At 50.3% G+C, this 57,671-nt stretch carries 50 protein-coding genes (2 of these 50 only partly in view); 35 read left to right on the top strand and 15 right to left on the bottom strand.

Annotated features, from left to right (window positions below):
* The 4 genes from CCUR_RS05500 to CCUR_RS07480 form a co-directional block, all read left to right on the top strand.
* Positions 1 to 19, top strand: the 3' end of a protein-coding gene (locus CCUR_RS05500) for an MDR family MFS transporter (RefSeq protein ID WP_015778662.1). 1,904 nt of this gene lie to the left of the window's left edge; only the last 19 of its 1,923 coding nucleotides appear in the window; its start codon lies off the left edge, out of view; its stop codon occupies positions 17 to 19.
* 238 nt (positions 20 to 257) lie between these two features.
* On the top strand, positions 258 to 743 hold the full coding sequence (locus CCUR_RS05495; protein WP_015778661.1) for an S-ribosylhomocysteine lyase: 486 nt from the start codon (positions 258 to 260) through the stop codon (positions 741 to 743).
* Between the two features lie 12 nt (positions 744 to 755).
* Positions 756 to 1,484, top strand: coding sequence for a 5'-methylthioadenosine/adenosylhomocysteine nucleosidase (locus CCUR_RS05490; RefSeq protein ID WP_015778660.1), 729 nt, complete (start codon positions 756 to 758; stop codon positions 1,482 to 1,484).
* Between the two features lie 126 nt (positions 1,485 to 1,610).
* Complete coding sequence (locus CCUR_RS07480) at positions 1,611 to 1,898, top strand: cation-transporting P-type ATPase (protein WP_174249821.1); 288 nt, start codon at positions 1,611 to 1,613, stop codon at positions 1,896 to 1,898.
* Between the two features lie 28 nt (positions 1,899 to 1,926).
* On the opposite strand, the gene CCUR_RS05480 is transcribed toward CCUR_RS07480, so the two are convergent.
* Together CCUR_RS05480 and CCUR_RS05475 are read right to left on the bottom strand one after the other, a co-directional pair.
* Positions 1,927 to 2,898, bottom strand: coding sequence for a magnesium transporter CorA family protein (locus CCUR_RS05480; protein ID WP_015778659.1), 972 nt, complete (start codon positions 2,896 to 2,898; stop codon positions 1,927 to 1,929).
* A gap of 224 nt (positions 2,899 to 3,122) precedes the next feature.
* Complete coding sequence (locus tag CCUR_RS05475) at positions 3,123 to 5,123, bottom strand: elongator complex protein 3 (protein ID WP_015778658.1); 2,001 nt, start codon at positions 5,121 to 5,123, stop codon at positions 3,123 to 3,125.
* A gap of 336 nt (positions 5,124 to 5,459) precedes the next feature.
* Between CCUR_RS05475 and CCUR_RS07290 the strand changes: the two genes are divergently transcribed.
* The 5 genes from CCUR_RS07290 to CCUR_RS05445 all read left to right on the top strand — a co-directional run bounded on the left by CCUR_RS07290 (position 5,460) and on the right by CCUR_RS05445 (position 14,645).
* Complete coding sequence (locus CCUR_RS07290) at positions 5,460 to 6,479, top strand: class I SAM-dependent methyltransferase (RefSeq protein WP_015778657.1); 1,020 nt, start codon at positions 5,460 to 5,462, stop codon at positions 6,477 to 6,479.
* Positions 6,480 to 6,640: 161 nt separating this feature from the next.
* Positions 6,641 to 9,517, top strand: coding sequence for a YhgE/Pip domain-containing protein (locus tag CCUR_RS05460; protein ID WP_015778656.1), 2,877 nt, complete (start codon positions 6,641 to 6,643; stop codon positions 9,515 to 9,517).
* 5 nt (positions 9,518 to 9,522) lie between these two features.
* Positions 9,523 to 11,688 carry a YhgE/Pip domain-containing protein gene (locus CCUR_RS05455; RefSeq protein ID WP_245526117.1) on the top strand — a complete coding sequence of 722 codons (2,166 nt, stop codon included), beginning with the start codon at positions 9,523 to 9,525 and terminating at the stop codon, positions 11,686 to 11,688.
* A gap of 157 nt (positions 11,689 to 11,845) precedes the next feature.
* On the top strand, positions 11,846 to 13,294 hold the full coding sequence (locus CCUR_RS05450; RefSeq protein ID WP_015778654.1) for a solute carrier family 23 protein: 1,449 nt from the start codon (positions 11,846 to 11,848) through the stop codon (positions 13,292 to 13,294).
* A 439-nt stretch (positions 13,295 to 13,733) separates the two neighbouring features.
* A complete protein-coding gene (locus CCUR_RS05445; RefSeq protein ID WP_083771609.1) occupies positions 13,734 to 14,645 on the top strand; it encodes a serine O-acetyltransferase in 912 nt (303 codons plus the stop codon).
* Positions 14,646 to 14,880: 235 nt separating this feature from the next.
* Here CCUR_RS05445 and ettA read toward each other — a convergent pair whose 3' ends face one another.
* The 3 genes from ettA to CCUR_RS05430 all read right to left on the bottom strand — a co-directional run bounded on the left by ettA (position 14,881) and on the right by CCUR_RS05430 (position 17,765).
* Positions 14,881 to 16,557: an energy-dependent translational throttle protein EttA gene (ettA, locus tag CCUR_RS05440; RefSeq protein WP_012803474.1), complete on the bottom strand. Its 1,677-nt coding sequence runs from the start codon at positions 16,555 to 16,557 to the stop codon at positions 14,881 to 14,883.
* Positions 16,558 to 16,683: 126 nt separating this feature from the next.
* A complete protein-coding gene (locus tag CCUR_RS05435; RefSeq protein ID WP_012803473.1) occupies positions 16,684 to 17,106 on the bottom strand; it encodes a flavodoxin in 423 nt (140 codons plus the stop codon).
* Positions 17,107 to 17,402: 296 nt separating this feature from the next.
* Entirely contained in the window at positions 17,403 to 17,765 is a 363-nt protein-coding gene (locus CCUR_RS05430; RefSeq protein WP_012803472.1) for an arsenate reductase family protein, read from the bottom strand.
* A gap of 206 nt (positions 17,766 to 17,971) precedes the next feature.
* Here CCUR_RS05430 and CCUR_RS07650 point away from each other — a divergent pair, with 206 nt between their 5' ends.
* The 14 genes from CCUR_RS07650 to CCUR_RS05360 all read left to right on the top strand — a co-directional run bounded on the left by CCUR_RS07650 (position 17,972) and on the right by CCUR_RS05360 (position 34,629).
* Positions 17,972 to 18,748, top strand: a complete 777-nt coding sequence (locus CCUR_RS07650) for an MOSC domain-containing protein (RefSeq protein ID WP_245526090.1) — start codon at positions 17,972 to 17,974, stop codon at positions 18,746 to 18,748.
* A gap of 326 nt (positions 18,749 to 19,074) precedes the next feature.
* Positions 19,075 to 20,694, top strand: coding sequence for a S1C family serine protease (locus tag CCUR_RS05420; protein ID WP_012803470.1), 1,620 nt, complete (start codon positions 19,075 to 19,077; stop codon positions 20,692 to 20,694).
* 376 nt (positions 20,695 to 21,070) lie between these two features.
* Entirely contained in the window at positions 21,071 to 21,793 is a 723-nt protein-coding gene (gene pyrH / locus CCUR_RS05415) for a UMP kinase (RefSeq protein WP_012803469.1), read from the top strand.
* 370 nt (positions 21,794 to 22,163) lie between these two features.
* Positions 22,164 to 22,724, top strand: a complete 561-nt coding sequence (gene frr / locus CCUR_RS05410; protein ID WP_012803468.1) for a ribosome recycling factor — start codon at positions 22,164 to 22,166, stop codon at positions 22,722 to 22,724.
* A 29-nt stretch (positions 22,725 to 22,753) separates the two neighbouring features.
* Positions 22,754 to 23,623, top strand: coding sequence for a polyprenyl diphosphate synthase (uppS, locus tag CCUR_RS05405; protein WP_012803467.1), 870 nt, complete (start codon positions 22,754 to 22,756; stop codon positions 23,621 to 23,623).
* A complete protein-coding gene (locus tag CCUR_RS05400) occupies positions 23,624 to 24,535 on the top strand; it encodes a phosphatidate cytidylyltransferase (RefSeq protein WP_012803466.1) in 912 nt (303 codons plus the stop codon).
* Positions 24,525 to 25,727, top strand: coding sequence for a 1-deoxy-D-xylulose-5-phosphate reductoisomerase (gene dxr, locus CCUR_RS05395; protein ID WP_012803465.1), 1,203 nt, complete (start codon positions 24,525 to 24,527; stop codon positions 25,725 to 25,727). Before CCUR_RS05400 ends, dxr begins: the two co-directional genes overlap by 11 nt.
* A 105-nt stretch (positions 25,728 to 25,832) precedes the next feature.
* The gene (locus CCUR_RS05390; protein WP_012803464.1) at positions 25,833 to 26,906 is read left to right on the top strand and encodes a site-2 protease family protein; all 1,074 of its coding nucleotides are present in this window, start codon (positions 25,833 to 25,835) and stop codon (positions 26,904 to 26,906) included.
* 1 nt (position 26,907) lies between these two features.
* A complete protein-coding gene (gene ispG, locus CCUR_RS05385; protein ID WP_012803463.1) occupies positions 26,908 to 28,005 on the top strand; it encodes a flavodoxin-dependent (E)-4-hydroxy-3-methylbut-2-enyl-diphosphate synthase in 1,098 nt (365 codons plus the stop codon).
* A complete protein-coding gene (locus CCUR_RS05380; RefSeq protein ID WP_012803462.1) occupies positions 28,002 to 29,768 on the top strand; it encodes a proline--tRNA ligase in 1,767 nt (588 codons plus the stop codon). Before ispG ends, CCUR_RS05380 begins: the two co-directional genes overlap by 4 nt.
* Positions 29,769 to 30,062: 294 nt before the next feature.
* Entirely contained in the window at positions 30,063 to 30,476 is a 414-nt protein-coding gene (locus tag CCUR_RS05375; RefSeq protein WP_012803461.1) for a hypothetical protein, read from the top strand.
* A 17-nt stretch (positions 30,477 to 30,493) separates the two neighbouring features.
* A complete protein-coding gene (locus CCUR_RS05370) occupies positions 30,494 to 32,146 on the top strand; it encodes an ABC1 kinase family protein (protein ID WP_012803460.1) in 1,653 nt (550 codons plus the stop codon).
* Positions 32,147 to 32,326: 180 nt separating this feature from the next.
* Positions 32,327 to 33,217, top strand: coding sequence for an HAD family hydrolase (locus tag CCUR_RS05365; protein WP_012803459.1), 891 nt, complete (start codon positions 32,327 to 32,329; stop codon positions 33,215 to 33,217).
* Positions 33,214 to 34,629 carry a peptidase U32 family protein gene (locus tag CCUR_RS05360; RefSeq protein WP_012803458.1) on the top strand — a complete coding sequence of 472 codons (1,416 nt, stop codon included), beginning with the start codon at positions 33,214 to 33,216 and terminating at the stop codon, positions 34,627 to 34,629. The genes CCUR_RS05365 and CCUR_RS05360 overlap by 4 nt, the downstream gene beginning before the upstream one ends.
* A 166-nt stretch (positions 34,630 to 34,795) precedes the next feature.
* Here CCUR_RS05360 and pdxT read toward each other — a convergent pair whose 3' ends face one another.
* Both pdxT and pdxS read right to left on the bottom strand, forming a co-directional pair.
* Positions 34,796 to 35,371 carry a pyridoxal 5'-phosphate synthase glutaminase subunit PdxT gene (gene pdxT, locus CCUR_RS05355; RefSeq protein ID WP_012803457.1) on the bottom strand — a complete coding sequence of 192 codons (576 nt, stop codon included), beginning with the start codon at positions 35,369 to 35,371 and terminating at the stop codon, positions 34,796 to 34,798.
* A gap of 2 nt (positions 35,372 to 35,373) precedes the next feature.
* Complete coding sequence (gene pdxS, locus CCUR_RS05350) at positions 35,374 to 36,249, bottom strand: pyridoxal 5'-phosphate synthase lyase subunit PdxS (RefSeq protein ID WP_012803456.1); 876 nt, start codon at positions 36,247 to 36,249, stop codon at positions 35,374 to 35,376.
* 299 nt (positions 36,250 to 36,548) lie between these two features.
* On the opposite strand from pdxS, the gene pdxR reads away from it, so the two are divergent.
* The 5 genes from pdxR to CCUR_RS05320 all read left to right on the top strand — a co-directional run bounded on the left by pdxR (position 36,549) and on the right by CCUR_RS05320 (position 44,481).
* Positions 36,549 to 38,219, top strand: coding sequence for a MocR-like pyridoxine biosynthesis transcription factor PdxR (pdxR, locus tag CCUR_RS07285; RefSeq protein ID WP_012803455.1), 1,671 nt, complete (start codon positions 36,549 to 36,551; stop codon positions 38,217 to 38,219).
* Positions 38,220 to 38,378: 159 nt separating this feature from the next.
* On the top strand, positions 38,379 to 38,585 hold the full coding sequence (locus tag CCUR_RS07560) for a hypothetical protein (RefSeq protein ID WP_012803454.1): 207 nt from the start codon (positions 38,379 to 38,381) through the stop codon (positions 38,583 to 38,585).
* A 149-nt stretch (positions 38,586 to 38,734) separates the two neighbouring features.
* On the top strand, positions 38,735 to 40,900 hold the full coding sequence (locus CCUR_RS07280) for a mucin-binding protein (protein ID WP_012803453.1): 2,166 nt from the start codon (positions 38,735 to 38,737) through the stop codon (positions 40,898 to 40,900).
* Positions 40,901 to 41,166: 266 nt separating this feature from the next.
* Positions 41,167 to 42,078, top strand: coding sequence for a Fic family protein (locus CCUR_RS05325; protein WP_012803452.1), 912 nt, complete (start codon positions 41,167 to 41,169; stop codon positions 42,076 to 42,078).
* 90 nt (positions 42,079 to 42,168) lie between these two features.
* A complete protein-coding gene (locus CCUR_RS05320; protein ID WP_012803451.1) occupies positions 42,169 to 44,481 on the top strand; it encodes a Na+/H+ antiporter in 2,313 nt (770 codons plus the stop codon).
* Between the two features lie 95 nt (positions 44,482 to 44,576).
* Here CCUR_RS05320 and CCUR_RS05315 read toward each other — a convergent pair whose 3' ends face one another.
* The 4 genes from CCUR_RS05315 to CCUR_RS05300 all read right to left on the bottom strand — a co-directional run bounded on the left by CCUR_RS05315 (position 44,577) and on the right by CCUR_RS05300 (position 48,964).
* Positions 44,577 to 45,539, bottom strand: a complete 963-nt coding sequence (locus tag CCUR_RS05315; RefSeq protein WP_217189875.1) for an oxidoreductase — start codon at positions 45,537 to 45,539, stop codon at positions 44,577 to 44,579.
* Positions 45,540 to 45,687: 148 nt separating this feature from the next.
* Entirely contained in the window at positions 45,688 to 46,869 is a 1,182-nt protein-coding gene (locus tag CCUR_RS05310) for an ABC transporter permease (protein ID WP_012803449.1), read from the bottom strand.
* On the bottom strand, positions 46,856 to 48,010 hold the full coding sequence (locus tag CCUR_RS05305) for an ABC transporter permease (RefSeq protein WP_012803448.1): 1,155 nt from the start codon (positions 48,008 to 48,010) through the stop codon (positions 46,856 to 46,858). Before CCUR_RS05305 ends, CCUR_RS05310 begins: the two co-directional genes overlap by 14 nt.
* Before the next feature lie 3 nt (positions 48,011 to 48,013).
* The gene (locus CCUR_RS05300; RefSeq protein ID WP_012803447.1) at positions 48,014 to 48,964 is read right to left on the bottom strand and encodes an ABC transporter ATP-binding protein; all 951 of its coding nucleotides are present in this window, start codon (positions 48,962 to 48,964) and stop codon (positions 48,014 to 48,016) included.
* Between the two features lie 138 nt (positions 48,965 to 49,102).
* Here CCUR_RS05300 and CCUR_RS05295 point away from each other — a divergent pair, with 138 nt between their 5' ends.
* The 3 genes from CCUR_RS05295 to CCUR_RS05285 are packed head-to-tail and all read left to right on the top strand — an operon-like array spanning position 49,103 to position 52,337.
* Positions 49,103 to 50,458 (top strand): sensor histidine kinase, encoded by a 1,356-nt coding sequence (locus CCUR_RS05295; RefSeq protein ID WP_012803446.1) that lies wholly within the window; start codon positions 49,103 to 49,105, stop codon positions 50,456 to 50,458.
* Positions 50,455 to 51,102: a response regulator gene (locus CCUR_RS05290; RefSeq protein ID WP_012803445.1), complete on the top strand. Its 648-nt coding sequence runs from the start codon at positions 50,455 to 50,457 to the stop codon at positions 51,100 to 51,102. Before CCUR_RS05295 ends, CCUR_RS05290 begins: the two co-directional genes overlap by 4 nt.
* Positions 51,103 to 51,116: 14 nt before the next feature.
* Positions 51,117 to 52,337: an Mbeg1-like protein gene (locus tag CCUR_RS05285; protein WP_041225260.1), complete on the top strand. Its 1,221-nt coding sequence runs from the start codon at positions 51,117 to 51,119 to the stop codon at positions 52,335 to 52,337.
* Positions 52,338 to 52,487: 150 nt separating this feature from the next.
* Here CCUR_RS05285 and CCUR_RS05280 read toward each other — a convergent pair whose 3' ends face one another.
* Positions 52,488 to 53,810: a polysaccharide deacetylase family protein gene (locus CCUR_RS05280; RefSeq protein ID WP_012803443.1), complete on the bottom strand. Its 1,323-nt coding sequence runs from the start codon at positions 53,808 to 53,810 to the stop codon at positions 52,488 to 52,490.
* Positions 53,811 to 53,919: 109 nt separating this feature from the next.
* Positions 53,920 to 54,813 carry an NAD(P)/FAD-dependent oxidoreductase gene (locus tag CCUR_RS05275; RefSeq protein WP_012803442.1) on the bottom strand — a complete coding sequence of 298 codons (894 nt, stop codon included), beginning with the start codon at positions 54,811 to 54,813 and terminating at the stop codon, positions 53,920 to 53,922.
* Between the two features lie 680 nt (positions 54,814 to 55,493).
* On the opposite strand from CCUR_RS05275, the gene CCUR_RS05270 reads away from it, so the two are divergent.
* The 4 genes from CCUR_RS05270 (at position 55,494) to CCUR_RS05255 (ending at position 56,881) form a co-directional block, all read left to right on the top strand.
* Complete coding sequence (locus CCUR_RS05270) at positions 55,494 to 55,757, top strand: hypothetical protein (protein ID WP_012803441.1); 264 nt, start codon at positions 55,494 to 55,496, stop codon at positions 55,755 to 55,757.
* A gap of 242 nt (positions 55,758 to 55,999) precedes the next feature.
* Entirely contained in the window at positions 56,000 to 56,236 is a 237-nt protein-coding gene (gene relB, locus CCUR_RS05265; RefSeq protein ID WP_012803440.1) for a type II toxin-antitoxin system RelB family antitoxin, read from the top strand.
* Between the two features lie 77 nt (positions 56,237 to 56,313).
* Positions 56,314 to 56,514 (top strand): hypothetical protein, encoded by a 201-nt coding sequence (locus CCUR_RS07555; RefSeq protein ID WP_012803439.1) that lies wholly within the window; start codon positions 56,314 to 56,316, stop codon positions 56,512 to 56,514.
* 7 nt (positions 56,515 to 56,521) lie between these two features.
* Positions 56,522 to 56,881: a YjcQ family protein gene (locus tag CCUR_RS05255; RefSeq protein ID WP_012803438.1), complete on the top strand. Its 360-nt coding sequence runs from the start codon at positions 56,522 to 56,524 to the stop codon at positions 56,879 to 56,881.
* Between the two features lie 67 nt (positions 56,882 to 56,948).
* Here CCUR_RS05255 and CCUR_RS05250 read toward each other — a convergent pair whose 3' ends face one another.
* Together CCUR_RS05250 and CCUR_RS05245 are read right to left on the bottom strand one after the other, a co-directional pair.
* Positions 56,949 to 57,131, bottom strand: coding sequence for a hypothetical protein (locus CCUR_RS05250; protein WP_012803437.1), 183 nt, complete (start codon positions 57,129 to 57,131; stop codon positions 56,949 to 56,951).
* 76 nt (positions 57,132 to 57,207) lie between these two features.
* A protein-coding gene (locus CCUR_RS05245) for a glycosyltransferase (protein WP_012803436.1) crosses the window boundary here: on the bottom strand, positions 57,208 to 57,671 show its final stretch. 814 nt of this gene lie beyond the right edge of the window; 464 of the gene's 1,278 nt are visible here — the last part of the coding sequence; its start codon lies off the right edge, out of view; the stop codon is at positions 57,208 to 57,210.

The raw sequence follows: 57,671 nt of genomic DNA, 5'->3' as shown, positions 1-57,671 counted from the left end.
TTTGGATACCGCCGAATAGCTCTACCTCCGCTGTTGTATTTGAGCAGCGGGGCTATACTTTGCGGTCAGGCTGCGTTCGTGGTTAAACGTATCTATCCTCATTGTTGCGTTTGGGCATCAAGGTATACTGTCTTCTTGTTATTACGATTTGCTGCTACGAGCGGAAGCCCATACAAGGGATTTTACTATCAGGGATAGAAGTCCACACAAGGGGTCTTGTCATCAGGAACGGAACTCTACGCAAGGGGAGTTATTTTATGGATAAGATTGCAAGCTTTACTGTCGACCATCTTACACTCGAACCAGGTGTATATGTTTCACGCGAAGACGTTGATGTAGAAACTGGTGCAGTTGTAACGACGTTCGATATTCGCATGACAGCACCAAACCGAGAGCCCGTGATGGATACTGCTGCTGTGCATTGCCTCGAGCATCTGGGGGCAACATTCATGCGCAATGATGCCGAATGGGGAAGCCGAATAGTCTACTTTGGGCCTATGGGTTGTCGCACAGGGTTCTATCTCCTGGTATTCGGTACGGTTTCCTCACGTGAAATCGTTGGATTGCTAAAGCGTTTCTGTGTGTTTGTGCGTGACTTTAATGGCGAAGTGCCTGGTGCACGCCCTGAAGAATGCGGCAATTACCATGACAGCGACTTACCTCAAGCACAATGGTGGGCACAGCGGTTTCTTGATAGCACCCTTGAGGGTATTGATGCAGACCACCTATCCTATCCAGTGTAAAGGCAGGCGCGCATGAAGGATTGTCCTGTTATTGTTGGCATCATTGGTGCTATGGATGTCGAAGTTACCCTTTTACAAGAGCATATGGACAACCGCGAAACGGTGTTTGTTGCTGGAGCACCATACTGCCAGGGAATTATCGCGGGCGTTCCATGTGTTGTGGTGCGATGTGGTGTCGGCAAGGTAAACGCGGCGTTGTGTACGCAGGTATTGGTCGACCATTTCGAGGTAACCCATATTATCAACACTGGTGCGGCGGGCTCGCTTGATGCGACGCTCGATATTGGCGATGTGGTTGTGGCTCTTGATTGTGTACAGCACGATATGGATGTGACAAAACTCGGCTATGCACCGGGACAGGTTCCTGGTTTGCCAAGTGCCATCTTTCCAGTTGATGGGGAACTTAGCGATGCGGTAGCAGCCGCTGCCCGCGCGGCAGTGCCTGAAATTTCGATACAACGAGGGCGCATTGCGACAGGGGATAGGTTTATCTGTTCCGACGACGATAAGCACTATATCGCGCATGCATTTGGTGCGTGTTGTTGTGAAATGGAAGGCGCAGCCATTGCACAAGCATGCCATGCAAATGGGATTCCCTTTAGCATTATTCGGGCTATATCAGATAAAGCTGATGGAAGCGATGCTGAGGCGTATCCGGTCTTTGAAGAAAAGGCAGCGCATCGAAGTGCCCTTATCGTCGAGCGTTTTCTGGCGGATATGCCGCTGCATGACTATCAGTAGCTAGAGCCTTCCTTATACTTTGCCCCTTCATTGAAGATCGACACCGCTTTTATTTGATAGCTGTTGTTGAAGCATCAAATAGCGCAAGATATCAATGAGCTATCTGTTCAGGCTGATATTGCAATCATGGAGGATCGTATTGATGGCCTTGTTCACCTCACGGCGCTTTCACGTCACATGATGCGTGTTATCAAAGCAAATCTGACCTTTTCAATGCTTCTCAATTTTGTTGCCATTATATTGGCTATTACGGCAGTGCTTGACCCCGTAACAGGGGCGTTGGTACACAACTGCGGTAGCGTGTTTGTTATTGTTAATTTGTCGTTTTTACTAACATGGACAATGAAGAAGCGCCTCTTACGGCAAGCATCTGCACCTGTGGTGACTTCCGAAGAGCGCTTAAGCGCTATTTAATGCTATCTGATGAAACTATTGAGAGTAGCTATTTAAAGAGACGGCTTCGCCAGAAAAAGATAGCTGCTATACCGCAACCGATAAGGGCGCAGATAATGGGGAATGCAAATGTATCGGCAGCTGGCAGGTCGCTTACATTCATACCATAGAAACTAAACACCATCGTTGGGATGGCGAGCACCAACGTAATAATGGTCAGTGTGCGCATGGTGATGTTGAGATTATTGCTAATAACACTGGCGAACGTATCCATGGTGCCATCAAGAATGTTCGTGTAGATAGCGCTCATCTCGATAGCCTGGCGCAGTTCGATAAAAACATCGTCAAGTAGATCGCGATCGTCTTCGTAAAGTCGCACTGCTCGTCCGCTACTGACCTTAGTGAGTGTTGCTTCATCGGCTTTAAGCGATGTGGAAAAATAAACGAGCGACTTCTCGAAACCAAGCATCTTAATGAGTTCGCTGTTGCGTAGGTCACGGCGCAAACTTGCTTCGATACGGTTGAACTGACGGTCGATATTGCGCAGGTAAATGACGTAGCGTTGAGAGATACGCAAGAATATCTGAAGGAAGAGCCGCGTGCGCTGGTTGGTGTTCATCCTTCGCACTCCATGTCCGCTCGCAAATTGCGACACAATTGCGTTTTCGCGCAGACTAACAGTAACGAGCATATCTTTTTCGGGCAGAAAGATAAACGAGAGCGGATGTGTATCATATTGCACGATGTCCGGGTCTTCCGCTTCAGAAGCATCTTCTACGAACGGACAGTCGACAATAATAAGCGTCTGATTTGCATCGTCATCGTAGTCGATATGCGAAGACTCTTCATCGTCGAAAGCAGATCGGACAAATTCAGGGGCGATGTCAACCTGATTGAGCAACCAGTCGCGATCGTTTGAATCGGGGGAGACAACGTTAATCCAACAGCCTGGCTCCGGAGTAGTTATGGGCTGTGTTAGCAAGTCGGTGCCTACCAGAGTAGTTTTCAGGCATTCAATCATGGGTCCCCCTTTCAAGCCTTGCTATTGTAGCGCAATGTTTAAAAGGAAAATCGATCTGTTCAAAGACGAGTCCATACGCGGCAGGTGAAGGCGCGCGATCTGCTTTTGTGTACGCAAGGAGATTACCAAGCGTGGTGCCTTCAGTTTAGTGTCTTCATTGTGGTGCCGACCCAGCGGCCTCTGATGCTCACGGCGTGAGTGGCTATCGTTGCATTTGGAGCAGCTTATTTTGTTGGTTCAAGTAAATTGCGCTGCTGATAGAGGCCATTGTCATAAAAACTAAGGCGTCGATAGTATTCGCGCGTGCCAATAGCACTGATAACATTCAACTTAGTAAAACCTGCTTTTGCGGCAATAATACATGCTTGTTCGACCAGTTGGCGGCCGAGTCCCAGATGCTGCACGCCCGCATCGGTGTGATGTAAGTGCGCTGCCACGCCATATACATGCACTTCGCGAATCATGGCTTCACCGGCGTATATAGGGATTTCACCAGCGTGTGCAGTGATATAGCTTTTATAGGGAAGTGACAGGCGTAAAAAGCCAGCGATACGGTCAGTGGGGTCAACCCACTGTAAGAAATGTTCTTCGGATACCTCGGTTTGGTAGACGATTTCTTTTAGCGTAAGTTTATTTATGTCAACGGTTTCGCGATTGATTTCGCGGAAACGGATCTCGCGGATAGCTTCGTGATAACCGTCGGTGCGTAGGCGTTCTTCTACCATTTGACGCAAGTTGGGTTTTTTATTGCCCGCAACAATATCCTGGGTTGATATATCTCTGATCATACGGGAAAGGCGCGTGTAAGCAGGGGTAGCCAGCACATCTGCAGTGAGTACGTCGACAAGCTCATCTTCAGAATAGGGGCGCCATGTCCCTTTTTCCCAATGCGCCATAAGACCAGTCCCTTCAATGAGGGCGCAGGGGTAGAGTTTTACTTCGTCAGGGCGAAAAGCGGGTGTATCGGCGAAGCAGGCATAGTCGCGCTTGTCGTCGGCGGGTGTTGAACCCAAGAGATTTACCATAAAGTGAGCATGGATTTTGAATCCAAACACTCTCAAAAGGCGAAAAGCCTGCTTGATGGTGGCTGTGGTAATGCCGCGATCGTTTGCGGCGAGAATTTCGTCGCGGGTACTTTGGACGCCGATCTGTACTTTTGTGCAGCCGATTTCCCGTAAAGCGTGTAAACTTTCGGCGCTGATGGCATCGGGACGTGTTTCTACTACTAATCCGACACAGCGGTGATCTGCCGTTTCGTTGCGGATATGTTCAGCGAAGAGGTCTTCTTGGCAAGTCTGTTGCCAGCTTGCGGTAGTGCCCCAAGAAGATTGCGGTCCAAACAGACAACCGACTGCTTCGTTATAGGTAATCTGTCCAGCGTTAACAAGAGCTTGGACGGGTTCGCACTGCTGTGCAAGTTCCGCAGCTTCGCAACCGATAGCAGATTTCTTATAGGCAGTGCGTCGCGTATTGCAGCACTCTTGACGCTCGGTGGGGCTGTCGTTGAGAGCGCGGAACAGTTCACGAGCATACCAGGTTCTATAGCTGCGTGGATAATCGCTCCAGGTGCCCCCTAAAACAATCAGCTCAATCTTGTCGGTTGCATGACCCATCTCGTGCAGCGCTTCAAGGCGACTTGCAACCTGCAGGTATGGGTCAAAGAAGTTACGTTCGGCACGTTGGCAGGCAGGCTCTTTGAAGAGGTAACTTTTTGGCATGCGTACATCGTTGGGACAGTAGAGACACGCGCTCGCACAGGCATGTGGCTTAGTAATAACAGTGATGGTGGCCACACCTGATGCGCTGCGGCGGGGTTTCATCTGTAAAATACCAATAAGATAAGCCTCATCTTGTTCGCTGATATGCCAGGTGCGCCAGAGATCTTCGTGCTCGCGCTTCATGCGCTGATAGGCCGGTAGCAACTGTCGTTTTGCAAAGTGGCGCTCTGGGCTATGCCATGCGCGATTATAGCGTGCGATCAGAGATTCCAGTTTTCGCGCATCAAGTTCACGAGAGCTTTTCAGTGCTTGGATAATATCTGTGATAAGCCCCTCGATAGTGGGTTTTTCGTTTGTGGGTGATGCATTGATAACAGTTGACGCATCTACACCAGGTGATGTATCGGTAACGCATGGCGTATCTGTGCTGGATAGCATATCTACAGCAGGGGATGTCTCTGTGACAGGAGATGTATCGGTACCAGGGGATGTGAGCGGCTTTTCCATAGGGAGAAATTCTAACATGCTCGCTGCGGGACAGCCTATTACGCGGTGATTTTCATCACACCGCGTGGTGGGGAGTTGCTAAATGGACGAGCGGCAGAATGAACAAGTGACAGACTGAACAGCAACAAGTTGAGTGCTGTGTGTCAACGTCTGTGCGGTTGCCCTCCAAGTATGACGAAGCAGCAGAATCCTGCGGCATACGGAGACATATGCAAAGATAATGGCCACGTAAGAGCGTACTAAGCATGTGCAGCTGCGCTCAAGCATGATAGGATCGCGTTTGAGCAACTGGTGTTGGTGTTATCGCCGTGCAAAAAGGGAGGAGGTGCGTCTTCGATGGATCAGCAGACAGCTCGGACACTCGCTCAGCTGAATAGTGAGTTTTATCGTACGGTGGCCGATTCCTTTTCGGCAACGCGTCAGGCTCCTTGGCACGGATGGATAACACTGACCGATATATTGCAAGAAGGAGCCTGGTCTGCCACCTCAGAAGCCGATTGTCCTTCTTCGGTAGGCGACCCTGCATATCAGACTATCGTGCTTGATGCTGCGTGTGGCAATTTGCGGTTTGAGTCGTTTTTACAGGATCGATTCCCGCATGCCTGTTTTGAGTTTCATGCGTTCGACAATTGTGACAGTTTGCTTCCTCAAGTGGATCGTCGTGTTGCTTCCCTTGTGTTTCACAAGTGTGATCTGATGGCAGCACTTTTGGCTCTTCGCGAAGCAGACTTACAGAAGCAGATTTCTGCAAAGCAGGTGTCCCAGCAGCAGCCCTGTACGAGATATACTCACGATCAGGTACTATCTGATAACCAACACCGCGGGGGCGAGCCGTCGCTAGAGCAGGCGCCAGAGCAAGCGCTGTTTGGCGCCATCCCTTTGAGCGGTTTGGTTGTTTCATTCGGGTTTATGCATCATATTCCAGCATTGGAAAATCGGATTGCTTTTCTGCGAGCGCTTATACAGGCTGCTGAGCCGGGCGGTTATGTGGCGGTATCGCTATGGCGTTTCATGGAAGATGCGCGTCTGGCTCGTAAAGTCCGATCATGCTGGCCCGCTGCCCAGAAGGCTCTTGTGCACCGTGGAGTCGATCCATCCTCGCTTGAAGAAGGCGACTTTCTTTTGGGGTGGCAAGATCAGCACGATGTATGGCGCTACTGCCATCATTTTTCCAATGAAGAAGCGTGCATGCTTGTTGATGCCGTTGCAAACGAAGGGCGCTTAATCGCAAACTTTACTGCTGATGGGCTTGATAACAAGACCAATCGATATCTCGTTTTCAGACGGGAATCTGCTGGGAATCTGCCCCTGAAAAGTAATGCGGTTTTACCCCATCTTGCTACTAATCGAGGATAAACCAGACGCCGCTTTGTGGTCTCTGTTGGAAACGCGCGTCATTCTTCTTTTTTGGCTGATAATCCCCCTATAATAGGGCGCTATCCAAGACGCGCTCTTACCTGAGCGCGTCTGCTTTGTTTGACTGTGGGGCTTTAACGCTCCCTTGAAAGGGAATATCTGTGGGTACGGTGCTGCGCATTTTTCAGCGTGACATAGTGCGTCTAATAAAAAATCCGTTTGCCCTGGTGGTTATTGTGGCAATGTCGGTTCTGCCGGCATTGTATGCATGGTATTGCATTGAAGCAAACTGGGACCCTTACGAACATACCAATGGACTGCATATTGCCGTCGCTAACGAAGACGTTCCGACAACGGTCGAAGGGATGGGATCGGTCGACGTCGGCGGTCAAATAGTTGATCAGTTATCACAAAACAGTCAGTTTAGCTGGGAATTTGTTTCAAAAGGTGAAGCGATAGACGGAGTTAAGTCAGGACGCTATTACGCTGCCTTTGTGATCCCCTCGTCGCTTTCTGCTGACTTTACCAGCGCACTGTCGGGCGACCGACATGAGCCACATATCGATTACTACGTCAATGAAAAGTACAGTTCAACCGCTGTAAAAGTAACCGATGCTGGATCAACGGCAATCGAGCGTCAGGTAGAGGAAGCCTTTTCAAAAGCGGTATCCGAAGCGCTTATCGGTTTGTTGAAAGACCGAGCTGGCGACATTGAAAGCCAGATTGATACAGCTGATGGGCGTCTTTCTCAAACGGTCACTGGGGCAAATGAACAGGTGGCTCAAATCATCGATACGCTACAGGACGTTTCGCAGTCTATCGACTCGTGGTCGCATGTCGTTGACAATGCTCAAGAAACGCTCGATGTGCTTGAAACTGCCGTGCCGCAGGCATCAACGTCTATCGATGATGCAGCGCGCGTTCTTTCTCAGGTACGCACTTCATCGGATGGCTTCAGTTCATCGCTCGCAGGGACCCTTACCCAGAGTGGTGCGCTTATAGGGAGTACTTCTTCGCAGGTAAATAGCCAGGTTAACGATGCTGTTGGACGCATTATGGTGGCGAAGGCTGACGTGGATAGTGTGCTTACCCGTCTTCAAGGGGTTATCGCGCAGAACGACCAGATTATTAGTCAGTTGCAAGATGCCGCTGCGGCACTGCCGGCGGGCAGCGCGAAGACTACCGCGCTCAATACGATTGCGCGTTTGCAATCCCATAACGATACGCTCAGGCAGCATGTCAATAACCTCTCAAATGTCAGTACGAGCCTCGGTCGTGCTACTCTTGCTGCGCAGAATCTTTCGAATGCTATGAACACGACAGTGCAGACGGGTGCTCAATCCATCATGGTCACGGGAACAGCTCTTGCTGCAAGTGCGTCGCGTATCGGCGGTTCGCTTGATTCGCTCGTGCTGTCGATGGGCGGTCTCTCTGGGGCAGTTTCTGGACTAGGCCCGCAGGTGGAAGAAATTTCTTCGTTGCTTTCACAGGCGCAGGGTGTCTTTAGCCAGGTTCAAGCGTCTCTTTCTAACACGGAAAGTTCTCTTGGTGCGGTACAAAAGCACGTTGACGACACTGTTGATGATATCCGCGCCATCGCTTCAGCGCTCGAAGCCGATCAACTTTCTGTGGTGCTTGGTCTTGACGTAACAAGCATTGGCGAGTTCATGTCGTCGCCGGTTACCCTTGATACCGAAGTGCTCTATCCGGTGGAGCATTATGGTGCAGCCGTTGCCCCGTTCTATACCAATCTGGCTATTTGGGTCGGCTGCTTTATGTTGATAGCTATTCTTAAGATGGAAGTCGATCGCAAAGGGTTTGAATCGATGACAGCTGTGCAGGCTTATATGGCTCGCTGGCTGCTGTTCGTTTTAGTTTCCTTAGTTCAGGCGGCGATTATCTGTATCGGTGATGTGGCATTGGGCATTGGCTGTGTCGACCCGATATCGTTTGTTATTGCGGGGCTCGTTACAAGTTTTGCCTTTGTGAACGTGGTTTTCATGTTAGGGATTACCCTGAAACACATTGGCAAGGCGCTTGCTGTGCTGTTGCTTATCATGCAGATTCCTGGTTCGTCGGGTATGTACCCTATCGAAATGATGCCGTCCTTTTTCCAACAGGTACATCCACTCTTACCCTTCACCTATGGTATTTCTGCCATGCGCGAGGCAATTGGGGGCATGTACGGCGGTGCATATGCCGCCAACATAGTGGTGCTTTTGCTTATCGCGGCGGTTTCGCTACTCATCGGCTTATTTGTCCGTCCGTATGTTCTTAATTTGAACGTGTTGTTTGACAAACGATTACGCGAAACGACCTATATGGTCAATGACGATCAAGGCCTGCGCGAACCGCGTTATCGTGTGCGCAACGTGGTGCGTGCTCTTTTGGACAACGACGAATACCGAAGCGTTTTGCTTGGTCGTGCGACGCGCTTCAACCGTCGCTATCCATCTATTGCACAGATCAGTCGTATTTCAATAATCGTCCTTCCACTTGTTGCTCTGGTTATCATGTGCCAATTTTCGCTGGGGCCGAACGGCAAGGTGCTCATGATTGTGGGCTTTGTCACGCTGGTTGTTTTGCTGGGATGGGCGCTGGTCCTTATCGAGTACTTCCATGATTACTTGAATAACCAGGTGCGCATGGTTGCGCACAGTGGAGAAGATTTGATGGCTGATGTGATGGGTCACACTCCACTGCGCCACAAGGATTTTTCTGCCAACCACGCCGAAAATGTGCGTGCGGTACTTTCCCGTTTGCGTGAAGTACCTCAGAAGAATGCCGCTACAGAAGAGCTCTCCTCGGGCGAGGTCTTGAATGATGTTTCGAGTGATATTCCAAGTAAAGCGTTAAATGGTGCTTCAGATGCAGTATTAGATGGTGCTGCGAGTGACGCTTCGGATGAAACTTTCCATAAGGTGCCGAACGGCATTTCAAGCGATACTGCAGAGACTCCTTCGGACAGCACTTCAGATGGTGCTTCGAAAACGTCAGACGATGCTTCGGACGCGTCTATTGATAAGGAAAAGCGGTGATTTCGATGAGAAATGTGTTCCGCATGTTTGTCGATGATTTGCGTCTTGGTCTGCACAGCCCTATTTCTACCCTCATTTTAGTTGGTCTTATTCTGCTTCCCGTTATGTATGCCTGGCTCAATACGGCGGCAAGCTGGGATCCGTATAACAATACGCAAGGGCTCAAGGTTGCTGTGGTCAACGACGACGAAGGCTACAAGGGCGATTTTTTACCTCTTCGGGTAAACACGGGCGATTCCGTTGTTTCGTCGTTGCGGGCAAATGATAGTTTTAGCTGGGAATTTGTCGATAACGACACCGCCATGGAAGGGGTACGGTCGGGTCGCTACTATGCGGCACTGGTTATACCCTCGTCGTTTTCGGCAGATCTTATGTCGCTGTTTTCTCCCAACGTTGAACATTCGAGCATCATTTACTACACCAACGAAAAAGAAAATCCTATTGCACCACGTATTACTGATGCCGGTGCAGGGGTCATTCAAGAAAGTATTCGCGAGCAGTTTACAAGCACGGTCAGTGAAGTGGCGCTTTCGTTGTCATCTGACCTTGTCGATTTCAGTCAGAGTGATCAGCTGGCTTCTTATATTGAACGCATGGGGAATAGCATCGATACTGCTTCGTCTGACATTCACGATGCGGCTGACCGTATCCGATCTTTCTCTCGGGTCATGGGTGCAACGCGTTCGCTTGTTGACTCGTCGGCATCGGTGATGGACTCCGCTTCAGATTCGTCAACACGAATGCAGAACGCTATTTCGTCATCCGAAGATTCGCTTTCGTCAACGGCGTCATCCTTAGAGGGGTCAGTTGATGCCGTGAGTCAGGCACTCTCCAAGAGTGCAGAGAGTTTTGATTCTCTGGGCGGCCAGGCTAATCAGGCTTTTGATGCCATTGGCGATTCTTCACAGACTGCATCGGCGCAGTTGCGTACGCTTGCCAACAGGGTTCTTGTGATCAAGCAGTCATACGATTCGCTTGCTACTGCACTTGAATCGGTGAACACTGGTCATGCGTTTGATGCGGTGATCACTCAGATACGAGAAGCTTCGAGAATCCAAGGGGATCTTGCGCAGAATCTTGCGGACACAGCCGATTCAATTGATTCAGGCGTGTCTGATTCTTCCACGCGCCGTCAACAGGTGGCCGATCTGATAGCACAGGCAAAGCAGGGAATTAACGCAGCGAAAACCGACTACAATGGCGATCTCACGTCGTCAGTTGGCCAGTTGAAGCAGTCGCTTGCGCAGGTATCGGGTAGCGCGCAAACGATATCGTCGGACTTGGATGCAACCATGGCATCTCTTTCTGATGCAACCGATTCGCTTTCAGCACGACTAGCCTCTGCCCAAGAGCAGCTTGATCAAGCAGCCAAGGAACTTGACGGATCGGCTGATTATCTGAAAGAGGTAAAAGAAAAACTCTCCGACGCCCTTGCATCGGGCGACGTTGACAAAATCAAAGCCATTATTGATGGCGATACGACGTCGCTTGCCGATTACTTAGCTTCCCCGATTTCCATGGAGCGCCAGGGCATATTTCCCGTGGAAAACAACGGGTCATCAATGTCATCGTTCTACACAATGCTCACCTTGTGGGTCGGGGCCGTTATTTTGGTCGTTATGCTTGAAGGGCACCTAAACGAAAGCCGCCGCGCTCAATATCCTAAGCTGAAGCCGCGCGAGGAGTTCTTTGGGCGATTTGGCATCTTTTCGCTTTTGGGTTTGGGACAGAGTTTAGTGGTGTGCCTAGGAGATCTATTCTTCTTGAAAATACAGTGCGTGCACCCGGTTCTCTTTGTGCTTGCTGGCGTGCTGATTGGGCAGATGTTCTGCTTCTTCATCTATACGTTAGTGGTTTCGTTTGGTAATGTCGGTAAGGCGATTTCGGTCATCTTGCTTGTTATGCAAGTGGCTGGTTCGGGTGGCATCTTTCCCATAGAGATGTCCGATACCATTTTCCAGGACATCTATCCGTGGCTGCCGTTTGTCCATGGCATGCGCGCGATGCAGTCGTGTGTGGCGGGTATCTATGGAATGGAATATGTCTCGGGTCTTTTGGCGGTTTCAAGTTTGGTGGCGCTTTCCTTGCTGCTGGGTTTGATTATTCGCAAGCCGATTGCGCAATCAAACCAGATGCTGCGGCGCAAGCTAGAGGAAACGAAGCTGATGTAGGAGTGGTGGCTCTATTCATCAGAAGTAATCACTGCTTTTCTCTTGATTCATTCAAAACCAAATAAGATGGATGGATTTTCATTTTTGATCCATCGCGTTATACGTGCGGTTTGCTAAGTTAACACTATCCAGCAAGACGACTGCGTGAGGGGGTTGCATGGCGTCTATGAAACGCTCCTATGGTGGCGTGCAACCATGTATTCCCGTCGGCATTTTTCGTATTCGTCTGCCGTTTATTCATTTCAAGATATCGCCGCCAGAAATCGTAACGGGCCTCATGAATGCTTGTACCTCGTACGGGGCATTGGCGGTGCTCGTTACGACGTTAGGGCTCGACCCTGAAACAGCGTGGGCACTCGTGGTATTTGAAACCATGATGTACACGCTCAATTGGCTGCTTGGCGAGCCGTCGATTTGTGGGTGGATCACGCCTGCTATGGCAATTATCATCGTACATTTGGAATCGTTCGACTCGGGAATTGCCCGTATTCAGGCGCTTTCTGCCGTTCAGCTGGAATTAGCTGTTCTCTTTATTGTGCTGGGATTTACCGGACTCTCGAAGCGCTTAAATACCCTTATGCCGCCGGCGGTCAAGGCTGGCATCGTGCTTGGCGCTGGCGTTAACGCCGTATATGCACGCCTGCAGGAGGGTGGGGCGATCGATACAGTGACGGTGGGGTGTTTAGCGGGCCTTGTCGTTGTCTTTTTGTTTATGTTTTCAAAGCGCTTACGCAAGCATATCGAAACGAATCGGTTCATCAGTATTTTGGGTAACTACGGATTCCTTTGGGCTGTTATTGCCATGCTTATTGCGGGCGGTGTTTCAGGGGAATTTGACTACCATTTTTCAGGGCAGCTGCTGAAGTTCCCTGATTTTGTTGCTCTGTATTACGCTGTGTCGCCGTTTAGCATCGGATTTCCCGATATGCATACCTGGTTTACTGGGCTACCTATTGCGCTGGTGGCTTGGGTAATTGCCTATGGCGATTTCGTTACGGTACAGCAGCTTGGTCTGCAGGCACAGCGCGACGATGAATATATCGAGTTTGACCCCAACCGCACAAACGTCATTTGTGGTATCCGTAATCTTATACTTGGTCTATTTGCTCCGTATCCGGCGCTCGCCGGTCCGTTGTCTGCGCCGTATTGCGTTGCAACGTACCAGCGTTATCGCCAGGGTGGGCGTGCTGGAATGGATTCCATCTATGATGGATCGGGCACTAACCTTATTTTTACCGTGGTTGGTCTGTTTATCTTTCCGCTGTATGAAGCAGCGGCTGCAGCGGCATCTGCCATGCTGGTTGTGGTGTTGTGTATTCAAGGGTTTGTCTGCGCTCAGATCTGTTTCGATTTGGCGCGCGACAAACTCGACCAGGGTATTGCCGGCATGATGGCAGGATTCATCCTGGCTCGGGGCGGAGGCGTTGGGTTGGTAGCCGGCTCGGCGTTATATGTGTTGCTGTGTGACCGCGATAAGATTCGTGCTGACTTCGCCGAAAATAAGCGGCTGCAGGATGAAGAAGATGAGGCGGCGCGTGTGCAGATGGAAGCACTTGAAAAACGGCGTCGTGCCCATCATCGCAACGGAGCTACGTCGTCGCGCTAGCTCAAATCTGGCGTTCGCTAGTGACTGTTGTTATTGTGCTATTGGCCCAAATGTCGGCTCAAATGTCGTAAACGTGGTGCATTACCGCGCTCTAATAACTAGGTGTTCGATAAGTGGGTTAAGGATTTCGTGAGCGTGGTGCGTATACTTTGTTGGCTGAGCGTCGCGTATATGTACTTTCGTATCTGGTATCTGTGTGTTTGATATAGCAGTTGTTCGTCAGGATTTTTCTTAGTCCCTTATAAATCCCGGTGTCCAGCTAGGATATGGTACTCGACTACGGGCTAGGCTAAAATGGTTTTCGCACGCGCATTCGTGTTTGTACATCAGCGGGGTAGGTGGCAGCTCCTTTTTATGGAGGTTTCCTCCTGCAACTGTGATGACAACGCGTTTATGAAGGAGGACGCGCGGCTGTATTGCAGGGATCGGAGAGATCGTGATCAACAACGATAAAATGGACGCCATTGTGGCGGGTATTGCCCAAAACTACACCTCGCCTGAGATTTGCTTCAATTGCGAAGGGCGCCATTTTCCCAGCCGTCGTGCCATCATTGAGATCATCAAGGATCTGCGCGTCGTGCTGTTTCCTCGTTATTTCAGCGATGACGGTGCTTCAACGCGCCGCCCCGAATACTTTATCGGTCAGGCGTTATCGCACATTGAAGATAACCTACGCGAGCAAGTGCGCGAAGCACTGCTGTTCAGAGAATCAGATATGCCCGCCGACGAACTGGCACAGCATGTTGATAGTATCATTCTGCGTTTTATGGAAAGCTTACCCGAGGTGCAGCGCATCCTGCTAACCGATGTGCAGGCAGCTTTTGACGGTGATCCTGCAGCTCAGAGTAAAGAAGAAATCATCTTTAGTTATCCGGGCTTCTTCGCTATTTTTGTTTACCGTATTGCGCACTGCCTTTATGTACAGGATGTCCCACTGATTCCCCGCATCATGAGTGAGTATGCGCATGTTCATTCCGGGGTCGACATCAATGCGGGCGCGACGATCGATGAATACTTCTTTATCGACCATGCAACTGGCGTAGTTATTGGTGAAACCACCACTATTGGCAAGCATGTCAAGATCTATCAGGGTGTCACGCTCGGCGCGCTGTCGACACGGGCGGGGCAGGGCTTGCGCGGGGTTAAGCGTCATCCTACGATTTGCGACGACGTAACCATTTATTCGGGTGCGAGCGTGCTCGGCGGAGAAACGGTTATCGGTGAAGATACCGTCATTGCAGGCGGTGCGTTTGTAACCGAATCTATTCCGGCCCATTCCCGTGTGACGGTAAAGGGCGTGGAAGTGAACGTACGCCCCTCGAAACGCGCGAAAGCCAGCTGGGAAATTTAGGCTTATCAACGAGATTCACGGACCCTGGTAAGGGGTAATAAACAAGCGCCCGCATGCAGTCCGGTGTTTATTGACCACGCTTTGTCGTACCTGGTAAGGGGTAATGAACAAGCGCCCGCATGCAGGTTGCCTGCGATGTGGGCGCTTTCTTATTCAACCATGCATGGTTCGCGGCGTAATTACGCGCACTATGTAGCTATGCAGCTCATTTCAGCCGCGCATGAAGCGAAAGCGTTTAGTTGCGGGTGAGCTTGCGATGTAAACGGTGCGGTTTGGACGCTTCTGGCCCTAAGCGCTGCTCACGGTTTTTCTGGTAGTCGGCAAAGTTTCCTTCAAACCACGTCCAGGCACCAGGATTATCGTCCGTTCCTTCCCAGGCGAGGATATGCGTCGCAACGCGGTCGAGGAACCACCGATCGTGGCTGGTGACAACGGCGCAACCGGGGAAGGCAAGCAGTGCTTCCTCAAGGCTTTCAAGCGTTTCGGTGTCGAGGTCGTTTGTCGGCTCGTCAAGCAACAAGAGGTTGCCCCCTTGCTTTAACGTGAGTGCCAAGTTGAGGCGATTACGCTCACCACCGGAAAGCACGTTGCTTGGTTTTTGCTGATCGCTTCCTTTAAAGCCGAAGCTTGCTACGTAGGCACGACTGGGGATTTCAGTTTGTCCTACCATCAGGTAGTCAAGCCCGTCAGATACCACTTCCCAAAGAGTGCGGTTGGGGTCGATGCCCGCACGGTTTTGGTCGACATAGCTGATCTTTACCGTTTCACCGATCTCAAGGGATCCACCAGATATATCTTCGATACCCATAATCATTTTGAACAGAGTTGATTTACCAACGCCATTCGGGCCAATAACACCGACAATGCCGTTGCGAGGCAGATCAAATGAAAGATCGTCAATGAGTACGCGATCACCAAACGCTTTATGGAGATGATCAGCCACAATAACTTTACTACCAAGCCGGGGGCCAACCGGAATATTAATTTCAGTAAAGTCGACTTGCGCACGTCCTGCTTCGGCAGCCATTTGTTCATAGCGCTCAAGACGTGCCTTGTTCTTCGCTTGTCGCGCTTTAGGGCTCGAACGTACCCACTCAAGTTCCGATCGCATCTTTTTAGCACGCTTTTCATCCTGCTTACCTTGAGCCTCAAGACGCGCGGCTTTTGTTTCTAAATAGGTTGAATAATTGCCTTTGTACGGATATAACGTGCCGCGGTCGACCTCGCAGATCCACTCAGCCACATCATCCAAAAAATAGCGATCGTGGGTTACAGCGAGCACTGCACCGGGGTAGTCTTTCAGGAATTGCTCAAGCCACAAGACACTTTCTGCGTCGAGATGGTTGGTTGGTTCGTCAAGCAGAAGAAGGTCAGGCGCTTCAAGCAGCAGGCGGCACAACGCTACACGACGCCTCTCGCCGCCCGAAAGATGATCGACCGTTTCATCGGGGTCGGGGCATTGCAGGGCGTCCATTGCCTGAGACAGTTGACTGTCCAGATCCCAGCCATTGGCCGCGTCGATGGCAGTTTGTAGGCTTCCCATTTCTTCCATGAGCGCATCGAAATCAGCATCAGGATTAGCCATTTCCGCGCCAATTTCATTAAAACGATTCACTTTGGCAATAATTTCGCCAAAAGCCTCCTCAATGTTTTCCTTAACGGTTTTTGTTTCATCGAGTGGCGGTTCCTGCTCGAGCAGACCCACCGTATAGCCGCTTGAGAGCTGCGCTGAACCATTGCTGACATCTTCAATGCCCGCCATAATCTTAAGCAGTGTTGACTTTCCCATACCATTGGGGCCAACAACGCCAATTTTGGCGCCAGGATAGAAGGCCATTGTTACGTCGTCGAGGATGACTTTATCCCCGTGGGCCTTGCGTGCCTTGTGCATTTGGTAGATAAATTCTGCCACAGCGTACCTCAGCGTTCTCGTTTGTATGAGTCAATATAGGCAGAACCGCCCATCGGGCGGCTCTGCCTTGGGTAAATTGCGCGATGCCCTTTACCCGTTAGTATTAAAAGTATCTCTGAAGATGAACTATCCGACAAGCAGCTTGCCAACACGAACACACTCGGCAGAAGCTTCGTCGTCGGGGTAATCTTTGGCGATGAGTGAATCAACTACGTTGACACCTGCATCCTGCGCACGCTGTTCCCACAGTTCCATCCATTCGCCATCGTTCCAGTCGTAGGATCCAAATAGCACGACTTTCTTATCACCGAGCAGGGGTTCTACGATATCGTAGACGGGCAGAAACTCGGTATCTTCGAGTTCTTCGTCGCCCATAGCGGGGCAGCCGAACGCGAAGGCATCAAAGTCGTCGATTTGACTTTCGTCGAAGTCCGAGATCTGGATGAGGCTTGCGTCGCCACCGGCTTCCTTTACGCCCTGAGCAACCAGGTCGGCCATTGCTTCGGTGTTGCCGGTACCGCTCCAGAACACGACTGCTACTTTACTCATGTGAGGTCCTTTCCATTGGTCCGTTTGTGCGGGTTTGTTTTTAATTTTCCCGTCATCGCGGATACTCCTTTTAGTTAGGCAACCCTAATGGTTTATTGACAAGGGGTCAACTGCCTTGTGCGGCTTATTCGGTTATTGTCCATCTAATTGTCAGTCGGCTGATGGCAAACGGTCTCCGGAAGCTTTCTCCAAAAAGCGAGAGATGTGTCACTAAGAGATTCTATTGGTTTTATTAGGCCGACTGATTATAAAACGCTACAAACATCTGCTATCACATTGAGAGTCTGTGTCAGTTATCATGCTTTTGTAACGCCGAAAGCCTGTGCCCATTCCGCCTCGCGGAACCCAGCGAGTACCGTGTCGCCATCTATAACCAAAGGGCGTTTTACCAGCATGCCATCAGAGGCGAGCTCGGCGATCTTCTCTTCGTCAGTCATAGTGGGCAGTTTGTCTTTCAGCCCGCGTGCGCGATAGACCATGCCACTGGTATTAAACAGCCGTTTTAAGTCGATACCACTGCGCTCGTGCCAGTCTGTCAGCTCGGCTATGGTTGGCCGATCTTGCTTAATGTTGCGGTCGGTGTAGTCGATCCCCTGTGCATCGAGCCACTTTTTGGCTTTCTGACAGGTGGAGCATTGCGGATATTCGATGAACAACATAAAGGGATTCCTTTCAGTGGGGATTCATCAAACGAGGGTGGAACTATTTTGCTGATCTGCCAAGGCTATTATTCAGGGGAATTTATTCGACTTGGCGGTTGTGCGATCAGCCTTTATCATGGCGGATTTCTTTGTGTTTGTCGATGGATTGACGACTATAATCGCGCTTGAGCGCAGATTGAAGAGTTATAGAGAAGGACCATCGCATGTCTGGTGTTATTACCAATGAGTCCGTACTTGCTACGGGTCTTGAATCTACTGTCAGATCCGCATCTGCTATTGGGTCTAAATCCACTACTCGGTCTACATTTGCTGATGGGTCTGTATCTACGAGTAAGTCGGGTCCTGCTATAGGGTCCGAATCGCCCAAGGAAAACGCTCCCACAACCACTAATGATGCACTACTTGCGCCGATTGAGCCTGCTCCACAGATGGAAAGCGTGGCTATGCCCGATCCACAGGTAGGGGATTGTGGCACGGTGACATCAGTCAATGTGTCTAAACGGAAGGGAACGCGCAAGTCGCCTGTTGAAGCAGGTGTGATTATGCTTGATTCCGATTATGGTGTACATGGTGATGCTCATGCCGGTAATTGGCATCGACAGGTATCGTTTTTAGCGGAAGAATCGATTGATGTCGCGAAGGATCACGGGCTCGATATATCCGAAGGTGACTTTGGCGAAAACATTACTGTCTCAGGTATCAATATGAAGGGTATGCCTTTAGGTACCCGTCTTTCTGTTGGTACTGCTGAAATAGAAATATCCCAGATTGGTAAGATTTGCCATCGTCGGTGCGCCATCTTTTACCTGGCGGGCGATTGCATTTTCCCGCGTGAAGGGGTATTCGGATGGGTCGTAAAGCCTGGTGCCGTTCGGGTGGGCGATACCGTGCAGGTGCTTTCCTTAGGAAGCGGGCAGGTGCATCATCTGGTGTCGGATACACCACTGCCTGAAGTCAAACAGCCAGTTTGTCAGACATAGAGACGCACATCGGGACACATTTCGACTTCATTCAACCGTCGGAGATGTATGAGGTTTCAACTGTTCAGACTCTATCGGGTTGGTTATGAGCCGATTTATCAGGCGTAACGGAGGCTATCTTCCGACGCTATTTTGTGTGGCTTTGGGCAACGAGCATCCATCTGCCTGCTCGTCGTACTCTTCAATTTGTACATCGAATGATGTAATTAGGTTCCGTATCGTTGACGAACTGACTGTTTGTTCTTATTCGATTACGGCACGTGCTAAGGTTCGTGTTATCGAAGTATACACGCGGACGATTTGAACAGGTAAGGAGCATAACGTAGATGACCGAGAATGGAATTCCTCCCGTAGGACCGACGGGCTCTTCATATACGGGATATACCGGACAGCCGGGTGCGCCGATTCCACCGCAGTCGACTCAACCGATGACTTCAGCGACACAAACGGCACAAACAATGCAGGCAGCACAATCGGCTACAACAGCGCAGCCAACCCAGGCGACACAGGCAACTTCGTATGCAACCGTGCCGCCTCAATTTACCTCCGTTCCTCCGCAACCTCCAACCGTTCCACCAGCGGGCACAACAACTGCTATACCAGCAGCTCATGTGCCCCAGACCGGTGTTTCAGGTAAGCGTGTCTTTGGTATTGCGTTTATCGGTGCACTTGCTGCGTGTGCGGTTGCTGCCGCGTGTTTTCTTGGCTATCAGTCGATTACGGGGCATTCGGCTTCCCAGGTGGTACTGGGGTCTTCCAGTGACAGCACCATTACCGCAAGCGACGACGAGACTGATCGTGCTGAAAAGGTAGCTGACAAGACGCTTCCATCGGTTACAGCTATTAATGTGTACACCGACCAATCGGGGTGGGGCAGCATGTTGGGTCGTTCAACCGATCAGTCGAGTTTGGTTAAGACAAGCCTGGGCAGCGGCGTGATTATTTCTTCCGATGGCTACATTCTGACAAATAACCATGTGGTTGAATCAGCTGATGCATTAAAGGTAACGGCCAATGGGCAAGAATATGATGCCAAGGTTGTGGGTACTGACCCAACTACTGACCTGGCAGTCATTAAGATTGATGCAACGGGTTTGACCCCCATCGAGATCGGCAAATCGTCCGATTTGAAGGCTGGTCAGTGGGTCATGACCGTTGGCAGCCCCTTTGGTCTTGAACAGTCAGTGGCGACGGGTATTATTTCGGCAACAAGTCGTACCGTGGCCGTGTCGTCAAGTAGCGATGAAGGGTCGGGTAATGGCTATAACAATAGCTACTCTTCGGCTGCTGCACCTACGATTTACACGAACATGATTCAGACCGATGCAGCTATCAACCCGGGCAATTCCGGTGGTGCGCTTGTTGATGCAAATGGTAAGCTCATTGGCATCAATGCGGTTATCGAATCGTATTCAGGTAACTATTCAGGTGTTGGATTTGCCATCCCTGTTGACTACGCCATGGATATCGCGCAGCAGATTATTTCTGGTAAAACGCCAACGCATGCCATGATTGGGGTAACGCCGATTTCAATTACGAGCCAGCTCAATCAGCGCTACCACTTGGGTACTGATTCAGGTGCGTATGTATCGAGCATTGTTGAAGGTAGTGGCGCTGCGCAGGCTGGCCTTGAAGAGGGCGATATCATCACGAAGGTTGATGATACGGCGGTAACAGACGCAACAGGATTGATCGCGGCTGTGCGTTCGAAGAATGTCGGCGACACAGTAACGGTTACCTATCTGCGCGATGGTCAGCAGATGACCGCTCAAGTGACCCTTGGATCAGACGACAATGCCAATTCGCTGTTGCGCAAGAATAGTAGCAGCCGGGGCGGCTTATTTGGTATGAGCTATGACAACCAGGGAAGCGGCAACAACCAAGGCTCAACGGCAACTGGTTCAACAGGATCGAGTCAGTCTTCTCCTCAAAGGGCAGCTGCTTAGTGTTGCTGTGAGCACCATAGGTTAATAAGATTTCGTCACGTTATTGCGACTGCGTGATTCATAAACAGGGTAAGGGCTCAAAAGCTCTTGCCCTGTTTTTGTTTCTCATGGCAGACTGACGTTTATCAACTAGTCATCGATCGATTAACGAACCAACCAACCAACCACTCAACTAGCTAACTGACTAATCAATCAGCCATCCGTCCACCCGACTAACTAACTAACTAACTAACTAACTAACACCTTCCTGTCCTCGTGTCCGTCCTCACATCGACGCCACTTTTCATGATGGTTGAGCTAAAAACGAGGAATCGCCGTGCCACAGGGTACATACTGGCAGCTCTCAGGTAATATGGTCGCTATCCGATTGAAAGGTATGGCAATGGCAGACTACAAGTACAAGCGCGTCCTGCTAAAACTCTCGGGAGAAGCACTCATGGGTGACGCAGGTTATGGTATTGATCCAAAGGTTGTTGAGGATCTTGCCTGTCAGATTAAGCAGGTTGTCGACGATGGCATTGAAGTTGCTGTAACAGTTGGCGGCGGCAACATCTTTCGTGGCATGGCAGGTTCAGCCGAGGGTATGGATCGATCTCAGGCAGACTACATTGGCATGCTGGCTACCTGCATGAATGCTCTTGCGCTGCAGGATGGTTTCGAGCGCGCTGATATCCCGTGTCGTGTTATGAGTGCGATAGAAATGCGCCAGGTTGCTGAGCCCTATATTCGTCGTCGCGCTATTCGCCACCTTGAAAAGGGTCGTGTTGTTATCTTTGCAGCTGGAACGGGCAACCCCTATTTCACCACCGACACTACCGCTGCCCTGCGCGCTTTGGAAATCGATGCTGAATGCTTGATGAAGGCCACCAAGGTGGATGGCGTGTATGACAGCGACCCCAAGGTTAACCCTGCTGCTGTTCGCTTTGAGCACATTACCTACTTGGATGTTATCTCAAAGGAACTGCAGGTTATGGACACAACAGCCACTTCGCTGTGCATGGATAACGGCATGCCCATGCTGGTATTCGACATTACGGCACCCGGAAATATCGCACGGGTTCTTAAAGGGGAAAACGTCGGTACCACGATTAGTTCATAAGCTAATAAGGGGAAAGCTCGTTGGATGATTATCGGGGTAATTACCAAGATGATTATCGATCCGATACGAATGAATAGATAACGAACGGAACGTATTGGCACCACGATCGACTGAGTGGCACTTTAAGATACGACACCTCAAGTAGTCTCAGTGGTTTCGAGCGTGGCCTTAAGCGGCAATTCATGCCTTGTATATTGTGATGCTACAGTATGCAAACGACATGCGTATGCGATAATAAGCGGCAGTTTATTGAGGGCGCCTACAAGGTTTCGCTGAGTGTGCGACTGTGAAGCTGCGATCGGAGCCTCAATCGGCAGCCACACGACAAAATATAGACTGCGGGAAGCCGCTTTCAGAAGGGATGCAATCGATGGCAGTAGAAGATATTATGCTTGAAGCCGAAGAGCGTATGGAAAAGGCGGTTGATTCGCTGGGCGAGGCATTTTCCAATGTGCGCACCGGCCGCGCTAATGCAATGGTGCTCGATCGCATCCGGGTGGATTACTACGGGGTTCCCACTCCTATCAATCAGATGGCCGCTATTAAAACGCCCGATGCGCATATGCTTGTTATAGAGCCCTGGGACAAGGGGACGCTCGGTGCTATCGAGCATGCGCTTAATAACAGCAATCTGGGTCTTACTCCCACGAACGACGGTAACCTTATCCGCCTGTCGTTCCCGACGCTCACCGAAGAACGCCGCCGTGAACTCGTAAAACAGTGCAAGGCTTATGCGGAAGAAGCGCGTATTGCCGTGCGCAATGCCCGTCGCGATGCAAATTCTGCTGTTGAAAAAGCGGTGAAGAACGATGGACTGCCCGAAGACGAGCAGCGCCGTTCTGAAGCTGATATCCAAAAACTCACCGATTCTTATATTGCTAAAGTGGAAGAGAGCTTCAAAAAGAAGGAAGCCGAGGTCATGGAGATCTAAACGAGCGGTTTGCTGCGAGGTTCGAGGTCATGTTCCATAAGCCGATAGACGAGATATTTCCCACTGTGCCCGCTGGCCTGGATGCAAGCTTGCTTAATGAAGAGCGGGTGCCCGCACATGTAGCGGTGATTATGGATGGCAACGGGCGCTGGGCAAAAGCGCGGGGAAAGAATCGCCTTTCTGGGCATAAAGCTGGCATCGAAGCAGTTCGAGAGCTTATTAGGTGTGCTTCGGATGTTGGCGTACGTTACCTGACTATCTATTCTTTTTCAAGTGAAAACTGGCGCCGGCCTCAAGATGAGGTTACGGGGTTAATGGATTTATTTGCGCGTACGATGCTTGCTGAAGCGCGTGGCTTGCATAAAGAACATGTTCGCGTAATGACAATCGGTCGCACTGAAGCGCTGCCTCCGAAAACGCGCGCTGCTTTTGAAGAAGCGTGGGAACTGACGCGAGATAATACAGGCATGACACTGGTTGTGGCTGTGAACTATGGGGCACGCACTGAAATCGTGGATGCCTACAACGCGCTTATGGTCGAGAGATTTAGCGCAACTCCTGGTAAATCTCATACCGATTTATCTGGTATAACAGAAGAAACAGCTGGGTTAACGGTCGACGGGTTTGATGCTTCTTTAACCGAAGCAATTGAGCACGCTAAACTACCTCGTATAACAGAAGAAGATATTTCTCGGCATCTATATACGGCTGACATGCCTGACCCTGATTTGCTCATTCGTACCAGTGGTGAAATGCGGGTTAGTAACTTTTTGTTGTGGCAGATAGCCTATGCTGAGTTTTACGTGACCGATACACTCTGGCCTGATTTCGACCGATATGAATTTTTACGTGCACTGCTTTCCTATCAAGTGCGCGAACGCCGCTGGGGAGGCGTGTAAATGGCCCAGACAGACAAAAAGAGTACGTTTGCAAAAAAGCGCGCGCGTGCCAAGCAGGTTGCCTACGATAAAACCCCTGATCGCTTTAAGAATGCTAGTAGCTTACAGGTGCGTTTTCGCACCGGGGTTATCTATGTCGCTCTTTCGATATTTTGCGTACTGGCTGGCGAAATTACGACGGTGCTCTATCTCACAGTGATGGCTGCTATCTGCGCTGGTGAATTCTGCTATATGATGCGTGTCGACGCGAAGTTGCCGAACGAAACAATTGGCGTCATCGGTGCGGCTGCATATCCGCTGGCGGCGTGGCGTTTCGGTATGCCTGGTGTGGCGCTGGTCACCGTTGCTCTGATGCTTGCACTTTGCATCTGGTATGTCTACTGGATGCGCGCTCGAATATCCGATGTTGCGGTGAGTTTCTTTGGGGCGGCTTATACGGGCATGTTGCTTTCAAGCCTTATCTTGCTGCGCGAATCTATCGCCGAACCATGGGGCGGGGTCCTTCTATTGCTACTTTTCTGTAGCATATGGTTCAACGATGCCGGTGCCTATCTTGTCGGCAGCTGCCTTGGCAAACACCGCCTTGCACCGCATACGTCTCCCAAGAAAAGCTGGGAGGGTTTCTTTGCGGGCTTGGTGATTTCTTCACTGGTGTGGTTAGGCATGATCGCTGTTCCGGGTGTCACGATAGATGTGCCGCAGGCATTGTTGTTCGGTGCGCTGACTGCCTGCGCGGGTGTTGTGGGCGATCTGGTGGAAAGTCGTATCAAGCGCAATGTGGGCGTGAAGGATTCAGGCACGATTATGCCTGGTCATGGGGGTCTTCTCGACCGTTGCGATTCGCTCTTTTTTGCTGCAGTTGCTGCAGTGATTCTCTTGCTCGCAGGAGGGTGCATTCCGTATGTCATCTAACGTGTTGCAGTCATCGCACAGTGGGGAAGAGCGCCTATCTTCCAAAAAGCGTGTTGCCATACTGGGTAGTACCGGTTCTATTGGCACTCAGACACTTGATGTTATCGCGCAACATCCGGATAAGCTTGAAGCGGTAGCTCTTGCCGTGGGTAGACGCACCGATGAAGCTATCGCGCAGGCGCGGGCGGCTGGGGTTTGCTATGTTGCCATAGGAATCAAAGACGCCCCTGCTCCAACCGTTGATACAACGGGTATTGAGGTGTCGTTTGGCAGCGATGCGGTGGTGGCACTCTGTCGCCTGCCCGAGGTTGATGTGGTAGTAAATGCGCTGGTTGGAGCAGCGGGACTGCAAGCTAGTCTTGAGACGCTTGCAGCTGGCAAGGTGCTGGCACTTGCTAACAAGGAATCCCTTGTAGTGGGCGGCGATTTGGTTATGCCGCAGGCAACGCATGAAACGCTGCTGCCTATCGATTCTGAACATGGCGCTATCTATCAGTGCCTTTTGGGCGAAGACCCGCGTGAAGTGCGTCGGTTGTGGGTGACGGCATCGGGTGGACCATTCCGCGGCCGCACTATCAATGAATTGCAGCATATTACTCCTGCCGAAGCGCTTGCGCATCCCACGTGGCATATGGGTCCGAAGATATCTATTGACTCATCGACGCTGATGAATAAGGGTCTTGAGGTTATCGAAGCACATCACTTGTTTGCAATGGATTACGATCGTATCAATGTGGTTGTACAACCGCAGAGTGCTATTCATTCGATGGTTGAATTTTCTGATGGAAGCGTAAAGGCGCATCTGGGGACAACCGATATGCGCATTCCCATTCAGTTTGCACTCAGCTATCCCAAACGGTGGGATGCCCCAGTGGCGCCGCTCGATTTCACTCAGCTGGGGAGTCTTGAATTTGCACCGGCCGATACAGCGACATTTCGCTGTTTAGATTTGGCTCGTGCGGCAGGTCGTACCGGAGGAACACTGCCGTGCGCAATGAATGCCGCTAATGAAGTGGCAGTGGCTGCCTTCCTGGCAGGAAAACTTGATTATTTAGGTATTCCTTGGGTGGTTGAGACGGTTATGGATGTCCATGAGGTCTCTTCGGTCGAAAGCTTTACCCAGCTGCAAGAAATTGATGCTTGGGCGCGTAGTCATGCACGCAGCGCATGCAACGAGCGCACAAAACGGTAAGCGAGCTGTTGAGTGCAGAGTGCGCAAGACGGGCGATAATACGATAATACAGAGATATACCCTCGCTTGATGGGCGAGTGGATGGGGTATGTGGGAAAGGAATTTATGGACGTTGTCCTTATGATCCTTTATGGCGTGTTGGTCTTGGGCTTTCTGGTGGTTATTCACGAGGGAGGCCATTATTGTGCCGCGCGCGCATTTGGCGTGCGTGTCACTGAATTTATGGTTGGTTTGCCTGGTCCGCGCATTGGTTTTTTGCATCATGGCACGCGTTTCGGTGTCACGGCGATTCCGTTAGGCGGGTATGCGCGCGTGTGTGGCATGGAAGCAGGCGAGGAAAGCCCCCATCTGCGGCGGATGCTGGCGCTGGTTTATGAACGCGGCGAAGTGCTCATGGAAGATGCAGCCCGTACCCTTTCTATCAGCGACGATGAAGCTTATCGTGCGCTCGACGAGCTAGCCGAATGGGGCAGTATTATACCGCCGCAGCGCCGTGACAAGTACAATATCTATCGGGCACCTTCATCTGCCCAAGCGTGTGATGGCGGCTCGTACGCTGAAGGGGAGGCTCGTCCTCTTGCCGACCCAGCGGCAATGTTTGCCCATGAACGATCTCAACAGTATCGTGCTCTGCCGTTTTGGAAGCGCTGCGTTATTCTGTTGGCTGGTCCGCTGGTAAATATCTTGTTTGCACTTATCGTTTTCGTTGTGCTCTATTCGCTCATTGGCTTCGATGCGGTTAATGCTCAGGGCGAAACCGTCCATGTGCAGGTTGGTCCGCTTCGTGCGCTTTCAGCAGGGTTCAGCTACATTGGCATGGTGATTGCAGCAGTCGCGGGGCTCTTCAACCCACAAACCGCGGCGGAAACGGTTTCGAATTCTACATCGGTTATGGGCATCGCCGTGCTTTCCAAATCGGCCGCCGATGCAGGCTTTATGTCGCTATGCATGTTTACTGCGATGATTTCAGTTTCGTTGGGCGTTATGAATCTGCTGCCTATTCCACCGCTTGATGGTGGTCGTTTTGTAGTTGAAATTTACCAGAAGATACGCCGTCGCACGGCGAGTGTGCGTGCGGTTAATGCGCTTTCATTGGCGGGTATGGCGTTATTTGGATTGCTGTTTATTGTCATGATTGGACAAGATATTCAACGTTTTGTCTTAGGAACGATCAGCTGATATGAGTGATAGTACAAGCAGGAAAACGAATGCAGGGCAGCCGGTGGCGCCTCATGAATTAACACGACGGGTCATGGTGGGCTCAGTACCTTTAGGGGCTGGTGCTCCCTGTGCCGTACAGTCAATGACATGCATGCCAGCTGACGACGCCCAAGCAAACCTCGATCAAATTGCGCGTCTTGCTGCAGCTGGCTGTGAAATTGTGCGTATGGCCATTCCCCGTCGTGCCTATCTTGATACGTTCCAAGCAGTCTGCGAGGCGTCGCCTTTGCCGGTGGTGGCCGACGTGCACTTTGATGCGCATATTGCCATTGAAGCAGCGCGCCGCGGCGCAGCGAAACTGCGCATCAATCCTGGCAATGTTGGTGGTCTTGCTAAGGCTGATGCAGTTATTGACGCAGCTGGTGAAGCGGGTATCCCCATTCGTATTGGCGTTAATGCGGGCTCTCTCGACGATGCTCTTGCAGCGCGTGACGACTTAGCACTGCCCGAAAAACTTGCCGAATCTGCTGCTGGCTACGTAGATCATTTCGAGCAGCGTGGGTTCACTGATATTGTAGTATCGGCTAAGGCTTCCGACGTTCCCACCACCGTTGCTGCTTATCGCTTACTGGCACAGCGCATCCCTGAGATTCCCCTGCATATTGGGGTAACCGAAGCCGGTACGCTGTTCCAGGGTCTTGTTAAGTCGGCAAGTGGTTTAGGGATTCTACTGGAAGAAGGCATTGGCGATACCATGCGTATTTCGCTAACCGACGATCCGGTGGAAGAAGTGCATGCGTGCTGGTCGTTGCTGTCGGCCTTGGGGTTGCGTCGTCGCAGTCCTGAACTGGTAAGTTGTCCCACCTGTGGGCGGTGTCAGGTCAATTTAATCGGGCTGGCAAAAGAAGTTGACGAGCGCTTACGTGATGTGGCGTCACCGGTAAAGGTGGCGGTTATGGGCTGTGTGGTCAACGGGCCGGGTGAGGCGGCCGATGCCGATATCGGTGTGGCGTGTGGGTCTGGATCAGGCGTGATTTTCAAAGACGGGAAAACCTTGCGCAAGGTGGACGAAGCATCTATTGTGGATGCTTTGATGGAGGAGATTGGAAAACTATGAGCCAGATCATCCGCATGAGTGCTCTGTATGTACCCACGCTTAAAGAAGTGCCCACCGATGCCGATATTGCGAGTCACCAGCTCTTGCTGCGTGCTGGCATGATGCGCAAAAGCGCGACGGGTGCTTATACCTATTTGCCCCTTGGATGGCGTGTTATTCGCAAAATTGAGCGGATTGTGCGCGAAGAAATGGATGCCATTGGGTCGCAAGAGATTATGATGCCGGTTATTCAACCGGCTGAGCTTTGGCACGAAAGCGGCCGGTGGAACGATTACGGCCCTGAACTTATGCGCATGGACGACCGTCACGGGCATGGTTTATGTCTCGGTCCAACGCACGAGGAGCTTATTACTGCCCTTGTTCGTAACGAACTGCGTTCCTACAAGCAATTGCCGGTGATTCTCTATCAGATTCAATCGAAGTTCCGCGACGAAATTCGGCCGCGTTTTGGCCTGATGCGGAGTCGCGAATTTATCATGAAGGATGCCTACAGCTTCCACGCGAGCAAAGAATCACTGCAGAAGACTTACGACGAAATGAGTGCGGCGTATGCCCGTATTTGCGAGCGTGTGGGATTAGTCTATCGTCCTGTCGAAGCTGATGCTGGTCAAATTGGCGGTAGTGTGACCTGCGAATATCATGCCCTTGCTGACGCTGGTGAAGCTGAATTAGCTTCCTGTTCTTGTGGATGGGCATCCAACACTGAAGTGGCCGCATGTCAGTGTCACCCCACTGAATATCCCGAGACTGAACTGCGCAAGGTTGCTACACCGGGCGTTGCAACCATTGCCGATTTAGCCCAATTCCTTAAGTGTCCTGAGTCTTCAACCGTTAAGGCCATGGTTGGCAAAGACTCCAAGGGGAACCCCTGGGTGCTGTTTGTGCCGGGCGATCATGAACTGAACGAACTTAAAGCTACACGGGCAGTAGATGGCTTTACGCTAATGAATGATGAAGAACTGGCTGCTTCGGGGTTGCCCAAGGGTTCAATTGGTTGTGTGGGGCTGCCGAAGGGTGTGCGTATCGGGGCTGATGTAAGCCTCAAGAATATTGTCCATTGGGTTGTTGGTGCTAACGAACATGGCTTCCACTATGTCGGTGCCGAACAGGGGCGTGATTTCACGGTAGATATCTGGGCCGACCTGTGTACGATTAAAGCAGGCGATGTTTGTCCTGAGTGCGGTGAGCTCGTTGAGATTACGCGCGGCATTGAAGTAGGACAGGTGTTTCAGCTTGGCGACAAATACTCGCGTGCTATGGGCGCTACCTTTATGGCGGAAGATGGGTCTGAACAGCCATTTCTTATGGGCTGCTACGGTGTTGGTGTTTCGCGCACTATGGCTGCAGTGGTCGAACAGCATAACGATGAATATGGCATTAAATGGCCGTTGAGTGTGGCGCCGGCGCAGGTGTGTATCTTGCCACTCGCAGTGGGTGACGAAGAAGTTGAGCCTGCTGCTGAAGCACTGGCGCATGAGCTAGCCGGAATGGGTCTTGAAGTGGTTATCGACGACCGCAAAGAGCGTCCTGGTGTAAAGTTTGCTGAAGCGGATCTGCTCGGCTGGCCTCTGCAGATTATTATCGGTAAGCGTGGACTTGATGCTGGCGAATATGAATTGAAGAATCGTTCTACCGGAGCAAAACGCACGATTGCCATCGATGAATTCAATGCTGCGTTGGCTATGGTGAAATCGATGCCAGATGTTGCGCGGGCAGCTATCGAGCAAATTCTCGAACGCATAGCGGGCACAGAAGCTCTGTAGGGTAGATCGGTACGTACCGAACAATTAATGCAACGAGGCAGACCCATAAGTTGACAGGTTATGGCAAGCAGACCGTTGGGTAAGCCTAAAGGACTATGACAATTCGGTCGTTGAGTAAGTCGCCAGTGCATTATACGACCGCTGTCCAGGGTTCTCCTGCTCATCGCGTGTTCAACAGGCTGCTTTAGTTGCCTTGCTTGGGGAATTGACGCATCATATAAGGGAAGGCGCATACTGCTTCCATCGTGTGACCGGGGTCCGTGTGCGAAGTTTCTTCCGATCAAGGAGGTTTTCATGGCAGGCATTGGTGACGGTTTTAAAAATATTTTTCTCGCAGGCATTGGCGCAGCAGCTATTACCGGGGAAAAGGGTAAAGAACTGATAGATGCTCTTGTTGCCAAGGGTGAACTGACTGTTGAACAGGGGAAAGAACTAAACACCGAGCTGAAGCACAAGGTTGACGATGCTGCTGCTATGGCACGTGAAAGTGCCCTTGAAGCACGTATGATGGCCATGACACCAGAAGAACGCACCGCTTTTGCCCAGAAAGCTGCCAAGATTGCGGCAACGCAAAACAAAGCTGAAGCTCAGGTTGATGTGCAAGAGGTTGCTAGCGAAGTAGCACCGGTTGACGTTGACAAGGCGGCTTCTGAAGCAGTGGAATCTTCTGCAGCTGCCAAACCGCATGACACTGAAGCGAATGCTTAATTCATAGAGAGTCGGCCATGTCCGATAATACAGTTCTCAAGCACTTCTTCGGATACGGGGCAAGTTCTGATTCTGAAAAGCGTTTTGATCTCAATGGGAGGACGCGTTCCCGACGCATGCGCGAGATTATTTCTATCTTGCGCAAACATCACTTTATGCAGGGATTTACCCCTGAAAGTTTTCGTGCGGCCTTAGAAGATCTTGGTCCCAGTTTTGTAAAGATTGGACAGACGCTCTCAACGCGTTCCGAAATACTCCCAACAGCCTATTGCGATGAATTGGCCAAACTGCAGACCGAATGCGACCCTCTGCCTTTTTCGGTGATTATGCAGGTGCTTAGTACTATCTATGGCGATAAGTTCAAGCGTCTCTTTAGCGAAGTAGACCCACGTCCGCTTGGCAGTGCGTCTCTTGCGCAGGTGCACAAGGCACATCTCAGTACCGGTGATGTTGTTGCGGTAAAGGTGCAGCGACCCGGCGTACGTGCAACTATGGCACAAGACATCGATATCATGCGCAAGTTAGTGCACCATGCAGCTCGTTTTATGAAGGATGGGCAGATGCTCGACCTTCAAGAGGTTGTCGAAGAAATGTGGGCGACATTTCTTGAGGAAACCGATTTCACCCGCGAAGCGGACAACCTACAGCGTTTTGCTGATCTCAATCGTACGGTTGCTTTTATTGATTGTCCAAAGGTATATCCCGAACTGTGCAGCGAAGACGTGCTGGTTATGGAATACGTTGATGGCATTCCTATCTATCGGCGCGATTTACTGGTGGAAGCGGGCTACGATCTTGCGGAAATCGGCGAGAAAGTGCTTGATAACTACGCGACACAGATTCTTGATTTTGGATTTTTCCATGCCGACCCGCATCCGGGAAATATTCTTATACGCGAGGGGAAGATCGTCTATATCGACTTGGGTATTATGGGACGTTTAACACCCAGCGAACGATCGGGCTTTTCAGAGATTATTCATGCGGTGGGCATGCTCGATGCGCAGCGGCTGAAAGATGCGCTTATCGCCTTTGCAGCTTCAAAGGATAATGCATCTATTGACCATGCCCGCTTTTTAGCCGACCTTGACCTGCTGCTTTCTCAGTACGGTTCATGCGATGTGGCTGACCTTGATATTGGCCTGTTCTTGGGTGATGTGTTTGCCCTCACGCGTATGAGTCGGGTGACGTTGCCTTCGTCAATCACTAATGTCTCGCGTGGCATTGTATCCATTGAAGGTACGATCGCATCGTTTATTCCCGACAATAATATCATCAATATTGTTAACGAGCATATCAAGCGTTCAAGTAATCCGCTGTCCGAATTTGAAGACTTCCTTCTGAACACAGCGCGCGATACACGCAAGGCGGCGAAGGGCACACTTGAAGCAGCTGAGCTATCTGGCCCAATGCTTAAGATGCTGACGCGTGGGCAGCTGAAGTTTAATATGGAAGTGCTTGGGTCGGAAGCGCCTATGGCATCACTTTCGAAAATCGTAAATCGTCTTACGCTCGGTATTATTACGGCAGGTCTGTTTATGGGTTCGAGTCTTTTTGCACCCTACGGGTCTGGGCCGTTTGTTCTTGGGATGCCGCTGTTGTCGTTCTTTGGCTATGCGGGTGCTATGGTGTTATCCATTTGGATAGTGGTAGATATCTGGCGACGGAAGTAAACTGGTCACTCAGTTTGTGCTGGCGTACATGCTATTGCGTACATATTGCCATGCCGCGCATGTGTGCCATTGCGCGTAGGTTGCGGTGTATTGCAAGCCAACGAGTGTGCTCTTGCCATACATGTGGCATCTGCGTGTGCGTTTTGCATGCGTACCGCGCGTACTTTAGAAAGGGTATGAATGAACAGTAGCGCCAATGAGGTAGCTTCTTTACGTCAGTCTTCTTCGCTTCAAGGCATTTTGTTCGATTTAGACGGCACCTTGCTTGATACCTATGATCTTTTGCAGCAGTCGTTTCGCCGTGCGACTCGTGAAGTGCTTGGATATGTTGCGCCGATGGAACATTTCAATCGCACGATCGGCCGCCCACTTGACGAACAGATGCTTGGCTACGGCGATGAAGAAACAGCCCGTGCACTTTCAGCGGCGTATCGGTCGTACGACCACCAGATGCGTGCCAATGCACTTAAGACATTCGATGGTATGGAAGAAACTCTCGAAGAGCTCAAATGCGATGGATGGCGTCTTGGGGTAGTTACCTCGAAGAGACATGAGTCAGCGCAATTCTGCCTTGATCTATTCGATATGATGCGTTTTTTTGAATGTCTGATCGGCGCCGACGACGTAGTGCGCCCTAAGCCTGATCCTAATCCGATTGAGGTCGGAAGCCATCTGTTAGGTCTTGAAAGCACGCAGTGTCTTTATGTGGGTGATAGTCCCTATGACATGCAAGCAGCAGCTGCATCGGGGGCTCGTGGGATAGCAGTGGCATGGGGTCAGCATCCGATAGAAACACTGTGCGAGCAACATCCTGTTGCTTGTTGCGCTACGCCAGCAGACCTTCCGCGTCTTGCGCGGTCACTGCGCGACAAAACGTTCAACAAAAATGGATCCACGCAGTCAGCAGTTCATATGGATTCAGCTTTCACTGCAGTCTACAATTCAACAGCTTCTAGCCAAGCCGCCTGCCAAACAAATATTAGAATGTCTAACGAAGCAGGCACAGAAAACTCCAATCAAGCGCACGTAAAAGATTCAACTCAATGCGATGTGAAAGCTCCTATCCGATGAGCTCGACCGCAAATAATTTAGCTATCTCGTCAGCGGTTGATAAACGTGAATGTGAGAAGTGCGAACTACTTGCTCCAGCTGGTGGGTGGGAACAGCTGCATTACGCGATTCGGTTTGGCGCCGATGCAGTGTATTTGGCAGCTGACCGGTTTGGCATGCGGGCACGGGCGAATAACTTTTCTCTCGATGAAATACCGCAGGTTGTTGAGTGCGCCCACCAGGCGAATGTTGCGGTTCACGTGACCCTCAATGTGCAGATGTACGACGGTGACTTGGCGGAACTGGCGCACTATGTTCACTCGCTTGCGTCAGCACAGGTTGATGCGGTTATTGTGGGCGATTTGGGCGCACTGAGGATAGTACGTCAACAGGCGCCGGATCTCGCAGTGCATGTGAGTACGCAGGCATCAGTTTCGAATGTTCCCTCGGCGTTAACCTGGTATGAACTGGGAGCACGCCGCATTGTCTGTGCGCGCGAAATGAGCCTTGATGCCATTGCGCGGCTCCGGACAGAACTTCCCAGCGATTTAGAAATAGAAGCCTTTGCGCATGGTGCACAGTGTATGGCAACATCGGGTAGGTGTTTGATCAGCGATTATATGACAGGGCGCAGTGGTGTAACAGGTAATTGTGCGCAGCCCTGTCGTTGGAAATACTCGCTGCAAGAAGAAAAGCGACCCGGCAAATTCTTCAGCGTGGAAGAGGACGACCGGGGTAGCTATCTATTAAATGCGCAGGATTTGAATATGCTGGCTCACGTGGATGATATGCGCCAGGCGGGTATTAATTCCATCAAGATTGAAGGGCGCAACAAAAAGGCGTTCTATGTGGCGTGCGTCGTTAATGCGTATCGACAGGTACTTGATGGAGCTGATCCATCTGACTGGGAAGGTGAACTGGAAACGGTTTCACATCGGCCCTATGGTACAGGATTCTATTTTGGTCCAGCACACCAAACACCTGAAACAGATGACTATGTTCGTCCGTATGACTGGGTATTTGAAGTGCTCACCTGTAAGGCAGAACCAGATGGATCGTGGTGTGCGTGGGGCTTAGCGCGCAATCGCTTTACTCATAATGCGCAGCTTGAAGTACTCTCTCCCGGTCAACCGGTGCGGACATTTCATGCCGAGGACATCCACTGGGTGCCGCGTCTTGGGTGTTCTGAAGTTGATGCTGCGCGTGCCGCTGGCTTGTCTGACCCACTGACCAATCACCTTGATGCGAACGTAGCTGCTTCGGCACATACTTTTGCCGAGCGCTTGATTGCTTCAGGGTTACTTGATTTGGCCCGCCCTGCGCGAGCGCAGGTTGAAGAAGCCAACCGCATCATGGATGTCTATACCATGCGAGTGCCGTTTCCGCTTTGTGCTCACGACATGGTGCGCGCGCCGCGCAGTGAAACTATGTAACAAAACTGAGCAATAACATCGCGCACAATGCATCGTGAGTGAAACTGAGCAACACCATTGCATACGACGAAACCGTGTAGTAAACCCGCGTAACGACAGTGCACAGCAAGGGTGAGTAACAAAAGCGTAGAACGAAGCTCAAAGCCGTGTAATGAAGCTCGTCTTATTACTTTCGCGCAAGTGAGAGCAACAGTTTGTGCAGCCACGGATCGTCGTCAAGCTCTGGATGAAACGCGCAGGCAAGTTGGTTGGCAAAGCGCACCGCGACAGGATAGTTGTTATAGCTGGCGAGCACTTCAACACCGGTATCCATACTGCTAATACGTGGCGCGCGGATAAACGTGAGCGGCGCTCCTTGGTCGCTGCATGCAGTAAAACTGCCCAGCTGACGTCCGTATGCGTTACGTTTGATAGTTATAGGAAGAGTATCAAACCCTTCGATCTCGCTTGAGTGTGCTAGTAAAATCATGCCGGCACACGTGCCTAGGGTGGGCATACCGTTTTCTATATATTCTTCGAGCGTATCGAACATATCGAGTTCATGTAGCAGTTTTGATTGCACCGTACTTTCGCCACCGGGAAGCACGAGGCAATCAAAATTGCGGTGTACATCGCTTCCGCGGCGCAGTTCAATACAGGTTGCACCAAGGGCTTCAAGGCGTCGTTCGTGCTCGATAAAAGCACCTTGCACAGCAAGGACGCCGACAACAATGCCGGCGCCGGCTTTCTTCTGAGCAGTCATACTTACTTGCCTCGTTCGGCCATAAGTAATTCGATTTCCTGTTCGTTGATGCCCACCATGGCTTCGCCCAAGTCTTCAGAAAGTGAAGCAATCAGAGAGGCATCTTTATAGTTGGCAACAGCCTTTACAATGGCTTGTGCACGTTTGGCGGGGTTACCCGATTTGAAGATACCCGACCCAACAAATACACCTTCAGCGCCCAGCTGCATCATAAGGGCTGCGTCTGCTGGAGTTGCTACGCCACCAGCCGCAAAATTCACTACAGGTAGCGCTCCACTATCGTGGACTGTGCGCAGTAAATCAACGGGTACTTGTAAGCGTTTTGCTTCTTCGAAGAGTTCATCTTCACGCAGGCTTGCTACCTGATGAATTTGCGCTTGGATAAGGCGCATGTGCGTAACGGCCTGTACAACATCGCCCGTGCCCGGTTCACCTTTCGTGCGGATCATTGTGGCACCCTCAGCAATACGTCTGAGCGCTTCGCCTAAGTTGCGTGCGCCGCAAACAAACGGCACTGAAAAGGCAGTCTTGTCGATGTGATACACGTCGTCAGCAGGGGAGAGCACCTCGGATTCGTCGATGTAGTCGATTTCTATAGCTTCAAGAATCTGCGCTTCGACAAAATGACCAATGCGGCATTTTGCCATCACCGGGATACTGACTGCTTGCTGTATCCCCTTGATCATTTTGGGATCACTCATGCGTGACACGCCACCTGCTGCGCGAATATCAGCAGGAATACGTTCAAGTGCCATGACTGCACAGGCTCCTGCTTCTTCAGCGATATGTGCTTGTTCGGGGGTCGTTACGTCCATAATGACGCCGCCTTTGAGCATCTGGGCCAGTTGCTTGTTCAGTCCGTAACGCTTGTTGTCCATGGTGTGCCTTTCTTACTTATAGGAGCTCTATTAGCGTCGCCCAAATGAAGCCGCTAATTAGAGTGCGCAGGTTTTGGCGCCGGCTCCAATTCGAGTGCGTCTTGGGCGCCAACTAAATTGGGGTCCCAATTCGAGTGCATCGCTTTCAGCACCAGTCAAATGTGCGTTTCCCTTTGACTGGCGTGTCATTGGAGTGACGCTTTTCTATAAATGAACAGGTTACTGGCAATCTGGTATGGTTGATACTTCCAAAATAAGATATATTGATAAGGTCAGAATATAACCAGAGTAAGGTCAAGATGCTCACGTATGACATGGGACAGCGCGGCGAGCTGCCGTTGTACGATTTTCTGTATCGCTGCATCCGTGACGACATTGTGCGGGGAATTATTGCTGCTGACGAGCGGCTACCATCCAAACGAAGCCTTGCTGACCATTTAGGTATTAGCATTATTACGGTGGAAGGCGCGTATCGCCAGCTGGTGGCCGAAGGATATGTACAGGCGCGAGAGCGGCGGGGATACTATGTCTGCGATATACCCAAGGGACTTGCGCCGCGGATTGGTGGAAGGCTAGCGACGTCGGCAACACATGCGCCAACACATATATCAACGCATTCAGAAACACCGGTGTTTCTGAATGGCAACAACTGGTCGGATGCTTATGGTGGTACTGCCAGTTCCATCAATGCTACCAATTTCATTGGTAGTGCGCATTCCAGTAGTACGGCAAGCCCCTTCAATATTGCGAGCGTTATTGATACCGCAAACGCAAACACTCCCAGCAGCGCAAACGACCAAAAGTATTCAGCGGTGCCACTCGCTGATTTTTGCGGCAATGCAGCAGGGGCTGGTACATTGCCATACGAAGGGTGGGCACAGGCGACCCGAGCGGTACTGTCCGAAGAAGGGGCAAACAGCCTATTGGCAGCCTCATCAGGACAAGGATCACATCGTCTTCGTCAGGCGATCTGTGCGCACCTCCGAGGATTTCGAGGGATGGACGTTGATCCCAATCAGATATTGATTGCTGCAGGTTCGCAATATCTGTACCAGCTGATCGTGCAGTTGACAGGTCGCGACCGAGAAATAGCTCTTGAAACACCGGGATATCCGCGTCTGCAGCATATTTATAAGGCTATGGGTGTACATACGCAGCCACTGCCATTAACTGAAGAAGGTATGAGCCTTTCCGCTTTACGGGCGAGCACCTGCGATACCGCGCATGTGATGCCTTCGCATCAGTTTCCAACGGGGCAGGCTATGGGAATTGCTGCACGCTATGATTTACTTTCATGGGCAGCTCAAGATGCGCATCGATTAATTATCGAGGACGATTACGATTGCGAGTTTCGCTTGGCGGGTCGTCCACTGCCAACTCTTGCGAGTATCGATACGCTTGGGCAGGTTATTTATCTGAACACCTTTGCCAAGACGTTGGGGGCAGGATTACGTATTGGATATGCGGTTCTGCCGGTGCATTGGATGCAGCGCTATCATGATCAGCTCGGTTTTTACGCATGTACGGTTGGCGCCCTTGATCAATTGGTGCTCGCGCATTTTATGGAAAGTGGTGCGTTCGAGCGTCATATAAATCGTCTGCGTGCGCGTTATCGCACCGTGCAAGATGCGCTGGTTTCGGCCTTGCGCGCTTCATCTATTGCGCCGCGACTTCGGTTGAAATCGCTTGATGCGGGCATCAATTTTCTTATGGGTATTACCAGAGTTAATGAAGAAGCATTTGCGCAATCGGCAAGCGAACAGGGAATATTACTTGATCCGCTTAGCCGGTTTAATCTTGGCATATCATCACTGATCAGCGAAGACATTGCAGCAATTAATGATGATGCTGAAATAACCAATGAAAGTACTTCGACAGCCTGGTTTGTCATGAATTACACGATGATCTCGATTGAGAGTATTCCGCAGGTTGTGGAAGCACTTGAACGTGCGAGTGCTGCTGAGAGATAGCAGCACGGCTACGCAACCGGCTATATAGCGCAAATTGACTGGTAGTACATTTCGTGTTTTCTGTATGGGAAGAGCAATGCGGTGGCAAAAGCTATTCCTAAATCAGAAAAGTTACTTTAAACTTTCATATAGTCTTGTTTTTTGTTTTAGAGGGAAGATATGGAAAATGTAACTTTATACAAAAGTGACTACCCCGGGTCTTTTGCGCGAAGATTTGGCGTAGGTGCCATTGCAATTGCTCTTGTTGGAGCAATGGCAGCCATTGGTATGTCCTTTGCAACGCACCATGCGTTTGCGGAAGAATCGCAATCAATCAATCAATCAATCAATCAATCAATCAATCAATCAATCAATCAATCAATCTAGATTCCTCTGAAGCCCTTTCGTCGGGAGAGTCGAGCGAAGAAATAGCTACCGAACTCCCCGAAAATGAACTCTACGCACGCGCTTTACGTGCTCCTCTTGCCTCACCAATTAGTGATTTCAGCGCCACTGTTACAGCTGGCGGTACAGCTATGCATGCTGGCGATACCAAGAATATCACTGGCCAAAAAGTAACCATTACCGGCATTGAGCTTAAGTTTACGCTTACTCAAGATGGCACGCTTCATGCGGGCGACAAGATCCGTATTCCGGTGACCCTTACGAACAACAGTTATGCTGCCTATTATCGGGCGCTTAGTTCTGACACTGCGGTAAATATTGGTGGAGTTGGAACACTGGAATTCGACCATTCCAATCCCTCTGATCTGGCATATGTCATCACGGTAGACAGCAGCTTTGCTGCCCTTCCCAATGGGTCGCAGCGGGCAATCTTGGCAAACGTTAGTCCGGCATCTGGTACGTACCTGCAGGCGACATCAAGTCATAGCAGTATTGGGCTGACCATTAATGGATCTTCCTTTACCTTCACACCGGTGCCGCGGACGTTCCCGAAAGACGTGGGAGACTTTTCTACCAATACGTATGCTTACGACAGTGCGAACGATCGAATTGATATCGCTACGGGTATATCTGATGCGAATTACATGAATAATATGCTGTCATCCAATGGCACGAATCCAGGGGATACAGGTATTCCTGAAGGTGATCTTATTACCATACAGCGGGCGACAACTATAGGATCAAGCGTGATTAATACGCTTATGTCTAACAAGCCTGGTATTGTATCGCCGAAGCTCAGCGAAGATGGTACCTATATCGTGCAAAATGATTCTTCGACTGGATTGTCGGTCGATAATGGGTCGGCGACTGCTGTGACACTTCCGGCTGACGCAACAGATACACAGATAATACAGGCGCTGAAGGCAGCGGGACCAAATTCTCGCGTTATGATAGAAAATAGCGACGGCACCTATACGTTTGCTTACAACTTTGGCAAGCTTACTGGTCCAGGTTCGTTAACGTATCATGACGTGCGTTCACAAGACGATATGGCATCATACAGCGATCAGTATCAGGAAATCGATCGAACGGATGCTGTGAACGCGCATGCAAATAGTGTTCTGGCTCATACCAATATCCTGCATGGGTTCAATCATGTAACAGCATTTTTCTTCTCGGATCAATCCGTCGTTAATACCGTGCGCGGCACGTCGACGCGCTATTCCGTGACGGACGACGGCACCATAACAGAGCAGAAGACCAACAACTTCCAGGCTTCAACGCGGATTTCAAGTGCACGCTCAGAAGGACAGAGCAAAGTTACTGTGCGCTATGTGGACACCGATGGTCACGAAATTGACACGCGCGCCTTTGGTTATGGGTTCCCCGCTGGTTCTCCTGTCGCTGCTCAGTCGCCTGATTTCAATACGCAGCCAAAGACCATTGCAGGTTATACGTTAATAACGGTCAATAACCCCGTAACGGGCGTTCCTGGTCAGCAGTTGACTACTGCGACATCAATTCCCTTTGAAAGTAACGATAAAGAGGTCTACTTCGTTTACTCAGCGAACAAGGGTAAAGTAACTGTAACCTACATTGATGATACGACGGGTGCAACTCTTGAAACCAAGGAATTGACCGGGGCATATGGGACAACGGATTCATATACTACTGCGCCGACTATCCATAACTATGAAAACCAGGGCTATGAGCTCGTGTCTGATAACTACCCGAGCGGCGGTGCTTCTTTTAGTAGTACGCCTCAGCAATTTGAGGTTCATCTGAAGCACGGCACAGAAAGTGCTCAGGAAACGAAGGATGTCACGTTGACGGTTCGTTATCATGGTGCTGGTAGTCTGAACCCGGCAGACAATGTGCAGACAGCTCACTGGACCCGCAGCGTAACGAAGGATAAAGTTACTGGTCAGACAACGCCGACTGGTGCATGGACATCTGACAAAACGTCTTACACGACTGTTGTGACGCCGGTAATCGCAGGTTATACCGCCGACAGGGATCAAGTGACTGGCATGACGGTTACGATGGATGACATTGTTGAAGACGTTAATTATTCGGCTCAAGATGGTCAGACACCCAATCCAACCCCAGACCCAGAGCCGTCTCCTAACCCGGATCCGTCTCCGTCACCTGATTCTAATGGAGACGAGCCCGAGAAGACAACAAACATTCTTCCCGAAACGGGAGATACGGGATTACTGCCAGTTGCAGGTATCGTTGCTGGTTCCGCTTTAGTGCTGGGTGCTTTTGGTGCTGTTCGTCGCTTTAAAAGAGGGTAATAGGTATATCTTCCTAACGAAATAGAAGAACGACACAGCTGGGGTTTTAAACTCCAGCTGTGTTATTTTTTGTCCTTTAACCCCTCAAGCCTAAGCAAAGATTTTCTAATCAAAACGAGAGCAAAATCTGATTGAGCTGCCCTTACAAAACCCAAAGGTTTCCTGTATCTGACAGAGGCAGGCAAGTATATACCTCATCGGCAATATAATACGAAAAATAGGTATATAATTTAAATAATAATTGCCGATAGAGGAAACAAACAACGATGCAGGATTTCGTTTCAGTGAAGCAGGCGGCTGATATGTGGGGCATATCGGAACGATCGGTGCGCAACTACTGCGCTCAGGGGCGCGTGCCTGGAGCTTTTATTACTGGCAAAACCTGGAATATCCCTGCCGATGCAGAAAAACCGAGTAGGATGCTGTCGGAAAAATTAAAGCAACGTGGCTTTTTACAGGTGTTGCGCGACGAAAAAGACGCGGGGATGCCGGGTGGTATCTATCACCGCCTGCAAATAGATTTGACCTATAACTCTAATCACATCGAAGGTAGTAAGCTCACGCACGACCAAACGCGCCTTATATTCGAAACCAGAACTATCGGCGCGCAAGAAGGTGTGGTGAACGTCGATGATGTAATAGAAACGGTAAACCACTTCAACTGCATTGATTACATTATAGACACGGCGGGTAAGCAGCTGACTCAGGCATACATTAAGCGGCTTCACCTTATGCTCAAGACCGGAACCAAGGATGCGACGCGCGAATGGTTCGCTGTGGGCGACTATAAGCAGCTTCCTAACGAGGTTGGTGGTGTTATGACCACAGAACCCGAAAAAGTGGCGGAGTCTATGGCTGATCTTCTTGATTGGTATGAGGCTCAGGATCAAATGGGCATAGGCGATATCTTAGAGTTTCACTGGCGCTTCGAACGTATTCACCCTTTTCAAGATGGAAACGGGCGTATTGGAAGGCTCATCATGTTAAAGGAATGTCTCAAGCATAACGTGGTGCCTTTTATCATTACCGACGATATTAAAACCTTCTACTATCGGGGTCTTGCAGAATACCGTCGTGAACCGGGATATCTTGAAGGCACGGCACTTAGTGCTCAGGATAATTTCAAGAAGCTGTTGCAGCAGTTTAGAATCCCATACGAGGACTCACGAGAAGGATAGGGCAGTAGTTATTTTGTTCCCGTGCAGCAGTGGATTGCGCGCATACCGATGAATACGGCAGAATAAAGCGGCTTTCGCGAAAGGATATCTGTGGAAACCTTTGAACTTGTTCTTATTCTGCTTGCGTGCGTGATTCTTTCTGCCGTGCTCGACCAGGTGGTTAGGCGCGTATCGCTTCCTTTGGCTCAGATAGCTATCGGTCTTATTGCTGCCCTTATTTTGCCTGCAGTCAATGAGGTCTACATCGAGTCGGAGCTATTTCTGGTGTTGTTTATTGCGCCATTGCTCTTTAATGAAGCGCGCGAGGCGAATATTCGTGCGCTGTGGACGAATAAAGGATCCATTCTTTCGTTAGCTATCGGCTTAGTTTTAGCCACTGTGCTAGTGGTGGGTTTTACCCTCAATTGGATTGTCCCTTCGATACCCCTGGCAGCGGCTTTTGCCTTGGCTGCCGCGCTTGGCCCAACCGATGCTGCTGCTGTTGGTGCTTTGGGGTCGCAGGTCAACCTTTCGCGTCGCCAGAGTACGCTACTTTCAGGCGAATCACTCATCAATGATGCGTCGGGCGTCGTGTCATTCCAGTTTGCTATTGCAGCAGTAACAACTGGTGCTTTTTCAGCAAGCGAAGCCGGTGGAACCTTTTTAGTGTTGTTCGTTGGCGGTATTGTGGCGGGACTTCTCTTCGGGTTTATAGCAACCGCTACGTCGCGAATTCTGCGACGGAGTGGTGTTGAGAACACAACGGTTCATGTGCTTTACGAAGTATTCACACCGTTTATTGTGTTTTTGCTGGCTGAAGCGCTTGATGTCAGCGGCATCTTGGCAGTGGTGGCTGCAGGGCTTGTTATGAGCGATCGTTCACCGCGCCTTGTCTCAACTGATTTGGCGCGACAAAGCATGGTGTCGAATAGCTTTTGGGAAGTCATTGTCTTTCTAATCAACGGCGTGATTTTCGTGATGCTGGGTATGCAGCTGCCGCAGGCGGTATCCCCTACACTTAACGGCGATTTTTCCTTCTTTGAACTGGTAGGACTTGTTGTTGGTATCACTTTCCTTGTTGTGCTCTGCCGTTTTCTGTGGATTGCAGCAATGGAGCTTATTCATCGCGACGAAGAAACCGGCGAACGCGGTATAACACATATTCGCAACGCCTTAAAAAACGCGCTGGTGATGACCATAGCGGGACCTAAGGGTGCCGTTACGCTCTCCATTATTTTTACTATTCCCTACACGCTTGATAATGGAGTGCTGTTTCCTGCGCGCGACTTTCTGATCTTTTTGGCTGCCGGCGTTATTTTGCTGACGCTGCTGCTTGCTGATACCACTTTACCGCGTCTGATTCCAAAGGATGACGACGCTGCGGCAGACGATGACCGTGCCCTGCGGCGCGCAACAATAGAGGTTTTGGAACGAACGATTCAAAAGTTGCGCAGTTGGCAGGTTGAGCACGCGGATTCTGAATACACGCCCGCCTTGCGCTTGACCATCATGCGCTATCGTACGCGGTTAGTGCGCGAACGCATGGAACTCGATCAGTGCGGAGCGGCGCTGCGAGAACTCAACGACGAAGTGCACGAAAAGCAGCGCGCCATGATGAATGAACTGGAGTCTTCCATCAAGGAGGATTCGTCGCTGAGCTTTAAAGAGCGCACTACGTATCAAGCCATGTTCAATGGTATTCGGCGCTCGATTGGCTATACCCAGAGTGCACGGGTGGGATCGCGTGTCCATGTCATCATTGGTCTCTTGGGAATCGCGGCGCGTCGTCGTCAACATTATGGCGAAGAGATGAATAGCTCCGATGAGCAGCTGTACTACATTGCCTGTTTGTATGCGATTGAACTTGAACAAGCTGCGATTGATTATCTGGAAGAGGTTATCGCTTCTTCTTCATTGGCATCGGGCAATTTAAAAGCAGAAGTGAGGGCGGATGCGAAAACGGCTGTAGAAGTGGGGTCCGATTCGAGAGGCGGCTCAACATTGCAGCTAGATGCGCAAGAAAAAGCGGAAGTGCAGACAGATACGATAACAGAAATAGAATCACCAGCAGATACGGCAGCAGGAGCACAGAACAATACGCGTGCTGCGGCGGCTCGGGTGCTTATCAACGAACATCGTGCGGCGATTGAGTCGCTTGAAAGTCGCATCAGCCAACGGCAAACGCTCGTTTCCGACATGCTGAATGATTCTACAGGTGACCAACCTGCTGAGGTAGGGGGTACGTCATTCGCTGAGCAGTTTGGCCAAGCGCGTAAGTATGCCGACCAGGTTGATGCCTATGTGCTCGATATTGAACTTGACGAGATCAGACACCTGCGCAACGAGGGCAAGATCACTGATAACGTTGCGCGTGAACTGCGTAAAAATGTGCATCTACTGCAGATGAGCCTCGACACAGAATAATAGTAGGTATTTATTCGATTTTTGTACGATTTATAGTGTCAATTAGCTACTTAGTTGCTCTAAAGGAACAACCAAGTAGCTTGAGGGTCAGACAGTTACATTATGCGCTTGATAAACCGATCAAACACACGGGTGGGCAACACCGCATGTAAGAAAGCCAGTGGCTTTGCGCCAGATCCAATAAGGTAACGTGGTTTTGAGTGAGGGGAGCCCACTGCCTTAACAATGGCGTTTACGACAACATCGGGGCTGCTGACTGCGTTGCTGGCATACAGGTTACGTATGGTCTGTGCGGTTTGCTGGGCAACTTCCTTGTAAGCGCCATTTTGTGAGGATTCTTCCAAGTGATCAGCGGCAATATCTGCCCAAGGGGTCTTAATGCCACCTGGTTCTATGATGACAACATTGATACCAAAAGCATCTGCTTCCATGCGGAGGGCATCTGAGAATGCTTCGAGAGCATATTTGGTGGCGTGATACCAACCACCCATAAAGGTAACCATACGTCCTGCAACACTCGATATGTTGATGATGGTTCCTGCCTGTTGTTGGCGCATATACGGCATTGTTTCCTTTACTAAGGCAGCCACGCCAAAAAGATTCACGTCGAATTGGCGGTGCGCTTCATCAAGCGGCACATCTTCGATGGCGCCATAGCTTCCGTATCCAGCATTATTGATCAGCACATCAATGCGTCCTTGTTCATCAATAATCGTCTGAACAGCCTGTTTACAGGATTGTTCATCGGTTACATCAAGTTTGATCGCATGCACGCCATATTTTTCAAGTTCGGTGATTTTTTCAACTCGCCGTGCGGCACCATATACGACATAACTCGCTTGTGCGAGTTGTTGTGCCGCGGCGAATCCAATACCGCTGCTGGCACCTGTTATAAGGACAACCTTGCTTTGATTGTCCTGGTTGTTCTGCATGGTTTTGTCACTCAAGTCTTCATGAGCGTTTTTGCTATTCTGACTGCTTTGAGCATTCAAGTTATTCAAATTGGTTGTCACCTGGTCTGCTTGGCCACGTTGCCCGCTTAGGCTGTCTTGCGCCATGGATAGCTCCGTTCAGGGAAATGGTATATCCCAGACAAGCACATCGTACATAAGTACACCTCACCATTGTACGGTGAGGTGTACTTAGTATCTTATATGGAGTGTCAAAACGTGCCAATGACAATGATTAAGCAGGGTGGTTTATAGGTTAAACCGCTGAGCTTGCCTTTGTGCGCCCTACTGCCAATCCAACAGCGAAAAGAGCTGCAGCAAACAGAAGGCATATACCGCAATCGGCGAATAGTGGCGAGAGCGCTTCAAAGGATATAGACGTTACGTACTGCGTGCCGCCAATAGCTTGGCTTACCCAGTATCCTGGTGTGAAGTGAGATACGGCCACTACTGCATCGGGCAGATATTCTACCGGTACCCAAGCGCCAGCTAAGAAAGAAAGCACCATGCCGAAGATGTTTGCGATGGCATTAGCTATACGTTCATCAAGTCCGAGCTGTCCCAAAAGAAAACCAATCGATGCCGAGGTAATCGCATAGGCAAGTAAGGCTGCGGCAGCAACAGCGAATAGTGGCAATGCCTGTGCTGCTATGTCGTTTTGGAAGTAGCCGAAACCTACAGCAGTTATCCAGGCCCAACCGATTATCCCAACGGCAAGGCAGGCAAAAAACACTTGGGTGCCGCGTGAAAATCCAGTAAGTGATGTTGCCCGCAGTCGCCCTGCCACTTCTCGCCGATTGAGGGCGGTCATAAACACAGATATCGCAATAACACTGAAAGCGAATATCGGATAGATTGAGAAGCGCAAGAAAATAATAAGATTATTCGGCAGCGGGGTAGTGTCCTGTTCGATAGATTTCACCTCAGCAGCCTGTGCCATGGTCTCTTGTGCAGAAGCGACTGCTTCAGCGGGGGAAGACTGGGCGATAGCTATCTGGTTATAAATCTGATTGAGATACGCTTCGGTACGTGCATCCATAAGCGAACCTTCAGCTGATTTATAGCTCACGATAGTCTCAAGCGCTGGAGCATTCTCGCCGCTCGTGGCCGCCTGTTCCAAGGCGCTGCCATATCCTTGCGGAATAATCAGGATGTATTGGATGGTACCTTGCGCGGTAGCATCCTGCAGTGCTCGTTTTGTATCAGCCACTGTCTGAATCGTGCCGACTGATTCAAGGTAGGTAGTTACACCGTGTGAAATTGTGCTCCCATCGCGATCAATTACGGCTACCGTGGGTGCACTATTGGTGTTTTGATCAGTGGCGCCTGTTGATGGCTGTCCGGTAAACAGGCCAAACATACTCATAAGCACCAGATAGATTAAGATGTAAAGTCGATGCGCTGCAACAATCTTAAGCGCGGTTCTAAAGACGTGCATAGCTCATTCTCCTCATACGAATTAAGGCGACGGTGAAGAATACGGCAGCCATTATCAGGATCGCTGTACAATTTTGAAAGAACGGATCGAGTGTGTCGTAATACAGCAGACTGTAAAAGCCGTGCGCTGTTTGCCACAGGGGATTTAAGGAAGCAAGCAAGGGGAAATTTTGTTCAAAGGTACTTGCAAAACTCATGGCTGCACTGCCATACAGGCCGGTGAATAGCGACAGCAGAGTGATAATGCCGCTGACAATACCGCCTGTTATACGTTTGAAAGTTCCAAGAGCCATGCCAGCTGCACAGGACATAAAGCTTGCTGCGGCAATGGCGATATGACAGAGTTCTACGTGTTCTCCGAAATTAATTCCTACGACGATTCGTATAAAGTAGAAGGCGACAAGTAAGCAGACTAAGGTGCAGAGCCACGAACCCATAAATATACTTGCCAGTACACGCCAACGGGGAACACCGGCCATTGCTCGACGCGCCCCGAGTTCTGAAGCGTCGGGCATGGCATCTTGTGTGGCAGCTAGCGAAACCATAACGCCCATGCCGCAGGCAAATGCCAGAAGCGAAAAGTAATAACGCACTTGTGGGTCGCTTGGTGCTTGTGTAATTTGCTCTCGCTCTGTTGAGATATGGGGAGTTTGCAGTTGTGCTAGTGCTTGAGCATCGAGTTTACCATTTTTAGCAAGGGATTCAGCCTGGTCGCGCGTTTGGATATACGACGTTATAACAGCCTTGATAATAGGAATAGCTGTCTGCTCTGTTTCTGAAAGTGAAGGAGTGACATGAATGGTGGGATTGCCCTCTTCCACATCGAGATATCCCGAAATGGAACCTTCTTGAACCGCTTCTTCAGCTTCTTGTGCAGAAGTAAACGAAGTGGCGTTAATAAGATGGTTTTCGCCATGAGCATCTGAAATTTTTTCGACGAGCGTACTGAGGCCAGGTGCTTTGTCATAAGCGGAATCTGCTACAACACCGAAGTCGATAGCGTGAGCAGCATAAGAGTTCGCAAGACCCGAAAACATGGCCATAAACAGCAGTGAAAGAATAACAGGAAATATAAATGCCCAGATGAGGACCATCTTATCGCGGAAGAGTCGTATCACCTGATATTTGAAGAGTGTATACATCGCCTACACCTCATCACGTAAGGCGCGTCCAGTGATTTCCAGAAATACGTCGTTTAACGTTGGTGGCTCAGAGGAAAGACCACCGTAGGCTATCTTTCGCTCGGCGAGACAGCTGATTACATCAGTAAGATTGTGAGCGCCAGCGGTGCAGTCCACCAGCAGACGGCCTGCCGTGTAGGAAACTGTTCGTACATGAGGGAGGCGACGGAGCGCTTCAAGCAGTGCTTCATCTACCCCATCGCGTACTTCGACACTGATGCGTTCTCCCAGACCAACGAGGGCCTTTAATTCTTCGGCAGTTCCACTGGCAATCTCGCGTCCGCGATCCATAATCATAATGCGATGGCAGAGTTGCTCGACCTCTTCCATGTAGTGGCTGGTATAGATGATGGTAGCGCCCTGTGCGTTGAGGTGTTCGATGCCGTCGAGTATGGCGTTACGGCTCTGTGGATCAACTGCTACGGTTGGCTCGTCCATGATAATCAAGTCAGGTTTATGAGCGATACCGCAGGCAATATTCAGGCGGCGTACGAGTCCGCCAGACAGTTTTTTTGGGCGGAACTTCGAAAACTTTTCAAGCCCTACGAATGCAATTGCCTCATCCACAAGTTCACGTCGCTGGTTTTTATCGGCAACGTATAGAGCGCAGAATGCATCGATGTTTTCACGTACGGAAAGTTCGTTAAAAACGGCTACTTCCTGTGGCACGATGCCGATACGTCGTTTCAAGTCGTACGCAGTGGCGCTCATCGGCTTGCCAAAAACGTTGATAGTACCTTTATCGTAGGAAAGCAGCTGGAGGATACAATTGATAGTGGTCGTTTTACCTGAGCCGTTTGGTCCAAGTAGGCCAAATATTTCTCCTTGGGCTATTTTGAATGACAGTCCATCGACCGCTACCGTTTCCTTGTAGCGCTTCACCAGTCCCGATACGGCAACTGCTTCGTCGGTCATGGTGCTCTCCTTTCCAATAGGTTGAATTTTCTTGTTTGTATTGTCTGTGCATCAGTGGAAGTGGGGAAGTGAGCGCTGTCACTTCAAGGTCAAGAAAGGCATGACATTTGTCATATAATCACCCCCATGAATGAGCTTGTGGATAAAGGGCTATTGATTTGCCTCTGTGTTGCGTCTGCCCTTATTGGGAGCATGGTTGATGCTGTCACAGTCGATGCTGTTTTAGTGGCATGGCTGCTTGCCGCCATTCTGATAAGCGCATCCTGCATCATTTTTCGGACGAATTCGTTTGCATGGGTTGCGCCCATCGCGTATGTCTGCGCAAGCTTTTTTGGCATGCCGTGGTCGTTTGTTGGGTTGCCGCTTGTTGTGTACGATTTGGCACGCCAGGGTGTTCTTCGTTCTCGCAGCTGGGTGTTGTTGCCAGTTGTCTGCAGCCTTCCGTTTTTCGGAGCGTTTATTGTGCTGTCGGCGCACGAGGCAGGTAGGGTGCTTGTTTTAGTGAGTGCCGTTATCTGCCTTTCTGCTTTATTGCTGGGAGTTCGCAGTGCTCAGGTTCACCAGGCAGTTAAACAATCCCATGCGTTGCGAGATGGATTGCAGCAGGAAATGCTCAAGCTGAAAAGGGCCAATGCGCGTTTTCATGAGGCTCAGGATGCTCAAATTCGCGCGGCAACTCTTTCGGAACGTGCCCGCATTGCGCGAGATATTCACGATAACGTTGGACATCTACTGACACGGCTCATCTTTCAAGTGAAAGCCCTGCGTATATCCTGTACTTCTGGTTATTCATTTGACGGCCCTTCCAGCGAGGTGCCTGATAGCTCTTCTCAGGTAGCGGTGGATGGCTTTTCTAACGCGGTGTCGGATACGTCCTCTAATAGGGTACTGAATGGTTCTTCCAACACAGCACTGGATAATTCCCCTCACGGAGTGCCGAATGGTTCTTCTGAGGTAGTGCCACTAAATGCGCCTCTCGGTGTGGCACTCGATAAGGAGCTCGCTGAAATAGAGGCCACTTTGAATACCGCGCTCGATTCGATGCGCAAAAGCGTACATGCCCTTTCTGATGAAGGGGAGGACATGCCAACGGCGCTCAATGCGGTTGCGTTGCATTGCGGCGTTAGCGATGTTCGTGTGAACTGCACGCTTGATGACGCAGTGCCACCTGCTGTTTCTCGATGCATTGTAGCGGTGGCAAAGGAAGCGCTTACGAATGCAGCAAAGCATGGGCAGGCGCAGCGTGCATGGGTGACAGTTGTCGAGTATCCTTCCTTCTGGCGTCTTACGGTAGAAAACGATGGCACGCTACCATCGGGCGATGAAACGAGCGGTGAAACAGGTGAAAGTTCGCTTACCCATCTTCTCGATCAAGAAAGAGGCTTAGGTTTACGGTCGATGCAGGATCGGGTTGAATCGCTTGGGGGCATGATAGACTTTCTTAAAACTCCGCGATTCACTGTGTTTGCTACCTTTCCCAAGGAGGTCTCATGAGGGTAATCATCGTCGATGACGATCCCATTGTTGTGCGGTCTCTGGCTGCTATTCTTTCAGCCGAAGGGGATATCGAGGTGGTTGGACAGGCGGATTGCGGTCCTGCGGCAGTTACCCTTTACAGCCAGCTGAACCCCGATATTCTTCTCATGGATATCCAGATGCCTGCTGGCGATGGGCTTTCTGCGGGAGAAGTGATACTTAAGACCCATCCGAATGCTCGCATCGTTTATTTGACGACGTTTTCGGACGATGAATATCTTGTGCGAGCGCTCAAAATGGGTGCGCGTGGCTATCTAATTAAGCAAGATATCGCCCAGATTGCCCCAGCTTTGCGTAGCGCTATGGCAGGAATGAGCGTTTTAGAAGGTGACATTCTTGAGCGAACCGGCGCCTTTAGTCGATCTGTTGAGGACTTTTCGGCCGACCGCCTGCGTGCCGAAACATTTTCTGTATTAACCGATCGTGAATACGAAGTGGTTGAAGCAGTTGCAGAGGGCCTCGATAATGCTGAAGTGGCACAGACGCTTTATATGAGCGAAGGAACAGTGCGCAATCACATCAGTACGATCCTTGCCAAACTGGGCCTTAAGAACCGCACACAGATAGCGGTGCGTTATTATCGTGCATCCCTTGCTGACTGATAGCTGGTAGTGCCATGGAAAATATCGTGTCATACCTTGAACGTGAGCAGCGTACCTTCGACGAACTTCCTTTCAACGAAGTCGATTCACTTGTTTTTTCTTCGCTGTGTTATCTCAGGTGGGAGAGGGCATGTTCACGTGTTCCATCTGTTGTACTTGACGCCTCTTCGCCGCAGGGCGTGCGACTACACGATGTACTGTCTCTGTGTGATATCAGCGCGATCATGCAAGGTAATTGGCTTGAGGATTCTAAAGAGACGCAGCCGTTTTTACAGGCGTGTCGCGCGAGCCGCCGCCTGCGCGATGTAGTGGTGGCTTTTTATGCCGATGAAATATCGGAGGCAATAGAAAAACAATTCAGTGCTACGACTTTTATCCTCACGAATACGGGCGTAGCGGGAAGTAAGCCGGGCGCCGGTTGTCTTTCGTATGTTGCTTTTCGGGGAACCGACGGAACGTTTGCGGGGTGGAAAGAAGACTTCAACCTCAGCTTTATCGAGGTCATTCCCTCACATCGTTCGGCCGCTGCCTATCTTTCGGGTATTGCCGATGCACTACCAGGGTTCCTCATTGTTGGTGGACATTCAAAAGGCGGCAACCTTGCTGAATATGCAGCACTCACCTGCGCCGATGTGGTGTTTAGTCGTATTCAGGGCGTCTATAACCACGATGGGCCGTCGTTTCTTGAAGACCCGTCACCGCGTGGTGCCACAGCGGCGTTTGAAACGATCTATCACAAAACAGTGCCCGAATCGTCGATGTTCGGAATGATTCTTGAACGTAACGACCACTATCACGTTGTTTACTCATCGGCTCATGCCGTCTTTCAGCACGAGCCATTTACCTGGCAGGTGGAAGGATCAAAATTCGCTTGCAAAGATGGGCTAAATGCTTCGGCTATCTGGTTTGATACCGCGCTGGATCAATGGTTGCGTCAACATGACAAAGAAGACCGCGAACGGTTAGTCGATACGGTATATGCAGTGCTTGCCGCTGCTGGCGTGCCGACCTTTGCAGATTTCCAACAAGATCTGCCATCTAATATCAGAACGGTTATCGAAAAGGGAGTGCGTCTGAGCCCGCAGGAACGGGAATTTGTGTTTCGCGTTATATCCGACTTTGGTGCAGTTCTACGTGATGAAGCGCTGCAGAAGGCCAGGCCAAGTAGTTTTTCGCCCTTCTTTCATTTCGGTAGTTCAACAAAAGAAAACGCTCCTGTTTCCGACGATACATAGATGGGTTATGAGCAGCGCATACGGCGCGCAGTTGCAATCGCTTAGTGGGATACTAAGGGCGTAACAATTACTGTTGCGCATGGCCAACCGATAAGAATTATGCGATCTCAGCGCAAGTAAAGCTCCATCTTCGGCTTAGCAAGATTTAGCCTATGCAAGTTCAGTGGGCCACACAGCGTCGTCAGGCATCCTCGCGGTGCCATCGGCGATATCAGCAGGAATAGAGCTGTCGGTCTTCATAAGGTCGTTGACGCTGAGTACGCGGTAGCCATCTGCCATCAGTGAATCGATAATCTTGGGCAGGGCTTCAAGGTCTTGGTCGCGCTTACCGCCACCATCGTGCATAAGAATAATAGCGCCTGGTTTAATGCCAGAAAGAGCATTCGAAACAATTTTGTCGACGCCAGGTTGTTTCCAATCCAAGGTGTCCTGGTTCCAGAGAATCTCTGATGAGATAAGCCCGCCGCTTGCAAGCCACGAATTCATATCGAAGTCACCGTAGGGTGGGCGTAGCATGGTGGTTTCTACGCCGGTTGCCTGCTTGATGGATTCAGCTGCCTGCGAGAGTTCATTCCTTACTTCTTCGGGAGTATCTTTAGTAAGGAACGGGTGTGAATATGTGTGGCTTGCAATATGGTGACCAGCTGCGATGACCTTTGGTGGGATATCCGACAAGCTATCAACATTCTTGCCAATATTGAAAAAGGTGGCACTTACATTGCGGTCAGCGAGGATATCAAGATAGTCTTGCGTAAAACTACTGGGGCCGTCATCAAAGGAGATACCCACGACTTTCTGATTGTTATCAGGGGTGATATTGCAATTGGTAATAATGCAATTTTGCGCTTCTTGCAGCACGTCCCCATCGGCAACCTCGCCTGATTTTTTGCCCGTGCGGATTTCCTTTTTCCCAACTTTGCCCCACTGAGACACGTAGCGAACAGCACCGCCTTTAATGCCGGTCGTTTCGAGCTTGGGCTGTGTTTCTTCGATTGTGACATCGTAATCTTCCATGATGTCAGCACCGTTGCCAATTTCGACCGTTTCGCCTCCTGCGGCATGCCAGTTTGCTGCTTCTTCTTTGGAAAAGAGTTTATTGTCAACCGTCAGCGAAAACGCATCGCCAGCCCCTTGCGTGAGCGTATTGCCAGAAACAGAGATAAGATTGCCCGGTTGAGGGGAAAGACCCTGAGAATCTATGAGCTCTTGAGCAGTTATGCCGACAGGAACGCTGATGGGTGATCCATTAAGGGTAAGGGCGACCGATCGGTGCGTGTAGATAAAGCCACCCGCGATACCTACTACGGCCACACTGCCGAGTGCTACAAACCCACGACGAGTAAGTGAACTGGATTTCTTGCCTTTTTCAATGGAAGGACGTAAAGGGACAACTGGCGTTGTCGAGGAGACTTGAGAGGGTCCAGGCGACACTGCGTGCTTACCTTGATATGCAGTCTTGCGGTCGTTTTTCACAGCACTCCTATCTGATGGTGTTTCAGACCATCCACTATACCCTTATCTGACGAGTTAATTTGTTTAGCAGTTAATTGAGCTTATCGTATTACGGGGTTTCCGCTTGCGTTTAGCGCGCCGCGTTAATACCGGCGATGGCACCATCAGCCACCGCAGTTGCAACCTGACGCACCTGCTTAACACGGATATCCCCAGCAGCCCAAACACCTGGCAAACTTGTCGCCATTTCTTCGTTTACTTGGATAAATCCGTTATCCAGTTCTATCTGACCAGTATAGAGTGCCGTGTCGGGGGTGCCGCCGGCAAACACGAAGACACCGCAGCCTGGATCGTCAATTTCAGTTGTCTGTCCGCTGTGGAGTGATTCGATATGAAGCCGCTCGACGATTCCTTTGCCATCAAGCGCCGTTACGCGGGAAGAAGGGATAATTTCAATATTGTTTGCAGACAGTGCTGGTTCTCTAAATTGAGAAATGCACGCAAGTTCATCTTCGACGCAGATGATCGAGACTTTCTTTGCGAAGCGCGCCAGATACAGGGCTTCTTTAACAGCGCCGTCAGCGCCGCCGATTACATACACGTTTTTGCTCTGGAACTTTCCAGCTTCAAATTGAGCGCTTTTGCAAGCAAGCTTTTCGCCAGGAATGCCGAGCTCTCGCTTCTTTAGGCCGTTGGCAAGGATGATGCGTGGTGCACCAAAGGTTTTCCCAGCAGTGGTGGTAACAGACTTTTCTTCATCTGTGAGTTTAGCGAGTACAACGCGCTCTCTGATAATGTCAACACCTGCATCGATCGCTTGCTCTTCGAGCCTGCGAGCAAACTGTGCGCCTGTTTCACCGCTCGCGACACTTGCGTAATGGGTTACGGTAGAAACGCGTCCAATCATGCCGCCCACAGCCTGCGCTTCAAATAAACCAACTTGCTTGCCGCGACTAGCAGCATAGACAGCAGCGCTAATACCTGCTGGACCTGCGCCAATAACTAGGACATCGTATTGTTGCATAACCACTCCTTGGTATGATCTCCGAGTCGATTATACGTCGCTCAATTACTTTCCGTTTAAGGTTTACGTTCTTGTAACTTTACGAGTTCATTCATTCTCTGTTTTGCGAGTTTGTTTGGTCTCTTGGTTGTTTTGTAACCCCATTCAATTCACGGTTTTGGAGCAGTGTCGTTCTGATTGGTGATCCAGCTTTGCTGTTCATGACATTGTCCTTTCGCCGGGGTACAATTTGTGTGACCACCTCGTGCGGGGGTATTGTGTTAGTTGACCCCTCGCCCGAGGTTTCCGCTATTTAGCAGGGATGGTGATAGTGATTTTCACCTTCCTGCCATCGGTCAATGTGACCGTGTAGCGGGGTGTCACACTTTGCAGGGCGGGATTGCGAAAGTGGTTCTGCCCTAGTTTTATCTTGCAAGTTGCATCGATTATTCGGGATGAGGGTACGGACGATTTCCTGACTTATGTCCTTTACCTCGGACATAATAAAGTCGTATGGAGAGATCATCGAAGAGGAAGCCCGAGAGGTTATCGCTCGAAACGGTGGAAACTTTGAGGATCCTGTTCGTCTGCCCGAATACTCGGAAAGTGAAAAGTAGCCATGTTCGCTGATGATTTCGCCGTAATTGTATACAAGGTACTTATCTATATCATGGCGTGTGCTAAGACAGAAGGTATAAACAATGGTAGTGTCTTTTGATAAGGCGTTAAAAATCGCTCAGGAAAAATACCCGCACCGCATTAATCATTACGAGGAGTATAAGAAGTATTTTGTATTCGTTCACAATGATGGAATTAAACGAATGGGCGGCGATTACAGCCCAATTGTGATTAGGAAGTCTGACGCTCAAGCACTAAACTATGCTCCCATATTTTTCAATCTCGACGCTGATGCCGAAGATGTGGGAGAGGTTATCTCCGAAGGGAGTGTATGGATTAATTCCTGAGTTGGTCGACTATAGAAGCTGCTCTAGATTGACGATTCAGATATGCACAAGCGCCCGGATTCGAACCGGAGTCTCCTCAATCAAGGGTGCTCCATTCTGTGCTACTGCTTGCGCTTCTTTCATTCGTACAAAATATCGTCAACCATTTGCCGTTTAGATTTTGGAGCAACGCTATTCGGACTAGTAGCCCAACTACCTATGCTACATTAGATGCACGCAATACAGTTATGAAGGAGAGTCTTATGGGCACGGTAATGGTATCCATAAGAATCCCGAGTGATCTAAATGATCGATATATGCAACTTGTAAAGGAAACAGGCAGGTTGAGGAGCTTTTATATTAACGAAGTTCTTGCTGAGTCGATCGACCGTCTGGAGTATGAATACGGGGTTCTCAGGCAGATTAAGGCCTGTCGTGCGGGAAGGCTTGAGACTTACAGCCTTGACGAGATGAGGGCACACTGTGGCTTGGAGAATTGAGTTCTCAAAGGTTGCAGATAACACGCTGTGCAAGCTCGACCGTTTACCAAGGCAGTCGCGAGGAGGTTCGCGGAACAATGGCGATAAGTTACTACATAGATGAACGATACCAAGAAGAGAATATGAAGTTGGGTAAAGGGTGGATTAACTGCGATGAAGATATATCCGCAGATGATTATATACGTCGCCACGCGTCACCTGAATATCTTGAGTGGTATGAGCGGGAGACAGAAGAGATAGAAGAGCTTCATCGCCAGTCTCCCGACGAAATGTGGTAGTTAAGCCATGTCATCCGACGATTTCGACGTGATTGTCTACAAGGTGCTCGCCTATATCATGGCGTGCGCTAAGGCTGATGTAGCTCCGAGTATCGCCAAAGCCCGCGAGATTTCAAAGGCTGGCAGTGTGTACTGGGCGATGGTAGCCCGTTCAATGGTAGCCGACGGGTTGATAGTCGGCGTTAGCGTCGAGACATACTACGACGGTACTAGTGAGGTTACTGCCGGTACAGACTTCGGCATCACACAGAGGGGCGCGCAGTATCTACGCGACAACGCAAAGATGCGAGAGGCTGCTCATCTTCTCGGCTCAGCCTTTACGGAGAGCCTCCCCATACTGATGGAGGCCACAAAGGGGCTCTTGTAAAGCCGCACTGTCGGGGCTTTTTCATATTTCTAGTTCGCACGACAATGTGGGCTCATACAGGTTTTGTTTAGTGCGCTGTCCGATTCATGTCTGTACGAATAAGGCTTTTGATATAGCCGGACATATTTGGTTGGGCTTCAAGGTATTTAACCACGTCAAGTTCATGATGACTAAAGCGAATCGTCTTCGTGATGGTCTTTTCTTTATTGTATTTTGCGCTTGCCCGTCCTTGTGCTTTGCTATAAGCCATTGCGTACTCCTTACCCTACTGTTTAGAAATGATACAATTCAACCGAGAAGTTCACCCGCTGACCTTGCAGGGGGTTTCAACTCCTCGTTTGTGATAAAGGCCACTTTTCTACCATGTTCTCAATAATATGAGTGGCATTTTTGACCCCATCTTCTTCACGAATTATCTTACCTGTTGAAGCAGCCTTTTCAACTATGGCTGGGCTTTCCAATTCAAGCATCAGGCGTACTAGTAGATCTGGTGTGGCGTTCTTTTCTTTCAGTGGGTTCACGCCAACACCAAGAAGCTGCATTCTTTTAGCCCAGAAAGGTTGATCAACAGAAAAAGGCATAATCAATTGGGGGATGCCTGCCCGCAATGCAGCTGCTGTAGTGCCCACCCCTCCATGATGAACCACAGCCTTCACATGGGAAAATAGTGTTTGATGTGACATCTCTGGCAGCACGCAGATCCTGTCGGTATCGTCACAGTCTATTCCGCTATTACCGGTTAACAAGACAGCACGATTATTTGACTGCTGCAATGCAACTTCGAGGTTAG

The sequence above is a fragment of the Cryptobacterium curtum DSM 15641 genome (assembly GCF_000023845.1).
Lineage (GTDB): Bacteria > Actinomycetota > Coriobacteriia > Coriobacteriales > Eggerthellaceae > Cryptobacterium > Cryptobacterium curtum.
Note: the sequence above shows the minus strand (reverse complement) of the source record. Positions and strands in the feature narration are given on the sequence as shown.

Bases quoted from the DNA above. Each gene is read 5' to 3' on its own strand.
- CCUR_RS05495 (WP_015778661.1), top strand. From the start codon at position 258: ATGGATAAGATTGCAAGCTTTACTGTCGACCATCTTACACTCGAACCA.
- CCUR_RS05490 (WP_015778660.1), top strand. From the start codon at position 756: ATGAAGGATTGTCCTGTTATTGTTGGCATCATTGGTGCTATGGATGTC.
- CCUR_RS07480 (WP_174249821.1), top strand. From the start codon at position 1,611: ATGGAGGATCGTATTGATGGCCTTGTTCACCTCACGGCGCTTTCACGT.
- CCUR_RS05480 (WP_015778659.1), bottom strand. From the start codon at position 2,898: ATGATTGAATGCCTGAAAACTACTCTGGTAGGCACCGACTTGCTAACA.
- CCUR_RS05475 (WP_015778658.1), bottom strand. From the start codon at position 5,123: ATGGAAAAGCCGCTCACATCCCCTGGTACCGATACATCTCCTGTCACA.
- CCUR_RS07290 (WP_015778657.1), top strand. From the start codon at position 5,460: ATGGATCAGCAGACAGCTCGGACACTCGCTCAGCTGAATAGTGAGTTT.
- CCUR_RS05455 (WP_245526117.1), top strand. From the start codon at position 9,523: ATGAGAAATGTGTTCCGCATGTTTGTCGATGATTTGCGTCTTGGTCTG.
- CCUR_RS05450 (WP_015778654.1), top strand. From the start codon at position 11,846: ATGGCGTCTATGAAACGCTCCTATGGTGGCGTGCAACCATGTATTCCC.
- CCUR_RS05435 (WP_012803473.1), bottom strand. From the start codon at position 17,106: ATGAGTAAAGTAGCAGTCGTGTTCTGGAGCGGTACCGGCAACACCGAA.
- CCUR_RS05430 (WP_012803472.1), bottom strand. From the start codon at position 17,765: ATGTTGTTCATCGAATATCCGCAATGCTCCACCTGTCAGAAAGCCAAA.
- CCUR_RS07650 (WP_245526090.1), top strand. From the start codon at position 17,972: ATGTCTGGTGTTATTACCAATGAGTCCGTACTTGCTACGGGTCTTGAA.
- CCUR_RS05420 (WP_012803470.1), top strand. From the start codon at position 19,075: ATGACCGAGAATGGAATTCCTCCCGTAGGACCGACGGGCTCTTCATAT.
- pyrH (WP_012803469.1), top strand. From the start codon at position 21,071: ATGGCAATGGCAGACTACAAGTACAAGCGCGTCCTGCTAAAACTCTCG.
- frr (WP_012803468.1), top strand. From the start codon at position 22,164: ATGGCAGTAGAAGATATTATGCTTGAAGCCGAAGAGCGTATGGAAAAG.
- uppS (WP_012803467.1), top strand. From the start codon at position 22,754: ATGTTCCATAAGCCGATAGACGAGATATTTCCCACTGTGCCCGCTGGC.
- CCUR_RS05400 (WP_012803466.1), top strand. From the start codon at position 23,624: ATGGCCCAGACAGACAAAAAGAGTACGTTTGCAAAAAAGCGCGCGCGT.
- dxr (WP_012803465.1), top strand. From the start codon at position 24,525: ATGTCATCTAACGTGTTGCAGTCATCGCACAGTGGGGAAGAGCGCCTA.
- CCUR_RS05390 (WP_012803464.1), top strand. From the start codon at position 25,833: ATGGACGTTGTCCTTATGATCCTTTATGGCGTGTTGGTCTTGGGCTTT.
- ispG (WP_012803463.1), top strand. From the start codon at position 26,908: ATGAGTGATAGTACAAGCAGGAAAACGAATGCAGGGCAGCCGGTGGCG.
- CCUR_RS05380 (WP_012803462.1), top strand. From the start codon at position 28,002: ATGAGCCAGATCATCCGCATGAGTGCTCTGTATGTACCCACGCTTAAA.
- CCUR_RS05375 (WP_012803461.1), top strand. From the start codon at position 30,063: ATGGCAGGCATTGGTGACGGTTTTAAAAATATTTTTCTCGCAGGCATT.
- CCUR_RS05370 (WP_012803460.1), top strand. From the start codon at position 30,494: ATGTCCGATAATACAGTTCTCAAGCACTTCTTCGGATACGGGGCAAGT.
- CCUR_RS05365 (WP_012803459.1), top strand. From the start codon at position 32,327: ATGAACAGTAGCGCCAATGAGGTAGCTTCTTTACGTCAGTCTTCTTCG.
- CCUR_RS05360 (WP_012803458.1), top strand. From the start codon at position 33,214: ATGAGCTCGACCGCAAATAATTTAGCTATCTCGTCAGCGGTTGATAAA.
- pdxT (WP_012803457.1), bottom strand. From the start codon at position 35,371: ATGACTGCTCAGAAGAAAGCCGGCGCCGGCATTGTTGTCGGCGTCCTT.
- pdxS (WP_012803456.1), bottom strand. From the start codon at position 36,249: ATGGACAACAAGCGTTACGGACTGAACAAGCAACTGGCCCAGATGCTC.
- pdxR (WP_012803455.1), top strand. From the start codon at position 36,549: ATGCTCACGTATGACATGGGACAGCGCGGCGAGCTGCCGTTGTACGAT.
- CCUR_RS07560 (WP_012803454.1), top strand. From the start codon at position 38,379: ATGGAAAATGTAACTTTATACAAAAGTGACTACCCCGGGTCTTTTGCG.
- CCUR_RS07280 (WP_012803453.1), top strand. From the start codon at position 38,735: ATGCATGCTGGCGATACCAAGAATATCACTGGCCAAAAAGTAACCATT.
- CCUR_RS05325 (WP_012803452.1), top strand. From the start codon at position 41,167: ATGCAGGATTTCGTTTCAGTGAAGCAGGCGGCTGATATGTGGGGCATA.
- CCUR_RS05315 (WP_217189875.1), bottom strand. From the start codon at position 45,539: ATGGCGCAAGACAGCCTAAGCGGGCAACGTGGCCAAGCAGACCAGGTG.
- CCUR_RS05310 (WP_012803449.1), bottom strand. From the start codon at position 46,869: ATGCACGTCTTTAGAACCGCGCTTAAGATTGTTGCAGCGCATCGACTT.
- CCUR_RS05305 (WP_012803448.1), bottom strand. From the start codon at position 48,010: ATGTATACACTCTTCAAATATCAGGTGATACGACTCTTCCGCGATAAG.
- CCUR_RS05300 (WP_012803447.1), bottom strand. From the start codon at position 48,964: ATGACCGACGAAGCAGTTGCCGTATCGGGACTGGTGAAGCGCTACAAG.
- CCUR_RS05290 (WP_012803445.1), top strand. From the start codon at position 50,455: ATGAGGGTAATCATCGTCGATGACGATCCCATTGTTGTGCGGTCTCTG.
- CCUR_RS05285 (WP_041225260.1), top strand. From the start codon at position 51,117: ATGGAAAATATCGTGTCATACCTTGAACGTGAGCAGCGTACCTTCGAC.
- CCUR_RS05275 (WP_012803442.1), bottom strand. From the start codon at position 54,813: ATGCAACAATACGATGTCCTAGTTATTGGCGCAGGTCCAGCAGGTATT.
- CCUR_RS05270 (WP_012803441.1), top strand. From the start codon at position 55,494: ATGGTAGTGTCTTTTGATAAGGCGTTAAAAATCGCTCAGGAAAAATAC.
- relB (WP_012803440.1), top strand. From the start codon at position 56,000: ATGGGCACGGTAATGGTATCCATAAGAATCCCGAGTGATCTAAATGAT.
- CCUR_RS07555 (WP_012803439.1), top strand. From the start codon at position 56,314: ATGGCGATAAGTTACTACATAGATGAACGATACCAAGAAGAGAATATG.
- CCUR_RS05255 (WP_012803438.1), top strand. From the start codon at position 56,522: ATGTCATCCGACGATTTCGACGTGATTGTCTACAAGGTGCTCGCCTAT.
- CCUR_RS05250 (WP_012803437.1), bottom strand. From the start codon at position 57,131: ATGGCTTATAGCAAAGCACAAGGACGGGCAAGCGCAAAATACAATAAA.